The organism is Mycobacterium hippophais, from assembly GCF_027529605.1.
GTDB lineage: Bacteria > Actinomycetota > Actinomycetes > Mycobacteriales > Mycobacteriaceae > Mycobacterium > Mycobacterium arseniciresistens.
The window spans coordinates 793,939-849,474 of the sequence record NZ_JAPZPY010000001.1 but is presented as its reverse complement, the minus strand read 5'-3'; the positions used below and the strand labels follow the sequence as shown (position 1 = coordinate 849,474).

General features: G+C 69.1%; 59 protein-coding genes and 1 tRNA gene (1 of these 60 only partly in view). 32 read left to right on the top strand and 28 right to left on the bottom strand.

Annotation, left to right across the window (positions count from 1 at the left end):
- On the bottom strand, nt 1-334 hold the 5' portion of the coding sequence (locus O6P37_RS04265; RefSeq protein ID WP_269892864.1) for an HNH endonuclease. Its footprint begins 71 nt before the window's first position; only the first 334 of its 405 coding nucleotides appear in the window; the start codon lies at nt 332-334; the stop codon falls past the left edge of the window.
- A gap of 49 nt (nt 335-383) precedes the next feature.
- A tRNA-Thr gene (locus tag O6P37_RS04260) sits at nt 384-458 on the bottom strand.
- Between the two features lie 46 nt (nt 459-504).
- On the opposite strand from O6P37_RS04260, the gene O6P37_RS04255 reads away from it, so the two are divergent.
- On the top strand, nt 505-828 hold the full coding sequence (locus O6P37_RS04255; protein ID WP_269892863.1) for a hypothetical protein: 324 nt from the start codon (nt 505-507) through the stop codon (nt 826-828).
- Nucleotides 829-831: 3 nt separating this feature from the next.
- On the opposite strand, the gene O6P37_RS04250 is transcribed toward O6P37_RS04255, so the two are convergent.
- Entirely contained in the window at nt 832-1,572 is a 741-nt protein-coding gene (locus tag O6P37_RS04250) for a hypothetical protein (protein ID WP_269892862.1), read from the bottom strand.
- Between the two features lie 94 nt (nt 1,573-1,666).
- Here O6P37_RS04250 and O6P37_RS04245 point away from each other — a divergent pair, with 94 nt between their 5' ends.
- Together O6P37_RS04245 and O6P37_RS04240 are read left to right on the top strand one after the other, a co-directional pair.
- Nucleotides 1,667-2,386 carry a response regulator transcription factor gene (locus O6P37_RS04245; RefSeq protein ID WP_269892861.1) on the top strand — a complete coding sequence of 240 codons (720 nt, stop codon included), beginning with the start codon at nt 1,667-1,669 and terminating at the stop codon, nt 2,384-2,386.
- Between the two features lie 31 nt (nt 2,387-2,417).
- Nucleotides 2,418-3,863, top strand: a complete 1,446-nt coding sequence (locus O6P37_RS04240; RefSeq protein WP_408633111.1) for a sensor histidine kinase — start codon at nt 2,418-2,420, stop codon at nt 3,861-3,863.
- A 4-nt stretch (nt 3,864-3,867) separates the two neighbouring features.
- Here the strand turns inward: O6P37_RS04240 and O6P37_RS04235 are convergent, their stop codons facing one another.
- The 10 genes from O6P37_RS04235 to O6P37_RS04190 form a co-directional block, all read right to left on the bottom strand.
- Nucleotides 3,868-4,272 carry an HIT family protein gene (locus O6P37_RS04235; protein WP_269892859.1) on the bottom strand — a complete coding sequence of 135 codons (405 nt, stop codon included), beginning with the start codon at nt 4,270-4,272 and terminating at the stop codon, nt 3,868-3,870.
- Nucleotides 4,273-4,364: 92 nt separating this feature from the next.
- Nucleotides 4,365-5,228, bottom strand: a complete 864-nt coding sequence (locus tag O6P37_RS04230) for an SDR family NAD(P)-dependent oxidoreductase (protein ID WP_269893168.1) — start codon at nt 5,226-5,228, stop codon at nt 4,365-4,367.
- Nucleotides 5,224-5,661: a nuclear transport factor 2 family protein gene (locus tag O6P37_RS04225; protein ID WP_408633098.1), complete on the bottom strand. Its 438-nt coding sequence runs from the start codon at nt 5,659-5,661 to the stop codon at nt 5,224-5,226. Before O6P37_RS04225 ends, O6P37_RS04230 begins: the two co-directional genes overlap by 5 nt.
- A gap of 2 nt (nt 5,662-5,663) precedes the next feature.
- Entirely contained in the window at nt 5,664-6,791 is a 1,128-nt protein-coding gene (locus tag O6P37_RS04220) for an NDMA-dependent alcohol dehydrogenase (RefSeq protein ID WP_264013999.1), read from the bottom strand.
- Nucleotides 6,792-6,884: 93 nt separating this feature from the next.
- Nucleotides 6,885-7,424: a nuclear transport factor 2-like protein gene (locus tag O6P37_RS04215; protein WP_264013998.1), complete on the bottom strand. Its 540-nt coding sequence runs from the start codon at nt 7,422-7,424 to the stop codon at nt 6,885-6,887.
- A 2-nt stretch (nt 7,425-7,426) separates the two neighbouring features.
- Nucleotides 7,427-7,633: a ferredoxin gene (locus tag O6P37_RS04210; RefSeq protein WP_269892858.1), complete on the bottom strand. Its 207-nt coding sequence runs from the start codon at nt 7,631-7,633 to the stop codon at nt 7,427-7,429.
- 6 nt (nt 7,634-7,639) lie between these two features.
- Entirely contained in the window at nt 7,640-9,031 is a 1,392-nt protein-coding gene (locus tag O6P37_RS04205; RefSeq protein ID WP_269892857.1) for a cytochrome P450, read from the bottom strand.
- On the bottom strand, nt 9,028-9,855 hold the full coding sequence (locus tag O6P37_RS04200; protein WP_269892856.1) for an SDR family oxidoreductase: 828 nt from the start codon (nt 9,853-9,855) through the stop codon (nt 9,028-9,030). Before O6P37_RS04200 ends, O6P37_RS04205 begins: the two co-directional genes overlap by 4 nt.
- Nucleotides 9,856-9,882: 27 nt before the next feature.
- Nucleotides 9,883-11,091 carry a cytochrome P450 gene (locus O6P37_RS04195; protein WP_269892855.1) on the bottom strand — a complete coding sequence of 403 codons (1,209 nt, stop codon included), beginning with the start codon at nt 11,089-11,091 and terminating at the stop codon, nt 9,883-9,885.
- Nucleotides 11,088-11,699 carry a TetR/AcrR family transcriptional regulator gene (locus O6P37_RS04190; protein WP_302912522.1) on the bottom strand — a complete coding sequence of 204 codons (612 nt, stop codon included), beginning with the start codon at nt 11,697-11,699 and terminating at the stop codon, nt 11,088-11,090. Before O6P37_RS04190 ends, O6P37_RS04195 begins: the two co-directional genes overlap by 4 nt.
- A 185-nt stretch (nt 11,700-11,884) precedes the next feature.
- Between O6P37_RS04190 and O6P37_RS04185 the strand changes: the two genes are divergently transcribed.
- From O6P37_RS04185 to O6P37_RS04165, 5 genes are read left to right on the top strand one after another with little or no spacing between them, the layout of a single operon-like run.
- The gene (locus tag O6P37_RS04185) at nt 11,885-13,354 is read left to right on the top strand and encodes an aldehyde dehydrogenase (RefSeq protein WP_269892854.1); all 1,470 of its coding nucleotides are present in this window, start codon (nt 11,885-11,887) and stop codon (nt 13,352-13,354) included.
- Between the two features lie 16 nt (nt 13,355-13,370).
- On the top strand, nt 13,371-14,132 hold the full coding sequence (locus tag O6P37_RS04180; RefSeq protein WP_269892853.1) for an SDR family oxidoreductase: 762 nt from the start codon (nt 13,371-13,373) through the stop codon (nt 14,130-14,132).
- A complete protein-coding gene (locus O6P37_RS04175; RefSeq protein ID WP_269892852.1) occupies nt 14,132-14,992 on the top strand; it encodes an NAD(P)-dependent oxidoreductase in 861 nt (286 codons plus the stop codon). Before O6P37_RS04180 ends, O6P37_RS04175 begins: the two co-directional genes overlap by 1 nt.
- 2 nt (nt 14,993-14,994) lie before the next feature.
- On the top strand, nt 14,995-15,429 hold the full coding sequence (locus O6P37_RS04170; RefSeq protein WP_264013990.1) for a carboxymuconolactone decarboxylase family protein: 435 nt from the start codon (nt 14,995-14,997) through the stop codon (nt 15,427-15,429).
- Nucleotides 15,419-16,645, top strand: a complete 1,227-nt coding sequence (locus O6P37_RS04165) for a hypothetical protein (protein ID WP_269892851.1) — start codon at nt 15,419-15,421, stop codon at nt 16,643-16,645. Before O6P37_RS04170 ends, O6P37_RS04165 begins: the two co-directional genes overlap by 11 nt.
- Here the strand turns inward: O6P37_RS04165 and O6P37_RS04160 are convergent, their stop codons facing one another.
- Nucleotides 16,646-17,242, bottom strand: coding sequence for a TetR/AcrR family transcriptional regulator (locus tag O6P37_RS04160; RefSeq protein ID WP_269892850.1), 597 nt, complete (start codon nt 17,240-17,242; stop codon nt 16,646-16,648).
- Between the two features lie 27 nt (nt 17,243-17,269).
- Nucleotides 17,270-18,496 (bottom strand): cytochrome P450, encoded by a 1,227-nt coding sequence (locus O6P37_RS04155; RefSeq protein ID WP_408633110.1) that lies wholly within the window; start codon nt 18,494-18,496, stop codon nt 17,270-17,272.
- 106 nt (nt 18,497-18,602) lie between these two features.
- Between O6P37_RS04155 and purD the strand changes: the two genes are divergently transcribed.
- Nucleotides 18,603-19,871 carry a phosphoribosylamine--glycine ligase gene (gene purD / locus O6P37_RS04150; protein WP_269892848.1) on the top strand — a complete coding sequence of 423 codons (1,269 nt, stop codon included), beginning with the start codon at nt 18,603-18,605 and terminating at the stop codon, nt 19,869-19,871.
- Here purD and O6P37_RS04145 read toward each other — a convergent pair.
- A complete protein-coding gene (locus O6P37_RS04145; protein WP_269892847.1) occupies nt 19,868-20,773 on the bottom strand; it encodes an alpha/beta hydrolase in 906 nt (301 codons plus the stop codon). The two genes, purD and O6P37_RS04145, sit on opposite strands and share 4 nt — an antisense overlap.
- 97 nt (nt 20,774-20,870) lie before the next feature.
- Here O6P37_RS04145 and O6P37_RS04140 point away from each other — a divergent pair, with 97 nt between their 5' ends.
- Nucleotides 20,871-21,482, top strand: a complete 612-nt coding sequence (locus tag O6P37_RS04140) for a TetR/AcrR family transcriptional regulator (protein WP_264013984.1) — start codon at nt 20,871-20,873, stop codon at nt 21,480-21,482.
- A gap of 77 nt (nt 21,483-21,559) precedes the next feature.
- Nucleotides 21,560-22,996 (top strand): APC family permease, encoded by a 1,437-nt coding sequence (locus tag O6P37_RS04135; protein WP_269892846.1) that lies wholly within the window; start codon nt 21,560-21,562, stop codon nt 22,994-22,996.
- On the opposite strand, the gene relZ is transcribed toward O6P37_RS04135, so the two are convergent.
- Entirely contained in the window at nt 22,993-24,729 is a 1,737-nt protein-coding gene (relZ, locus tag O6P37_RS04130) for a bifunctional ribonuclease/(p)ppGpp synthase (protein WP_269892845.1), read from the bottom strand. The genes O6P37_RS04135 and relZ overlap by 4 nt on opposite strands.
- A 40-nt stretch (nt 24,730-24,769) precedes the next feature.
- Here relZ and purB point away from each other — a divergent pair, with 40 nt between their 5' ends.
- Genes purB through O6P37_RS04110 form a run of 4 tightly spaced genes read left to right on the top strand, consistent with a single transcriptional unit; the run spans nt 24,770 to nt 28,793 of the window.
- A complete protein-coding gene (gene purB / locus O6P37_RS04125) occupies nt 24,770-26,188 on the top strand; it encodes an adenylosuccinate lyase (protein WP_269892844.1) in 1,419 nt (472 codons plus the stop codon).
- A gap of 50 nt (nt 26,189-26,238) precedes the next feature.
- Nucleotides 26,239-26,637 (top strand): hypothetical protein, encoded by a 399-nt coding sequence (locus O6P37_RS04120; protein ID WP_269892843.1) that lies wholly within the window; start codon nt 26,239-26,241, stop codon nt 26,635-26,637.
- Nucleotides 26,638-26,655: 18 nt separating this feature from the next.
- Nucleotides 26,656-27,873, top strand: coding sequence for a cytochrome P450 (locus O6P37_RS04115; RefSeq protein WP_269892842.1), 1,218 nt, complete (start codon nt 26,656-26,658; stop codon nt 27,871-27,873).
- Nucleotides 27,870-28,793, top strand: a complete 924-nt coding sequence (locus tag O6P37_RS04110) for a tellurite resistance/C4-dicarboxylate transporter family protein (RefSeq protein ID WP_269892841.1) — start codon at nt 27,870-27,872, stop codon at nt 28,791-28,793. Before O6P37_RS04115 ends, O6P37_RS04110 begins: the two co-directional genes overlap by 4 nt.
- Here the strand turns inward: O6P37_RS04110 and O6P37_RS04105 are convergent.
- Nucleotides 28,768-29,628 carry a type IV toxin-antitoxin system AbiEi family antitoxin domain-containing protein gene (locus tag O6P37_RS04105; protein WP_269892840.1) on the bottom strand — a complete coding sequence of 287 codons (861 nt, stop codon included), beginning with the start codon at nt 29,626-29,628 and terminating at the stop codon, nt 28,768-28,770. The two genes, O6P37_RS04110 and O6P37_RS04105, sit on opposite strands and share 26 nt — an antisense overlap.
- A 101-nt stretch (nt 29,629-29,729) precedes the next feature.
- Entirely contained in the window at nt 29,730-30,347 is a 618-nt protein-coding gene (locus O6P37_RS04100; protein WP_264013976.1) for a hypothetical protein, read from the bottom strand.
- Between the two features lie 29 nt (nt 30,348-30,376).
- Between O6P37_RS04100 and O6P37_RS04095 the strand changes: the two genes are divergently transcribed.
- Both O6P37_RS04095 and O6P37_RS04090 read left to right on the top strand, forming a co-directional pair.
- Entirely contained in the window at nt 30,377-31,270 is an 894-nt protein-coding gene (locus O6P37_RS04095; protein ID WP_269892839.1) for a phosphoribosylaminoimidazolesuccinocarboxamide synthase, read from the top strand.
- Nucleotides 31,267-33,405, top strand: coding sequence for a S9 family peptidase (locus O6P37_RS04090; protein ID WP_269892838.1), 2,139 nt, complete (start codon nt 31,267-31,269; stop codon nt 33,403-33,405). Before O6P37_RS04095 ends, O6P37_RS04090 begins: the two co-directional genes overlap by 4 nt.
- Here O6P37_RS04090 and O6P37_RS04085 read toward each other — a convergent pair.
- On the bottom strand, nt 33,334-33,780 hold the full coding sequence (locus tag O6P37_RS04085) for a DoxX family protein (protein ID WP_269892837.1): 447 nt from the start codon (nt 33,778-33,780) through the stop codon (nt 33,334-33,336). The two genes, O6P37_RS04090 and O6P37_RS04085, sit on opposite strands and share 72 nt — an antisense overlap.
- Before the next feature lie 84 nt (nt 33,781-33,864).
- Here O6P37_RS04085 and O6P37_RS04080 point away from each other — a divergent pair, with 84 nt between their 5' ends.
- From O6P37_RS04080 to O6P37_RS04065, 4 genes are read left to right on the top strand one after another with little or no spacing between them, the layout of a single operon-like run.
- On the top strand, nt 33,865-34,419 hold the full coding sequence (locus O6P37_RS04080) for a TetR/AcrR family transcriptional regulator (RefSeq protein WP_269892836.1): 555 nt from the start codon (nt 33,865-33,867) through the stop codon (nt 34,417-34,419).
- A gap of 26 nt (nt 34,420-34,445) precedes the next feature.
- Nucleotides 34,446-34,943, top strand: coding sequence for a glutathione peroxidase (locus O6P37_RS04075; protein WP_269892835.1), 498 nt, complete (start codon nt 34,446-34,448; stop codon nt 34,941-34,943).
- A gap of 59 nt (nt 34,944-35,002) precedes the next feature.
- Entirely contained in the window at nt 35,003-35,707 is a 705-nt protein-coding gene (locus O6P37_RS04070) for a DUF2334 domain-containing protein (RefSeq protein ID WP_269892834.1), read from the top strand.
- Between the two features lie 37 nt (nt 35,708-35,744).
- Complete coding sequence (locus tag O6P37_RS04065) at nt 35,745-37,388, top strand: FAD-binding dehydrogenase (protein WP_269892833.1); 1,644 nt, start codon at nt 35,745-35,747, stop codon at nt 37,386-37,388.
- An 82-nt stretch (nt 37,389-37,470) separates the two neighbouring features.
- Here the strand turns inward: O6P37_RS04065 and O6P37_RS04060 are convergent, their stop codons facing one another.
- Nucleotides 37,471-38,133 carry an MBL fold metallo-hydrolase gene (locus tag O6P37_RS04060; protein WP_269892832.1) on the bottom strand — a complete coding sequence of 221 codons (663 nt, stop codon included), beginning with the start codon at nt 38,131-38,133 and terminating at the stop codon, nt 37,471-37,473.
- 46 nt (nt 38,134-38,179) lie between these two features.
- On the opposite strand from O6P37_RS04060, the gene O6P37_RS04055 reads away from it, so the two are divergent.
- From O6P37_RS04055 to purQ, 3 genes are read left to right on the top strand one after another with little or no spacing between them, the layout of a single operon-like run.
- Entirely contained in the window at nt 38,180-38,839 is a 660-nt protein-coding gene (locus O6P37_RS04055) for an ATPase (protein ID WP_269892831.1), read from the top strand.
- Nucleotides 38,840-38,874: 35 nt separating this feature from the next.
- The gene (gene purS / locus O6P37_RS04050) at nt 38,875-39,114 is read left to right on the top strand and encodes a phosphoribosylformylglycinamidine synthase subunit PurS (protein ID WP_264013966.1); all 240 of its coding nucleotides are present in this window, start codon (nt 38,875-38,877) and stop codon (nt 39,112-39,114) included.
- A complete protein-coding gene (gene purQ, locus O6P37_RS04045; protein WP_269892830.1) occupies nt 39,111-39,788 on the top strand; it encodes a phosphoribosylformylglycinamidine synthase subunit PurQ in 678 nt (225 codons plus the stop codon). Before purS ends, purQ begins: the two co-directional genes overlap by 4 nt.
- A gap of 16 nt (nt 39,789-39,804) precedes the next feature.
- Here purQ and O6P37_RS04040 read toward each other — a convergent pair whose 3' ends face one another.
- Nucleotides 39,805-40,602, bottom strand: a complete 798-nt coding sequence (locus tag O6P37_RS04040) for a family 1 encapsulin nanocompartment shell protein (RefSeq protein ID WP_269892829.1) — start codon at nt 40,600-40,602, stop codon at nt 39,805-39,807.
- Nucleotides 40,599-41,624 carry a Dyp-type peroxidase gene (locus O6P37_RS04035; protein ID WP_269892828.1) on the bottom strand — a complete coding sequence of 342 codons (1,026 nt, stop codon included), beginning with the start codon at nt 41,622-41,624 and terminating at the stop codon, nt 40,599-40,601. The genes O6P37_RS04040 and O6P37_RS04035 overlap by 4 nt, the downstream gene beginning before the upstream one ends.
- 51 nt (nt 41,625-41,675) lie before the next feature.
- Between O6P37_RS04035 and O6P37_RS04030 the strand changes: the two genes are divergently transcribed.
- From O6P37_RS04030 to O6P37_RS04005, 6 genes are all read left to right on the top strand, one after another.
- The gene (locus tag O6P37_RS04030; protein ID WP_269892827.1) at nt 41,676-42,938 is read left to right on the top strand and encodes a M18 family aminopeptidase; all 1,263 of its coding nucleotides are present in this window, start codon (nt 41,676-41,678) and stop codon (nt 42,936-42,938) included.
- 50 nt (nt 42,939-42,988) lie between these two features.
- Nucleotides 42,989-44,032: an amidohydrolase family protein gene (locus tag O6P37_RS04025; protein WP_269892826.1), complete on the top strand. Its 1,044-nt coding sequence runs from the start codon at nt 42,989-42,991 to the stop codon at nt 44,030-44,032.
- A 15-nt stretch (nt 44,033-44,047) separates the two neighbouring features.
- Nucleotides 44,048-44,395: a VOC family protein gene (locus O6P37_RS04020; protein ID WP_269892825.1), complete on the top strand. Its 348-nt coding sequence runs from the start codon at nt 44,048-44,050 to the stop codon at nt 44,393-44,395.
- A gap of 176 nt (nt 44,396-44,571) precedes the next feature.
- Nucleotides 44,572-46,845 (top strand): phosphoribosylformylglycinamidine synthase subunit PurL, encoded by a 2,274-nt coding sequence (gene purL, locus O6P37_RS04015; protein ID WP_269893166.1) that lies wholly within the window; start codon nt 44,572-44,574, stop codon nt 46,843-46,845.
- Nucleotides 46,842-48,608, top strand: a complete 1,767-nt coding sequence (locus O6P37_RS04010; RefSeq protein ID WP_408633097.1) for an alpha/beta hydrolase — start codon at nt 46,842-46,844, stop codon at nt 48,606-48,608. Before purL ends, O6P37_RS04010 begins: the two co-directional genes overlap by 4 nt.
- Nucleotides 48,608-49,231 (top strand): Rv0804 family intramembrane glutamic endopeptidase, encoded by a 624-nt coding sequence (locus O6P37_RS04005; RefSeq protein WP_269892824.1) that lies wholly within the window; start codon nt 48,608-48,610, stop codon nt 49,229-49,231. The genes O6P37_RS04010 and O6P37_RS04005 overlap by 1 nt, the downstream gene beginning before the upstream one ends.
- Nucleotides 49,232-49,239: 8 nt before the next feature.
- On the opposite strand, the gene O6P37_RS04000 is transcribed toward O6P37_RS04005, so the two are convergent.
- From O6P37_RS04000 to O6P37_RS03990, 3 genes are all read right to left on the bottom strand, one after another.
- Nucleotides 49,240-50,124 (bottom strand): LLM class flavin-dependent oxidoreductase, encoded by an 885-nt coding sequence (locus O6P37_RS04000; RefSeq protein WP_269892823.1) that lies wholly within the window; start codon nt 50,122-50,124, stop codon nt 49,240-49,242.
- 101 nt (nt 50,125-50,225) lie between these two features.
- Nucleotides 50,226-50,642 (bottom strand): PPOX class F420-dependent oxidoreductase, encoded by a 417-nt coding sequence (locus O6P37_RS03995; RefSeq protein WP_269892822.1) that lies wholly within the window; start codon nt 50,640-50,642, stop codon nt 50,226-50,228.
- A gap of 49 nt (nt 50,643-50,691) precedes the next feature.
- A complete protein-coding gene (locus tag O6P37_RS03990) occupies nt 50,692-51,897 on the bottom strand; it encodes an MCE family protein (RefSeq protein WP_269892821.1) in 1,206 nt (401 codons plus the stop codon).
- A gap of 16 nt (nt 51,898-51,913) precedes the next feature.
- On the opposite strand from O6P37_RS03990, the gene O6P37_RS03985 reads away from it, so the two are divergent.
- Both O6P37_RS03985 and purF read left to right on the top strand, forming a co-directional pair.
- Entirely contained in the window at nt 51,914-52,306 is a 393-nt protein-coding gene (locus O6P37_RS03985; RefSeq protein ID WP_269892820.1) for a sterol carrier family protein, read from the top strand.
- A gap of 130 nt (nt 52,307-52,436) precedes the next feature.
- Nucleotides 52,437-54,014 (top strand): amidophosphoribosyltransferase, encoded by a 1,578-nt coding sequence (purF, locus tag O6P37_RS03980; RefSeq protein WP_408633095.1) that lies wholly within the window; start codon nt 52,437-52,439, stop codon nt 54,012-54,014.
- Nucleotides 54,015-54,017: 3 nt separating this feature from the next.
- Here purF and O6P37_RS03975 read toward each other — a convergent pair whose 3' ends face one another.
- Together O6P37_RS03975 and O6P37_RS03970 are read right to left on the bottom strand one after the other, a co-directional pair.
- Nucleotides 54,018-54,998 (bottom strand): NAD(P)H-binding protein, encoded by a 981-nt coding sequence (locus tag O6P37_RS03975; RefSeq protein ID WP_264013951.1) that lies wholly within the window; start codon nt 54,996-54,998, stop codon nt 54,018-54,020.
- 73 nt (nt 54,999-55,071) lie between these two features.
- Complete coding sequence (locus tag O6P37_RS03970; RefSeq protein WP_269892818.1) at nt 55,072-55,518, bottom strand: cupin domain-containing protein; 447 nt, start codon at nt 55,516-55,518, stop codon at nt 55,072-55,074.
- Nucleotides 55,519-55,536: the final 18 nt, after the last annotated feature.

The window sequence follows — 55,536 nt, the reverse complement described above, 5'->3', positions numbered from 1 at the left end:
ACGTCGGTAGCTGCGAGTCGCAGTTCGGGCAGATCAGCCGAAGGTTCTCCCGTCGGTTGTTGGTCGCATCGCCGTCGATGTGGTCCAGCACGAAGGCCAGGGGAAGATCGAGCCACACATTGGCGCCGCCGCAGATCGCACAGCAGCCCGACTGGGCGGCGGCGATGTAGGTCCGGATGTAATGGCCTCGGCTGCTGCCTGGCCACGCCTCGCCCGATTCGAGCCAACGGCGCGTACCGGTGTCACGCCGAACCGTCGCCTGGCAGGCATTGCTGCAGTAGACCTTCTGGCTGCGCTTCGAGAGCGGTGAACCACAGCCGCGACACTGTCTCACGCCTCGGACGCTACGACGGGCCACCGACAAACCAATTGCCGCCAGATCGTGGAGCCTCCTATCGGGATTGAACCGATGACATTCCGCTTACAAGGCGAACGCTCTACCACTGAGCTAAGGAGGCGACGGGCAGAGTTTACCGGGTTGCGCTCGCGGGGAACCCGCTGCCCGTGACTGTCAAGGACGATCTGCTGGCCGACTTCCCGCACGTGTACCCCGCGCTCCCGCGGGACAGGGTCGAGCGGCTGCTGACCCTGCTCGACCAGAGCGCGGGGACCGAGGGCAGTCTCGCCACGTCCATCGCCACCTCGCTCGAGCCGCTCGCACCCGAGGTGGCCGGCCGCATCAAGTCGTACAAGAGCTCCGACGACGTCGACGACTACGTCCGCATGCTGCGCGGCGCGACCGTGCTGCTGCTCCAGAGGTGGGACGCTGAGCCGCCGGACGCCGACGCGGTCAGCGCTGCGGTGCGAGACCTCGAAGCCGAGGACTGACCCCTACTCGTCGGCCTCGACGATGCGCTGTGAGCGCACCACGGTGGTCGTCGGCGCTGGCCGGTTGCGCGGCCTGCGACCCGGGAACGGAATGCGGTCGGCGATGTTGCTCAGCGGGTTGACCACCTGACTGAGCGTGATCACCGCGTCGCGAAGCGCCTCGATGGTCGGTTCGAGTGCCTCCAGTCCGGGCGCCAACCGGTTCAGGGTGTCCGCGACGGCGGCCAACTGCTCGAGCGGGCCGTTGCGGGCGGTCAGCCTCTCGACGAGCCCACCCTCGGCAAGCAGCCGGTCGGCCAATCCGTCCTCGGCCAGCAGCCGATCGACGATGCCGTCCTCGTCGAGCAGTTGATCGACCAGTCCGCCGGGCTCGATGGCCCGCATCAGGCCGCCGTCCTCCTTGGTCAGCCGGTCCAGCACGCCGCCGGGCATGGTCAGCTTGTCCACCACGCCGCCCGGCTGCAGCAGGCGGTCGATCGGCCCGCCCGGTATCAGCGCCCGCCCGAGCGGCTGGTCGTCGTCCATCAGCCGGGCCAGCCGGTTGGCGCGCTGCACGGCCTCGTCGATGCCCAGCAGGTGCGCCATCGAGTTGGGGGCGTTCCTCGTCTGCGTGCCGGCTTCACCGAGGGTCCGCTGCGCCAGTCCCACCGCGCCGGTGGCGGCGCCCAACGATGCCTCGGCGACGGCGAGTCCCACCCGTGCCGGTGCGGTCGCGAGGTCGACCAGGTTCTTGGCCAGGTTCATCTGACCAGTGTATGAACCGCGCAAGCGTCGATTCACAGGAAGTCCACAGCCGACCCGCAGGAAGACGATAGGCGGAGGGAGGACTCTGATCACCATGGCGATGCCTGCAATGACCGAGTCCGTTCCGGAAGCGCGGGTCCTCGTCGTCGACGACGAGGCCAACATCGTGGAACTGCTCTCGGTGAGTCTGAAGTTCCAGGGCTTCGAGGTGCACACCGCGTCCAACGGCGCGGCGGCGCTGGATAAGGCCCGCGAGGTCCATCCCGACGCCGTGATCCTCGACGTGATGATGCCGGGCATGGACGGCTTCGGCCTGCTGCGCCGGCTGCGGGCCGACGGTATCGACGCGCCCGCGCTGTTCCTGACCGCGCGCGACTCACTGCAGGACAAGATCGCGGGGCTGACGCTCGGCGGCGACGACTACGTCACCAAGCCGTTCAGCCTCGAAGAGGTGGTGGCCCGCCTCCGGGTGATCCTGCGCCGCATCGGACACGGCGTCGAGGAGCCTCGCAGCGCGCGCCTGACCTTCGCCGACATCGAGCTCGACGAGGACACCCACGAGGTGTGGAAGGCCGGCGAACCGGTGTCGCTGTCACCCACCGAGTTCACCCTGCTCCGGTACTTCATCATCAACGCGGGCACGGTGCTGTCGAAGCCGAAGATCCTCGACCACGTCTGGCGCTACGACTTCGGAGGCGACGTCAACGTCGTCGAGTCCTATGTCTCCTACCTCCGGCGCAAGATCGACACCGGCGACAAGCGGTTGCTGCACACGCTGCGCGGCGTGGGGTACGTCCTGCGCGAACCGCGATGAGCGCTTGCGCGAAGAGCCGACGGCGCCGATAGTGCGGCAGGGCGTGCCGCTGCGGGTGGGGCTGGTGGCCGCCACCCTGGTGCTGGTGGCCTGCGGCCTGCTGGCCTCGGGCATCGCCGTCACCACGATCATGCGGCACAGCCTGGAAAACCGGGTCGACCAGACGCTGCTCGAGGCGTCGCGCGGATGGGCGCAGGCCCCCGCCCGGTCGTCGTCGATGCCCGCGGAGGGGCCGAACCCGGCCCGGCCGCCGTCGAACTTCTACGTCCGCGGCGTCGACCCGGACGGCCGGATGTGGATGGCGGTCAACGACCGCGACGCCGAACCGGTGCTGCCCGAAGACAACGACGTGGGCCCCGAACCGGTCACCGTCCATTCGGTCGACCACTCGAACGTGACCTGGCGCGCGATGACGGTGCGTGGGCCCGACGGCACCGTCACCACGGTGGCCGTCGACCTGTCCGACGTGCAGTCGACCGTCCGCGCGCTGGTGTGGTCCCAGGCCGGGATCGGCGCCGCGGTGCTCCTGGTGCTCGCAGTGCTGGGCTATGCGGTGGTGCACCGCAGCCTGCGACCACTGACCGAGGTGGAGGAGACGGCGGCCGCCATCGCCGCGGGCCAGCTCGACCGCCGGGTTCCGCAGCGCGACCCGCGCACCGAGGTGGGCCGACTGTCGCTGGCGCTCAACGGCATGCTCGCTCAGATCCAGCGCGCGGTGGCGTCTTCGGAGTCGTCGGCCGAGGACGCCCGCACCTCCGAGGAGCGGATGCGCCGCTTCATCACCGATGCCAGCCACGAACTGCGCACCCCGCTGACGACCATCCGCGGGTTCGCCGAGCTGTACCGCCAGGGCGCGGCCCGCGATGTGGAGATGCTGATGAGCCGCATCGAGAGCGAGTCGCGACGGATGGGCCTGCTCGTCGAGGACCTGCTGTTGCTGGCGCGTCTCGATGCGCAGCGCCCGCTCGAGCAGCGCCGGGTCGATCTGCTGGCGATGGCCACCGACGCGGTGCATGACGCGCGGTCGATCGCGCCGAAGCGCTCGATCACCCTTGACGTGTTCGACGGTCCGGGCACGCCCGAGGTGCTCGGGGACGAGGCCCGGCTGCGTCAGGTGCTCGGCAATCTCGTCGCCAACGCGTTGCAGCACACCCCGGAGACCGCAGGCATCGCACTGCGGGTCGGCACCGACGGCGACGATGCGGTGCTCGAAGTGTGCGACGAGGGTCCCGGTATGAGTCCGGAGGACGCGCAGCGGGTGTTCGAGAGGTTCTACCGGACAGATTCGTCGCGGGCCCGGGCCAGCGGCGGCACCGGCCTTGGGCTGTCGATCGTGGACTCGCTGGTGTTCGCGCACGGCGGGACGGTCACCGTCTCCACCGCGCCCGGCGAAGGCTGCCGGTTCCGTGTGCAGCTGCCGCGGATCTCGGAGACGCCGGTGGCGGCGAGTTCGGCGGACAACTCTTCGCGGGTGTGACGCCTCAGGTCAGTTCGGCGAGCGCGGCCTTGATCTTGCGCTGAGCGTCGTCGAGCGACTCCGGCGAGGGATTGTTGTCGACGTTCGCGAAGCCGAAGTCCGCGAGATCCCGGGCCGGGAAGACGTGCACGTGCAGGTGTGGCACCTCGAGGCCGGCGATGATCAGCCCGGCGCGCTCGGCGGGGAACGCCTTGATGACGGCCTTGCCGATCAGCTGCGCCACCTGCATCACGCGACCGAAGACCGCGGGTTCGATGCCCTGCCACTGGTCGATCTCGGCGCGAGGGACCACGAGTGTGTGGCCCGGCGTCATCGGCTGAATCGTGAGGAAGGCGACGATGTCGTCGTCCTCGTAGACGAATCGGCCCGGCAGTTCTCCGTTGATGATCTTGGTGAAGACGGTGGCCATGGCCACGAGCATGCCAGATCGCTCTCGCCGCCGAGGCTACGGTTGTTGACGCGATACGCGAGTAGAACCGTCAACAACCGTACTGTCGGCGGTCAACGTGCGGAAAGTAGCGCGTCCAATTCGTCGTGGGTCCACGGCGGCGAATCGTGGTGGTCTCGGTAACCGATGAAACCGGGTGCAGGCCGGGCGAATTCGCCGATGAACCCGCCCGCGGCGATGAAGATCCGGCCGGTGATGTCGCGGGCCCGGTCACTGACCAGGTAGGCGTAGGCCGGGGCGACGTACTCCGGCGGTGCGGCGTCGAGTGCGCCCTGCATGCTGACGTCGTCGAGCAGGCCACGCCGGTTCAGGTCGGCGATGTGTGCTTCGTACTCCGGACCGGTCGAGAGCCGGGTCTTCGCCCCCGGGCAGACCACGTTCGCCCGGACGCCCTTTCCCTTGAGTTCCGCGGCGATCGCCAGCGTGAGCCCGTTGACCGCGCCTTTCCCGGCCGGATAGCCGGTGCCGCCGTAGTCGCCGAGGAACGCGAACGAACTGGTGTTGACGATCGCGCCGCCGCCCTGGGCGACCATCCGCGGCGCCGCGGCCCGGCACGTCTCGAACACCGTGCCGAGATGTGCGTCGAGCAGCTCGCGGAACTCCCCGCTGGTCACCGTGAGAATCGACGACCCCGGCGGCTCGGCGGTGCCTGCGCAGTTCACCAGGATGTCGATGCGGCCGAACTCCTGCACGCACGCGTCGACGAGCGCGTCGGCCACCTCGGGGTCCGCGGGTGAGCCGGCGACACCGTGCGCACCCGGGATGCCCTGCGCGGCAACGGCAACCGCGTCGCGATCTCGGCCGTTGAGCACCACTCCCGCGCCGTGCGCGGCGAGCAGCGAGGCCACCGCGAGGCCCACACCCCGCGAGCCGCCGACGACGACCGCGCCACGCCCGTCGAGCGGGCCTGCGCTAATCGCCCTCGCCCTCCTGGCTGAACTCCATCGAGTCCTCCATGTTCCAGTAGCCGCGCAGGTTCGTGATCAGGCCGTCGTCGTTCACCCGGTAGGTGAAGACGCCCCGCACCGTGGCCACGAAGCCGTTGGGGAAGCGGGTGCGCAGCACCAGGATGTAGGCGATCTCCGTCGGGGAACTCGACGCGAATGTCGCCTCCCGGGTGACGGTCAGCTGGTTGGGGCCGATGTTGGCGTCGAAGAACTCCGACACCGCCTGCTTGCCCCGCACCCCATTGCCGTCCGGGTTGGTGACCGCCTGGCCGATCGGATCCTCGAGCACCACGTCGTCGGCCATCAGGGCCAGCCAGCCGTCCTTGTCGCCGGCCTGCACGCAGCGCCACGACGACTCCGACGCGGTCACCACCGGCGTCTGCTGGGCGGTGTCGGTGCCCACGGTCAGCGGTCCGCGTCGGTGTAGCGGATGATGCCGCGGATGTTGCGGCCCTCGAGCATGTCCTTGTACCCGTCGTTGATCTGTTCGAGTTGGTACTGGCGGGTGATCATGTCGTCGAGGTTGAGCTTGCCCGCCTTGTACATCGACAGCAGCTGCGGGATGTCGTAGTGCGGGTTGCCGCCACCGAAGATGGTGCCCTGCAGGTTCTTCTGCATCAGCGTCAGCATCGCCAGGTTCAGCGTGACGTTGGTGTCGAGCAGGCTGCCGATCGCGGTCAGCACGCAGGTGCCACCCTTGGAGGTGAGGTTGACGTAGCTGTCGACGTCGGCGCCCTTCAGCTCGCCGACCGTGACGATCACCTTCTTGGCCATCAGGCCCCAGGTGACTTCGGCGATGCCGGCGAATGCGGACTCGAGGTCCGGGTAGGTGTGTGTGGCGCCGAACTTCAGCGCCGCGTCGCGCTTCCACTCCACCGGCTCGATCACGAAGATGTTGCGCGCCCCGGCGTTGACGGCGCCCTGCAGCGCCGACATGCCGACGCCGCCGACACCGATCACGGCGACGTCGTCACCCGGGCGGATGTCCGCGGTGCGGGTTGCCGAGCCGTAGCCGGTGGTGACGCCGCAGCCGACCAGGCAGGCCACCTCGAACGGGATGGACGGATCGATCTTTACGACCGAGCTCTTGTGCACCACCATGTACGGGCTGAACGTGCCGAGCAGCGTCATCGGGATGACGGGCTGGCCCTTGGCGTGGATGCGATGGGTGTTGTCGGACACCGCGAGGCCGCCGAGCAGCCCGGCGCCGAGGTCGCAGAGGTTGCGGAGTCCGGCCTGACACGACGGACACCTGCCACACGACGGGATGAACGACAGCACCACGTGATCGCCGGGCGCGATGTCCTCGACTCCCGGACCGACCTCGGTGACGATGCCCGCACCTTCGTGGCCGCCGAGCACCGGGAACCCGGCCATCGGGATGTCACCGGTGACCAGATGGTGGTCGGAATGGCACATGCCCGACGCTTCCATCTGGATCTTGACCTCGTCCTTGACGGGGTCTCCGATCTCGATCTCCTCGATCGACCACGGCTGGTTGAACTCCCAGATGAGAGCGCCTTTTGTCTTCATCAAAAGCTGCCTTCCAATAGAGCCGGTGACCACAGACTAGAGGCATTAGTTAGGTGCGTCACACCCGCCCCCAAGCAACTGCTTGGCCGGGAGTCACCAGATCGGGACCGGCGCGTTGCCGAGGGGGTAGTAGCCAGGCAGTTTCTCGCCGGCCAGGCTGCGTTCGATGCGCTTCTGCATGGTCGCGGTGAGGTCGCCGGACTCGATGAGTTTCATGAACATCTTCTGCACGTGGCCGAAGTCGAAGAAGTCGCGCTGCCACTCGATCTTGAGGTCGTCGTTCAGCCGGAACCAGCTGCCGCCGATGCCGTAGATCTCGTCCTGGGTGCCGTCACCCTTGTTGACGATCTGCTTCCAGAACCCGACGATCTCGTTCTGCTTCTCGTCGATGAGCACCTTCTGGTATTCGTAGTACCAGTTCTCCAGGCCTTCCATCTCCAAACCGAGTGCGGTGTCGCGGATCTCGTCCTTCCCGACGCACATCACGTCCTCTTTGGGACCGATGTTCCAGCCGTAGGTCGCGTCGTCGGTGTAGAACTCGGCCAACGGCTTCCAGTCGCCGGCCTTCTCGGCGTCCTTGTTCGCCTGCAGCCAGCGCTCGACCCAGTTCTCGAGCTGTTCACGTGACGCCATTGTCAGTCCTTCTCTTCGATGGATATTGCTCGGGTAGGGCACATGTCGACAGCCAGCTCCACGGCATCGCGGAGCTCGTCGGGTGGTTCGGGGTCCAGGATCTGGACGACGCCGCGTTTGGGCACCGTGAACACGTCGGGAGCCTCCAGTTCGCACATCGCGTGGCCCTGGCACAGGTCCTCGTCGAGCACGACTCGATAGCAACCCATGTCGGATCAGGCCTCTCCGATTCCCTGGTCACTGCGCTCCTGCCCGCCGGCAGCGCGCTTGCGGTAGCGCACCTTCGCCGGCTGGGCCAGCTGCACGACCATCTTCGAGTGGTCGTTGTGGTAGCTCTCCGCGGGCTGGGCCATTTCGAACTCGTACTCGCGCAACAACACCGAGAAGATCGCCTTGATCTGCATCTGCGCGAACGCCGCACCGACGCAGCGGTGCTTGCCGGCGCCGAAGGGAATCCAGGTCCATCGGTTGGCGACGTCGGCCTGCTCGGGCTTGTTGTAGCGATCGGGGTTGAACGCGTCGGGGTCGGGGAAGTCCTCGGCGATCCGGTTGGAGATCGCCGGTGACGCCGCGACGAAGTCACCCTTGTGGATCGGGAAGCCCTTCACCTCGAACTCGTCCTGCGCGACCCGCATCAGGATGATCAGCGGCGGATGCAGGCGCAGTGTCTCCTTGACCACGTTGTCCAGCTTCGGGATCTGGCGCAGCGCGTGGAAACTCACCTCCTGGCCGTCGGCGTAGAGGTCGTCGAGCTCTGCCCGCACCTCGGCGTAGGTATCGGCGTGGCGGATCAGTTCGATCAGCGTCCACGCCGATGTGCCCGAGCTGGTGTGGTGGCCCGCGAACATCAGCGAGATGAACATCCCCGTGACCTCGTTGGCGGTGAAGCGCGGGTTGTCGTCGTCGTCCTTGATCGACACCAGCACGTCGAGCAGGTCGCGGTCGGCCTTGTCCGCGGGCGGGTTCGCGATGCGTCCGTCCATGATCTCCTGGACCAGGGCGACGAGTTTCACCCGCGACTCGTCGCGGATGCGGAAGCTGTCGATGTCGAGGTAGGGGTCGACGTAGCACAGCGGGTCGGTACCGCGTTCGAGCTGGTGGTAGTAGTGGGCGAACCGGCTGTCGAGCTGCTCGCGGAACTTCAACCCGATCAGGCAGGCCGTCGAGGTGTAGATGGTGAGCTCGGAGAAGAAGTCGAGCAGTTCGATCTCGCCTTCGTCGCCCCATCCGGCGACCATCTTCTTGACCTCGTTCTCGATGGTGGCGGCGTGGCCCTTCATCTGCTCACCGCGAAGTGCGGTGTTGTGCAGCATCTCCGCGCGGCGCTCGGGGTCGGCGTCGAACACCACGCCCTCGCCGAAGATCGGTGTCATGAACGGGTAGGCCTCGGCCTGGTTGAGCTCGCTGTCGCTGGAGCGGAAGAAGAACTCGTTGGCCTCGGACCCGGACAGCATGACGACCTGCTTGTCGGCGAGCTGGAACCAGCCGACGTCGCCGCATTCCTCCCGGATGCGCTTCATCAGGCCGATCGGGTCGGTGCGGAACTCCTCGAGGTGGCCGTGCTCCTCTTCGCCGCCCGAGACGCGGGGAACGATCGCAGTGGTCATGGCTTCAGGTTCTCCTCGTTCAGCTTCAGCTGTTGACGGTCGGCCGGCGCATCGGCCAGCGGTGCTTCGGGCTGGAGCTCCATGTTGGCGATGTATCCGCCGCGCGGTGTCTCGGCGACGAAGGTGATGGCGCGCGCTAGATCCGACGCGCGCAGGAAGTAGTCGTGGCGGGCCTGTCCCCACTTGGCCCAGTCCTCGAGCGCGGGCCCGATCTTGTCGGCGGGCAGGCTCCAGCCCATCGACGTCTTGGTCGGCCCGGGGTGGACGATCGATGCGCGCACGCCGGTGCCCTCGAGTTCCATCTGGAAGTTGTTCACCATGGCCACCAGTGCGGCCTTGGCGGCGCCGTAGGCACCCATGTGCGGCCGCTGCCGAAGTGCCACATCGGATCCCACGAAGATGAGGTCCCCGCGCTGGCGCTCGAGCATGCCGGGCAGCACCGCGGCGGCCAGCCGGTTCGCGCCGACGAGGTGGATCTGCAGCTGCGACTCGAACTCGTCGGTGCTGATCTCGGCCAGCTTGCCGAAGTACGTGTCACCGGCACCGGCCACCAGCACCTCGATGTCGCCCAGTGCGTCGATCGACTGCGTCACGAACGACTTCACCGAATTGGGGTCGGTGACGTCGAGGTGGAAGCCGACCGCTTCGCCGCCGTCGGCGTTGATCTTCCCGACCAGGTCTTCGAGCTTCTCCACCCGGCGGGCGCCGAGCGCGACGGGGAATCCACGGGCGGCCAACTCGATGGCGGTGGCCTCACCGATGCCGGAGGAGGCGCCGGCCACGATGGCGGGTCGGCGTTCGGGAAGTGGAGCAAAACGTGGCATGGAACGTGAGCCTCTCGGGCGGGCTTGTCAGCGGGACTGGAGGGTCATGGGCAGGTGGGCGAATCCGCGGACATTGCTCGAGTGGACGCGGACGGCGTTGGCCTCGTCGACCTCGTATCCGCGGATTCGTTTGAAGAGCTCGGCCAGCGCGACGCGCGCTTCCATGCGAGCCAGGTGGGCGCCGAGGCAGAAGTGCGCACCGGAGCCGAAACTCATCAGCTTCGAACCGATCTCGCGGCCGATGACGAAGTCGTCGGGGTTCTCGAAGACCCGCTCGTCGCGGTGCGCGGATCCGGGCAGCAGCAGCAGCACGTCGCCGTCGGGGATGGTGGTGTCGTACAGCGTCAGATCACCGGCGACGGTGCGGGCCAGGATCTGGCTGGAGGTGTCGTAGCGCAGCGTCTCCTCGACCCACAGCGGGATCCGGGACTCGTCCTGGTAGACCGGCTGGAGCTGGTCGGGGTTCTTGTACCCCCAGAACGCGGCGTTCGCAAGGAGTTTGGTGGTGGTCTCGTTGCCCGCGATCACCATCAGGAACATGAAGCCGAGGATCTCGTCGTCGGTGAGCCGGTCACCGTCGATCTCCGCCTCCAGCAGCGCCGTCGTCAGGTCGTCGGTGGGGTTCTTCCGGCGCTGGGCGACCATCTCCTGGTAGTAGACGATCAGGTTGATCGACGCCTCGATCGCCTCCGGTGGCACGTCGGTCACGCCGTCGTCGCGGTGCATCACCCCGTCGGCCCAAGCCCTGACCTGGTCGCGGTCGGGTTGCGGCACCCCCATCAGCTCGGAGATGACGTCCATCGGCAGCTTGCCCGCGAATTCGTTGACGTAGTCGACGGTCGCGTCGCCGTCGGCCTTCTCCATCATCGCGTCGAGGTGCTGCACCGCGATCTCGGTGACCCGCGGTTCCAGCTCGCGGATGCGGCGTGGGGTGAAGCCCTTGGAGACCAGGGTGCGCAACCGCAGATGCGCCGGGTCGTCCATCGCGAGGAAGGACATGGTCTTGGCGGCGTGCGGTCCGCGTGACGCCGGGTCCAGTGACACGCCGAACTTGTTCGACAGCGTGGTGCTGTTGCGGAAGCCCTGCAGCACGTCGGTGTGGCGCGACAGCGCCCAGAATCCGAGGGCCTCGTTGCGGTACAGCGGCGCCTCGTCGCGCAGGCGCTGGTAGTACGGGTACGGATCCTCGTGGAAGTCGTAGTCGTACGGGTCCAGTACGACGTCAGAAACGGTCACTTGTCTTCTCCGAGGATGAGGCCGACGACGTAGGACAGCCGGTCGGCGATCTGGTGGTAGGTGAAGGCGCCGCTGCCCGCGTTGACCAGCGCGCCGAAGAACGTCATCTCCAGGGCCGCGACCGCACGCGGGTCGGCGTCCGGGCCGACCGCGGAACGGATGCGGCGGTGGATCTCGGCGCCGATGCGGTCGCGCACCTGGCGGACGGTCGGGTCGGTGCCGGTCAGCAGTGCGGTGGTGCACGCCGCGGCAACCTCCGGCTCGTCGGCCACCGTCAGCGCCATCGCCCGCAGCGCCTGCGCGACGCGGGCCTGCATGGGCTCGTTCACATCGGTGAAGAACGGCACCTTCTTGATCAGGTCGAGGTAGACCTCGGCGATCAGGTGGTTCTTCGACGAGAAGTAGGTGTAGGCGGTGGCGGGCGCCACCTTGGCCCGGGCCGCCACCGCACGGACGGTCAGATCCGCATACGACGACTCGCGCAGCATCTCGACCCCGGCGGTGAGCACCTTGCGAAAGGTCTCCTCCTGCCGGCGGTTGCGCGGCGCCTTGACCACGTCGGCCGGCGAGCTGCCGTCTGTGATCGCGACCACTGCATCACTGGACACATGTCCAAGTTATCCGACGTCTGCACCGCGAGGCAAGCCGGAGCCGCAAATTGGCCGTGCGCATGCGCTTTTCGGATGTCACGGCGGAGCCGCAGGTGGCCGGGCCTTGCGGGGCGGTCGGGCCGAAGGCTATGGTTCGACGGAACAGCGCCGGACAGTTGTCCAGTGACGAGACGGGAGTGCGGATGACGCTGCTGGGCGATCGAGAGAGTCGGCTGCTGGTCGACGGCAAGTTGGTGACCGGCAGCGGCGGCACGTTCGCCACGGTCAACCCCGCCACCGAGGAGACGCTCGGTGTCGCGGCGGACGCGACGGCCGAGGACATGGGTGCGGCCATCGAGGCCGCCCGCCGGGCCTTCGACGACACCGGCTGGTCGACCGACGTCGAGCTGCGCGTCCGGTGCATCCGGCAGCTGCAGCAGGCGATGCGCGACCACGTCGAGGAACTGCGAGACCTCACCATCGCCGAGGTGGGCGCGCCGCGGATGCTGACGGCGGCCGCACAGCTCGAGGGTCCGGTGGAGGATCTCAGCTTCTGCGCCGACACCGCGCAGGGCTACGAGTGGACGTCCGATCTGGGTGTCGCGTCGCCGATGGGCATCAAGACCCACCGCACGATCGCCAGGGAGGCGATCGGCGTCGTCGGCGCCATCACACCGTGGAACTTCCCGCACCAGATCAACCTCGCCAAGGTCGGACCCGCCCTGGCGGCGGGAAACACGCTGGTGCTCAAGCCCGCGCCCGACACACCCTGGGCGGCGGCGGTGCTCGGCGAGCTGATCACCGAGCACACCGACTTCCCGCCGGGCGTGCTCAACATCATCACCTCGAGCGACCACGCGGTGGGCGCGCTGCTGTCGAAGGACCCGCGCGTCGACATGGTGTCGTTCACCGGGTCGACCAACACCGGACGGGCCGTGATGTCCGACGGCGCGGCCACGCTGAAGAAGGTCTTCCTCGAGCTGGGCGGCAAGTCGGCGTTCCTGGTGCTCGACGACGCCGACCTGGCGGGTGCGTGCTCGATGGCGGCGTTCACCGCGTCGATGCACGCCGGTCAGGGCTGCGCGATCACCACGCGGCTGGTGGTTCCCCGGGCCCGGTACGACGAGGCCGTCGAGGCGGCCGCCGCGACCATGGGCGGGCTGAAGCCGGGCGATCCGAACAAGCCGGGCACCATCTGCGGGCCGGTGATCTCCGCGCGCCAGCGCGACCGGATCCAGGGCTACCTGGACTCGGCGATCGCCGAGGGCGGCCGATTCGCCTGCGGCGGTGGCAGTCCCGCCGACCGTGACACCGGCTTCTTCATCGAGCCGACGGTGATCGCGGGCCTCGACAACAGTGCGAAGGTGGCGCGCGAGGAGATCTTCGGACCGGTGCTGACGGTGATCGCCCACGACGGCGACGACGACGCCGTCCGCATCGCCAACGACTCGCCCTTCGGCCTGTCCGGCACCGTCTTCTCGGCGGACGAGGACCGCGCCGCGGGCATCGCCGCCCGGCTGCGCGTCGGCACGGTCAACATCAACGGCGGAGTCTGGTACTCGGCAGACATGCCGTTCGGTGGTTACAAGCAGTCCGGCATCGGCCGGGAGATGGGACTCGCCGGCTTCGAGGAGTACCTCGAGATCAAGGCGATCGCCAAGGCAGCGAAGTAGAAAGCGGAGGCCTGTGATGGGTTTGTACGGCGACCAGTTCAAGGAGAAGGTGGCGATCGTCACCGGTGCCGGCGGCGGCATCGGCCAGGCGTACGCCGAGGCGCTGGCACGTGAGGGCGCGGCCGTCGTCGTCGCCGACATCAACACCGAGGGTGCGGCGAAGGTGGCCGACGGCATCAAGGGCGAGGGCGGCAACGCGCTCGCGGTGCGTGTCGACGTCTCCGACCCGGACTCCGCGAAAGAGATGGCGGCGCAGGCGCTGTCGGAGTTCGGCGGGATCGACTACCTGGTGAACAACGCGGCCATCTTCGGTGGGATGAAGCTGGACTTCCTGATCACCGTCGACTGGGACTACTACAAGAAGTTCATGAGCGTGAACATGGACGGCGCGCTGGTGTGCACCCGGGCGGTGTACCGCAAGATGGCCAAGCGCGGCGGCGGCGCGATCGTCAACCAGTCGTCGACCGCGGCGTGGCTGTACTCGAACTTCTACGGCCTGGCCAAGGTCGGCATCAACGGCCTGACTCAGCAGCTGGCCACCGAACTCGGCGGGCAGAACATCCGCGTCAACGCGATCGCGCCGGGACCGATCGACACCGAGGCCAACCGCACCACCACTCCGCAGGAGATGGTCGCCGACATCGTCAAGGGAATCCCGTTGTCCCGCATGGGCGAAGTGGACGACCTGACCGGGATGTGCCTGTTCCTTCTGTCGGATCAGGCCAAGTGGGTGACGGGGCAGATCTTCAATGTCGACGGCGGACAGATCATCCGCTGATGAGTGATCCCAAGTACGGCTACATCGGCCTGGGTAACATGGGCGCGCCGATGGCCGCCCGGCTGGTCGAGTGGCCCGGCGGGCTGACCGTGTTCGACGTCCGCACCGACGCCATGACCCCTCTGGTCGAGGCCGGCGCGTCGGTGGCCGACAGCGTGGCCGACGTGGCGAGCGCCGACATCATCAGCGTCACCGTGCTCAACGACGCGCAGGTGCGCGAGGTGGTCGCCGAGCTGGCCGAGCACGCGAAGCCGGGAACCGTCATCGCGATCCACTCGACGATCAGCCCCGAGACCGCCGTCGAACTGGCCGAGCAACTCCGGCCGCAGGACATCCATATCGTCGACGCGCCGGTCAGCGGTGGCGGGGCGGCCGCGGGCAAGGGCGAGCTCGCGGTGATGGTGGGCGCCGACCGCGAGGTGTACGAACGCATCAAGCCGGCGTTCAAGCAGTTCGCCTCGATGGTGATCCACGCCGGTGCGCCCGGCGCCGGGACGCGGATGAAGCTGGCGCGCAACATGTTGACCTTCACCTCGTACGCGGCGGCATGCGAGGCGATGCGACTGGCCGAGCAGGCGGGCATCGACCTGCAGCAGCTCGGCCGGGTGGTGCGTCACACCGATGCGCTGACCAGTGGCGCCGGCGCGATCATGATGCGCGACGACATGCGCCCCCTCGATCACGACCACTTCCTCTACGAGCCGTTCCTGCATGCCCGCGGCCTGGGGGAGAAGGATCTCAGCCTCGCGCTCGCGCTGGGGGAGGCCGTCTCGGTCGACCTTCCGCTGGCGCGGGTGGCACTGGACAATCTGGCCGACGGCCTCGGCGTCCCGCACGTCGAGTCCAGCACGGAGGGGTGAGCATGGACGAACTGCGCCGCAAGGGCCTCGACAAGATGAACGAGGTCTACGGCTGGGAGATGCCGGACATGCCCGGCGAGTACTTCGCGCTGACCGCCGACCACCTGTTCGGGACGATCTGGACCCGTCCGGGACTGTCGATGCGGGACAAGCGGATCATGACGCTGACTGTGGTTACGGCCCTTGGTATCTCGGACCTTGCCGAGATACAGGCCAACGCCGCGATCGCCAACGAGGAGCTCACCGAGGACGAGCTCAAGGAGATGGCGATCTTCCTCACCCACTACCTCGGCTTCCCGCTGGGTTCGAAGCTCGACGGTGTGGTGACGAAGGTGGCCAAGCAGCGCAAGAAGTCCGCCGAGAAGGGCGAGGACAAGAAGGCCAACGTCAACGCCGCGCTGAACATGCACTCGGGAAGCAAGCTCGATGATGAGTAGGTACGCCGCGCTGTCGCGCGAAGAGCTCGCCGTGCTGGTGCCCGAGCTGCTGTTGATCGGCCAGCTCATCGACCGGTCCGGAATGGCGCACTGCATCAGCGCGTGGGGACGCGAGGAGATGTTGCAGATCGCCATCGAGGAGTGGGCGGCGTCGAGTCCGCTGTACACCAGGCGGATGCAGAAGGCGCTGGATTACGAGGGTGTCGACATCTTCACCCTCTTCAAGGGTCTGCAGCTCGACATCGGCGCACCGCCGCAGTTCATGGACTTCCGGTACGTCGTGCACGACCGGTGGCACGGCGAGTTCTACCTGAACCACTGCGGGGCACTGCTCGACGTCGAGCCGATGGGCGAGGACTACGTCCACGGGATGTGCCACGACATCGAGGACCCCACGTTCGACGCCACCGCGCTGGCCACCAACCGCAAGGCTCAGGTGCGGCCGGTTCACCGGCCGCCGAGGGCATCCGCCGATCAGCATCCGCACTGCCGATGGACGGTGATCATCGACGAGTCCTACCCTGAGGTGCCGTTCATTCCCGCGATGGACGTCGTCGCCGCCACCCACGCGCACCACACCGAGCTGGACCCGATCGACCGCGACGACGAGGGTCGGGCGGACTATTCGGGGCCGTTGCTGGCCGACGTCGACTTCGGCGCGTTCTCGCATTCCGCGCTCGTGCGGATCGCCGACGAAGTGTGCCTGCAGATGCACCTGCTCGTCTATTCGTTCAAGCTGGCGGTCGAGGCGCGGGCGAAGGACGATGCCGCGCTGGCGCGGTCGATCCGCACCAAACAGCTGATCGGTATCTCCGGGGTCGCGGCCGAACGAATCCATAGAGCGCTCAAGCTGTCCAGCGATGTCAAGGGCGCGTTGCGGGTGCTCGAGTTGCACCCGCTGCTCAATCCCGCCGCCTACGTGTGGGCTGACATCGACCCGGGATTCGTGCATGTGCGACCGTCGCCCGCCCACGAGGACGAGTCCTGGATCTCGCTGGTGTCGCCGGTCTCGGACAAGCCGCTGCAGGCGATCGCCACGGCGGTCGACCCTCATCTGCGGGCGGAGGTCTCCGGCACCGAGAGTGACTGGACGGTGCGCTTCATCGAGACCGACACTCCCTCGAAGGAGCTGGGCGAGGTCGCGGTCACCAAGTTCAGTGGCGGAGCGACGTGGGAGTTCGAGGAGCGCAAGTCGCTGCCGCTGACGGTGGTGTAGCTAGCGCGGCGCGACCGCGCCGCCCACCCAGCGGCGCAGATAGGCGCGCAGGTCCTCGCCGGTGCGGGGCGGCCGGCCCGGGTCGACGACGAACGACTGGATGATCCGCAGCAGGTGTTCGGCGAGTTCGTCGAGTTCGCGGTCGGTGTAGCCGAGACCGGTCCAGTCGACGTCGAACCGGCGCAGCATCGCGTTCGCGAATTGCTGGGCGACGTCGGAGGTCACCGACTCGCTGTGGGCGTCGGCCCGGCCCGGCGTGACGAGCAGGCCGATGTGCTTGTCCTTGGGCAGCCACTCCAGTGCGGTGGCGATCGCCTCGGCGACCGCCTCGACCGGATCGGTGATGTCCTGCAGGTGCGTCGCGAGCCGCTCGAGGAAGTCGGCGGCCGCGTGCACCGCCGCCTCGACGAGCAGCGCTTCGGTGCTGGGGAAGTACCGGTACACGGTCTGCCGCGTGACGCCCAGCGTGCGGGCGACGTCGGCGATGCTGATGTCGGCGCCGCGCTCGTCGATCGCCCTGCCCGCCGCGGCGAGGATGCGCGCGACGGCCTCCTCGTCGGACGCGGGCGCCGCGCCTGACCAGCCGTGGGTGCGCATGGGCCGATGGTACGTCAGCCGTTGCGCTCAGCCGCGATAGCTGACCTGTAGGTCCTTCACCCCGTTGATCCAGCCCGATCGCAGCCGCTGCGGCTCGGCCAGCTTCGCGATGTCCGGTATCTGGTCGGCGATCTCGTTGAAGATCAGCTTGATCTCCATGCGGGCCAGGTTCGCACCGATGCAGAAGTGTGCGCCGTTGCCGCCGAAGCCGAGGTGCGGATTCGGGTCGCGCAGGATGTCGAAGCGGAAGGGGTTGTCGAAGACGTCCTCGTCGTAGTTTGCCGAGCTGTAGAACAGGCCGGCGCGCTGCCCCTCGCGGATCGTCACGCCGCCGAGCTCGACGTCGGTGAGGGCGGTGCGCTGGAAGCAGTGCACCGGGGTGGCCCAGCGGACGATCTCGTCGACCGCGGTGTTCGGCCGTTCGCGCTTGAACAGCTCCCACTGGTCGGGGTGTTCGAAGAAGGCGTTCATGCCGTGTGTCATGGCATTTCGGGTGGTTTCGTTGCCCGCCACCGCCAGCAGGATCACGAAGAACGCGAACTCGACGTCACCGAGCGACTCGCCGTCGATGTCGGCCTCGATCAGCCGGGTGACGATGTCGTCGGCCGGGCAGCGCCTGCGCTCCTCGGCCATCGTGTAGGCGTAACCCATCAACTCGGCGTTGGCGGTCGTCGGGTCCGAGTCGAAGTCCGGATCGTCGGTGTTCATGATCGAGTTCGTCCAGTGGAAGAGCCGCTCGCGATCGGCTTCCGGTACGCCGATCAGGTCGGCGATGGCCTGCAGCGGGAGCGGCATCGCGACATCGTCAACAAAATTGCCGGAGTTTCGTTCTCTTGCGGCGCTGACGATCTCGCGGGCGGCCACCGCGAGCCGCTCCTCCAGCGCGGCGACCGACCGCGGCGTGAACAGCCGCGAGACGATCTTGCGCAGCCGGGTGTGTTCCGGGGCGTCGTGGTTGATCAGCAGCGCCTTGGTCAGGTCGAGTTGTTCGCTGGTGACCCCTTCGGGTAGCCGCATCACCGCGCCCTTGCGGTTGGTCGACCACAGATCGCCGTTGCGCGAGATCGACTTGATGTCCTCGTGCCGGCTGATCACCCAGTAGCCGCCGTCGTCGAAGATCGACTCGGCCTGCTCGTTCCACCACACCGGCGCCGTACGGCGCAGTTCGGCGAACTCGGTGACCGGGATGCCCTTGAGCAGGACGTCGGGGTCGGTGAAGTCATACCCCGGTCCGAAGGGACAGCGGCTCTCCATGGTGGTCACGGCGAATACCTCCTTGTGTGACGCGGGCCACGTTCACCACGACCATACACTCTGCTGTCAAGTGTATGCCCGGCCGGGCGCGTTAGGGTTGTCGACTGTGCACGTCCTGGTGATCGGATCCGGCGCCCGCGAACACGCCCTGCTGCTCGCGCTGCGTCGCGACCCGGAGGTCGAGACCCTGGCCGTCGCGCCCGGCAACGCCGGCACCGCGGTCATCGCCGACCAGTACGACGTCGACGTGACGTCGGGCGAGGCGGTGACGAAACTGGCGCAACGCATCGGCGCCGACCTGGTGGTGGTGGGTCCGGAAGTGCCACTGGTGCTCGGCGTGGCCGATGCGGTGCGCGCGGCAGGCATCGACTGCTTCGGGCCGACCAAGGACGCCTCCCGCATCGAGGGTTCGAAGTCGTTCGCCAAGGACGTGATGACCGCCGCCGGCGTGCGCACCGCCACGAGCGAGATCGTGGACACCCCCGCTCGCCTCGACGAGGCGCTCGACCGGTTCGGGCCGGCGGCGGGGGATCCGGCGTGGGTGGTCAAGGACGACGGACTGGCCGCGGGCAAGGGTGTGGTGGTGACGGCGGACCGCGACGCCGCGCGCGCGCACGCCGCCGGTCTGCTCGACGCAGGCCACCCGGTGCTGCTCGAGTCGTTCCTCGACGGCCCCGAGGTGTCGCTGTTCTGCGTCGTCGACGGCGAGACCGTCGTACCCCTGCTGCCCGCACAGGACTTCAAGCGCGTCGGGGACAACGACAGTGGATCCAACACCGGCGGCATGGGCGCTTACGCGCCGCTGCCGTGGCTGCCGGACGAGGTCACAACGCAGATCGTCGACGACATCGTCAAACCCGTTGCCGCGGAACTGGTCCGGCGAGGCAGCTCGTTCTCCGGGCTGCTGTACGCCGGGCTGGCCATCACGTCCCGCGGGCCGGCGGTGGTCGAGTTCAACTGCCGATTCGGCGACCCCGAGACGCAGTCGGTGCTGGCGCTGCTGGACAGCCCGCTGGGTCAGCTCCTGCGCGCCGCCGCCACCGGGCAGCTGGCCGGCTTCGGCGAACTGCGCTGGCGAGAGGGCGCGGCGGTGACGGTGGTGCTCGCGGCCGAGAACTACCCCGGCCGACCGCGGGTCGGCGACGCGATCACCGGGTCGGAGGCCGACGGCGTGCTGCATGCCGGTACGGCGCGCCGCGACGACGGCGCCGTCGTCTCGTCCGGCGGTCGGGTGCTGTCGGTGGTGGGCACCGGTGCGGACCTGTCGGCCGCCCGCGCCGCGGCCTATCGCCTGATCGAGTCGGTTCGCCTGCCCGGCAGCCACTTCCGGACCGACATCGGACTCGCCGCCGCCGAAGGCCGGATCGCGCTCTAGGCGACCAGCAGCGGTGCCATCCAGGCGATCTCGGCGGGCAATTGCGAGCTCCAGAACCCACCGTCGTGCCCGCCCGGCGAGAAGCCGCCCGCGGGCGGGCTGGGCAGCTGCGCGATGAACTGCTTGGTCGCCGCGTAGAACGGGTCGCTGTCGCCGCAGTCGATGCGGATCGGGATGTCGGCGAGCGCAGGCAGACCCCACACGCTGTTGGCGGAGTAATCCTCTGCGCCGTCGAATGCGCCGGGTGCCGCCGCCCCGGCCGAGGTCCACAGCGCGGGGCTCACCGCGCAGATCGCCGCCGTGCGCGCCGGGCCCAGGCGGGCGCCGAGCAGCAGGGCGCCGTAACCGCCCATCGACCACCCGAGGAAGCCGACCCGCGAGGTGTCGAGGCCCATAGTTCCCAGCATGGGTAACAGCTCGTCGAGCACCATGGCGCCCGAGTCCTCACCGGAAGTCCGCTTGTGCCAGTAACTCCCGCCGCCATCGACCGCCACGACGGCGAACGGCGGCAGGCCGGCGTCGACGGCCTGGGCCAGGCCCTGTTCCACGCCGCCCGCCATCACCTCGGCGGCGTCGGCGCCCTTACCGTGCAGCGCGATCACGGGTCGAAGGGACCCGGACTGCCCCGGCGGACGGGCGATCGCCCAGTTGGTCTCGACTCCGCCGCGGGCGGCCGAGACGAACGAACCGGTGACATAGGTGGGGGCCGCGGCGGGCGGCGGCTGCAGCGGGGGCGGCGGTGCCAGCGGAGCGCCCGCGCTCGTCATGGCCACCGATGGCCCACCGGCCGGCGTGGTGTCCACCGTCGCGCCGAGTGCGTAGGCGCCTGCCGCGCCGGCGGCCGCGCCCAATCCCAGGCGCAGCATCGCGCGGCGGCTGACGTCAGGCATGCGGGCCATCATGCCATCGCGGCCGGACCCGCCGGCCGGCGACCGACTTCCCTGAACAAAGCCTGATGATTGGCCGAAACCGCGATGTCGTTCCGCTGTGACTGGCAGCATGCAAGGCGTGACGGCAGCGGTCACTCCCAAGGGAGAGAGACGACGGTATGCGCTGGTCAGCGCCGCCGCGGACCTGCTGTGCGAAGGGGGCTTCGACGCGGTGCGGCACCGGGCGGTGGCGCGCCGAGCGGGCCTGCCGTTGGCGTCGACGACCTACTATTTCTCCTCCCTCGACGACCTCGTCACCAAGGCTGTGGAACACGTCGGCCTCCGGGAGGCCGACGAACTGCAGCAGCGGGTCGCCGTCCTGTCCCGGCGGCGCCGGGGCGCGGAGTCGACCGCCGAGGTGCTGGTGGATCTGCTCGTCGGCGAGTCGCCGGGCACCTTCGGCTCCGACGAACTGATCTCGCGGTACGAGCGCTACATCGCCTGCGCCCGTCAGCCCGCCCTGCGGGACGTGCAACGCCGAATCCTGCAGCAGCGCACCGACGCCGTCGTCGAAGTGGTCGAGCGGTCCGGCCGGACCGTGCGATCCGAATTCCTCACCGCGCTGGTGTGCGCCGTGGACGGGGCGGTGGTCGCGGCGCTGGTGGGCGACGGCGACGGGCCCCGTGCGACGGCGAGGGCCACCCTGGTCGACGTGATCGACGTGCTGGCCCCCATCGACTGACCTAATAATCCGGATGACGCTGCGTGGCGGTCGCCGCTGACTCATGATGGTGGGCACCAACCGTCACGGAGGAGCCCATGAGTCAGACCGAAACCGTCGAGGAGCAACCGCAGTTACGGCGCGTCATGGGCCCCGGCCTGCTGTTGCTGTTCATCGTCGGTGACATCCTCGGCACCGGCGTGTACGCGCTCACCGGTGACGTGGCCGCCGAAGTGGGTGGCGCCGCGTGGGTCCCGTTCCTCGTCGCCTTCCTCATCGCCACCGTGACCGCGTTCAGCTATCTCGAACTGGTGACCAAGTATCCGCAGGCGGCCGGCGCTGCGCTCTACGCCCACAAGGCTTTCGGCATCCAGTTCGTCACGTTCCTGGTGGCCTTCGTGGTGATGTGTTCGGGCATCACCTCGGCCTCTACCGCGTCCCGCTTCTTCGCGGCGAACCTCGACACCGTTCTCGACGACGCATTCCAGTGGAGCCTCGGCAAAGTCGGGATCGTCGTCGTCGCACTGCTTTTCATGGCCCTGATCGCCATGGTCAACCTGCGCGGTGTCGGTGAGAGCGTCAAGCTCAACGTCGTCCTGACGATCATCGAGATCACCGGCCTGCTGCTGGTCATCTTCGTCGGACTCTGGGCCTTCACCGGCGGCGGCGGAGACGTCGACTTCTCCCGGGTGGTGGCGTTCGAGACCGCACAGGACAAGAACGTGTTCCTGGCCGTCACCACTGCCACCTCGCTGGCGTTCTTCGCGATGGTGGGCTTCGAGGACTCGGTCAACATGGCCGAGGAGACCAAGGACCCGGTGAAGATCTTCCCCAAGGTGCTGCTGTCGGGGCTCGCGATCGCCGGTGTGGTCTACGTCGTCGTGGCGATCGTCGCCGTCGCGCTGGTGCCGGTCGGCGTGCTGGAGGCGAGTGACACCCCGCTGGTGGAGGTCGTCAAGGCCGGCGCGCCCGGCCTGCCGATCGAGACGATCCTGCCGTACATCTCGATGTTCGCCGTCTCGAACACCGCGCTGATCAACATGCTGATGGCGAGCAGATTGATCTACGGCATGTCCCGCCAGCACGTGCTGCCGCCGGTGCTGGGCACGGTGCATCCCCGGCGCCTCACCCCGTGGGTAGCGATCCTCTTCACCACGCTGATCGCCTTCGGCTTGATCTTCTACGTAACGGCGTTCGCCAACAGCAGCGCGATCTCGATCCTCGGCGGCACCACGTCACTGCTGCTGCTCGCGGTGTTCGCGATGGTCAACGTCGCGGTGCTGGTGTTGAGGCGCGATGTCCAAGCGGCGGGTGGGCACTTCAAGACCCCGACGGCGCTGCCGATCGTCGGCTTCTTGGCGTCGCTGTACCTGGTGCTGCCGTTCTCGGGCAGGCCCACCCAGCAGTACATTCTGGCCCTGATCCTGGTCGCCATCGGTGTCGTGCTCTTCTTCATCACCATGCTGATCAACCGTCAGCTCGGCATCCGCGACGCCGGCATCAAGGACCCGCATCTGGGGAAGCCACCCGACTAGGAGTCCGTACCGCCCGAGAGCCGCTTGAGCCGGTTCTGCAACAGCTCCACCCGGTGGGCGTTGCCGTGCAGTCGCAGATAGCGTTCCCGGAAAATCGCCAGCAGCGCATCGTCGAGTCGGCGTACCGCACCGGCCGGGTAGCGGTAACCCATCGCCTTGTCGATCGTGTCGGCGTCCACCCCGTCGAGGAGCGCGGTCAGCTCGTCGAGCGAGGTGATGCCGAGTTCGAGCAGCAACCCGGAGATCCAGCCGTAGTGGTCGGTGCGGGACCAGCCGGCCTCGGCGTACCGGTTGCCGAGGTACGTCGCCAGCACCGCGGTGGCGATCCGGGGATCGGCGGACTGGCCGGACTCCTCGGCCGCCATCTCGTCGTCGGACAGCGAGACGCGCAGTCGCTCACGGATCGCGGTGAACTCGCGGTCGGCGAGTTCGAGCAGACCGGCCGCCAGCGTGAACCGCCGGTCGAGGTCCGGAACGTGCTCGGCGGGAATCGAACCCTTGTAACGGATGTCGTGCTCGAACTCGGCCCACGCGTGTTGCAGCACCGTGCGAACCTGGATCGACGCCGGTTGCTGCTGGCCCTCCACGCCGACCAGCAGGTGCCTGCTGGCATAACCCCACCGGCCTTCCCGCGCCGTCTGCAGGCCCATGTCGCGGTCGTCGAGCAGGCGCATCTCGTCGGTGAGCAGAGTGGCGACGGCGTCGACGTCCTCGCGCAGGTATGTGATGACGCGCAGCCCGATCTGGTCGGTGATCTCGGCCAGCGGGTCGCTGAAGAGTCGCTGGCCGTCGACCTCACGTTCGGCCTTGGCGGCGAAGGATTCGACGGTCTTGGTGCGCGCGGTCACGCTCAGATAGTTGATGCCTGCGTCGTCGAGAAGCGAGGTGACCAGCCGCAGGTAGTGATCGGTGGCGGTGACCAGGCCGGGTCGGCGGGCCTCGTAGTGCGCGATGGCCGCCCGAACGACGTCCGGAATCGGTTGCGCCGCTTGTGGCGTCAGCCCTGCAGGCAGCGCGGGGGTGAGGATGTGGCCGGTGTCCGCGTCGCCGTAGACGGTGACGTCACCGGGCCTGCGCACCGAGTAGAGCCCGACGTAGGCGCACAGCACGGCGTCGACCGGATCCTCGGACCGCCGCAGTTCGCTCTTGCGGGTGGCGGACTCGACCGACTGTCGCAGGCGCTGCCAGTCGTCGTGTTCGGCAACGTGCAACGCGGGGTCGGCGTTCGCGAGTCCCTCGGTGAGTGTGATCAGCCTGAGCAGTTCCGACTGCATCTTCTCGAACTTGCGTCCGCGCTTGTCCTTGTATTTCAGGGTTCTGCCGAGGCGGAACAGCGCCACCGACGCGGCATGCGGATACACCTCCAACGCCCGGCGCCGCCCGGTGGAGAACGGGTCGAGATCTAGATTCATCGCGGCGGCCAGCCGTGCGCCGCGGGTGCCGTTCGCGAACTCCGGCTTCGCGGTGTTCGACGGGTGGGCGCCGGCCTGGAATGCCCGGTAATCGCGGTTGAGTGCCGCTTCGCACGGCCGGTTGCCCGTCGGGTTCGTCACGATCAGCGGGGCGTCGATCGCGACGACGCAGTCGCCTGCGACGTAGGGACCGATCGCCGCGAGGATGCTCCCGTCGTCCTGCGCGGCGCCGATGTGCCTCAGCCGACCTTCCGCGTCGACGACCGCGACGCCCGTCCGGTTCCGCTCACCCCAGGCGAGGTCGAGTCCGACGAAGTACATGGGGTCAGCCTGCCCTATCCGGGTCGTAAGCTGTCTGTTCGTGACGATCCCCAACGTGCTGGCCAATCGGTATGCCAGTGACGAGATGGTGGCGATCTGGTCGCCGGAGGCCAAGATCGTCGCCGAGCGACGGCTCTGGCTCGCCGTGCTGCGTGCCCAGGCGGAACTGGGCGTCGACGTGCCCGACGGCGTGGTGGCCGACTACGAGCGGGTGCTCGAGACGGTCGACCTGACGTCCATCGCGGAGCGCGAGCGGGTGCTGCGCCACGACGTGAAGGCCCGCATCGAGGAGTTCAACGCGCTCGCCGGCCACGAGCACGTGCACAAGGGCATGACCAGCCGGGACCTCACCGAGAACGTCGAGCAGTTGCAGATCCGGCGATCGCTGGAACTCGTGCACGCCCACGGTGTGGCGGTGGTGGCCCGGCTGGCCGAGCGCGCCATCAGCTATCGCGACCTGGTGATGGCGGGCCGCAGCCACAACGTCGCCGCGCAGGCCACCACGCTGGGCAAGCGATTCGCCTCGGCGGCAGAGGAGATGCTCGTCGCGCTGACGCGCCTGCGGGAGTTGATCGACCGGTATCCGTTGCGGGGCGTCAAGGGGCCGATGGGCACCGCGCAGGACATGCTCGACCTGTTCGACGGCGACACCGCCCGGCTCGCCGACCTCGAGCGGCGGGTCGCCGAGTTCCTGGGGTTCAGCGAGATCTTCACCAGCGTCGGGCAGGTCTACCCGCGCTCCCTCGACCACGACGTGATCTCCGCGCTGGTGCAGGTGGGTGCGGGCCCGTCGTCGCTGGCGCACACGATCCGGCTGATGGCGGGCCACGAACTCGTCACCGAGGGCTTCGCGCCGGGTCAGGTCGGGTCCTCGGCGATGCCGCACAAGATGAACACCCGGTCCTGCGAGCGGGTGAACGGGCTGCAGGTGGTGCTGCGCGGATACGCGTCGATGGTCGCGGAACTGGCCGGTGCCCAGTGGAACGAGGGTGACGTGTTCTGTTCGGTGGTGCGCCGGGTCGCGCTGCCGGACGCGTTCTTCGCGATCGACGGGCAGACCGAGACCTTCCTGACCGTGCTCGACGAATTCGGCGCCTACCCCGCGGTGATCCAGCGTGAGCTCGACCGGTACCTGCCGTTCCTGGCCACCACCCGCATCCTCATCGCGGCGGTGCGTGCCGGGGTGGGCCGCGAGACGGCGCACGAGGTGATCAAGGAGCATGCGGTGACGGTGGCGCTGGCGATGCGGGAGAAGGGGCAGGAACCGGATCTGCTGGACCGCCTCGCCGCCGATCCGCGGCTGCCGCTCGACCGGCCCGCGCTCGACGCCGCGCTGGCCGACAAGCAGGCCTTCACCGGCGCGGCGGGCGATCAGGTCGACCGCGTCGCCGGGGCGGTCGACGACCTCGTCGGCCGATACCCGGAGGCGGCCAAGTACACCTCGGGCGCCATTCTCTAGCCGCAGAATTGGTGCACCGGGGGGTCCGCCGGGTGGCGGAAGATGGTCCCATGACGCAGCCGCACGGTTACCCGCAGCCGCCGCATCCGGGGTACGGACAGGCGGTGTACACGCACAACGGGCGCACGCACGTCCTGCCGGGGGAGCAGCAGTACCAGGTGGGAACGGTGAGGCACACCGGCGTCGTGGTGCTGTGGTTCGCGCAGGATTCCACCTTCACCGGCAGCTACGCCCAGTGTCACGCCAAGATCGTGGCGAGTCTCCTGCACTGCCTGTTGCTCGGCTGGTGGGGCATTTTGTCGATGGTCTTCTTCAATCCGCTGGCGATCGTGCGGAATCTGCTCGCGCTCGCGGTGCTCAAGCGTGAGGCGAGAATGGTGCGGGAGTTCTGGGCCTCGCAGCCGCACCACTTCGCCCCGGGGCCGCAATATCACCCGCCACTCCGGTAGGCACGCCATCCTGTAGGCATGCGGCTCGCGGACATCGATCTCACCGATCTCGACAATTTCGCCGACGGCTTCCCGCATCACCTGTTCGCCGCGCATCGCCGCGAGGCGCCGGTCTACTGGCACGAACCCACCGAGCACACCCCTGACGGCGAGGGCTTCTGGTCGGTCGCCACCCACGCCGAAACGCTTGCGGTGCTCCGTGATCCGGTGTGCTACTCGTCGGTGACCGGTGGCGAGCGGCCCTACGGCGGCACCCTGCTGCAGGACCTGGCCGTCGCAGGCCAGGTGCTCAACATGATGGACGACCCGCGGCATGCCCTGATCCGCCGGCTGGTCAGCTCGGGGCTCACGCCGCGGATGATCCGCCTGGTCGAGGACGACCTGCGCGCACGGGCCCGCGGGTTGCTCGACGCGGTGGTGTCCGGCCGGCCCTTCGACTTCGTCGCCGACGTGGCTGCGGAACTGCCGATGCAGATGATCTGCATCCTGCTGGGAGTGCCCGAGAGCGAACGACATTGGCTGTTCGAGGCGATCGAGCCGCAGTTCGACTTCGGCCGGGCCCGCACTGCCGAGGTCGGTCAGCTGACCGCCGAGGACGCCGGGACGCGGATGTACACCTACGGAATGGAACTCATCGCCGCCAAGCGTGCCGAGCCGACCGACGACATGCTTTCCGTCGTGGCCAACGCGGCGCTCGAAGAGGGGCTCTCCGACCTCGAGCTGTACCTGTTCTTCAGCCTGCTGTTCAGCGCGGGCGCGGAGACGACCCGCAACGCGGTGGCCGGTGGCCTGCTCGCACTCGCCGAGCACCCCGCACAATTGGCGGCGCTGCGGGCCGACCCGTCGCTGCTGCCGTCGGCGGTCGAGGAGATGGTGCGCTGGACGTCGCCGTCGCCGTCGAAGCGCCGGACCGCCACTCGTGCCGTCGAACTGGGTGGATGCACGATCGAGGCCGGCCAGAAGGTGCAGGTGTGGGAGGGTTCGGCGAACCGCGACGGGGCGGCGTTCACCGACCCGGACACCTTCGACATCACCCGTAAACCCAACCCGCACCTGGGCTTCGGGTATGGGGTGCACTACTGCCTCGGAGCCAACCTGGCGCGGCTCGAGCTTCGGGTGCTGTTCGAGGAGCTGCTTCGTCGCTTCGCCGCTGTGCGGGTGGCCGAGCCCGTCGAGTGGACCCGCAGCAACCGGCACACCGGGATCCGGCACCTGGTGGTCGAGCTGAGCCCGTGAGGCCGGATGCGTTCGCGGCGGTGATGGCGACCGGGATCGTCTCGATCGCGGCGGCCGATCACGGCTACGGTGCCGTCAGCGCCGCGCTGGCGGTGCTCGCGGTGGTCGCGCTGCCGGTGCTGATGTTCCTCGCCGCGATGAGCTGGCGGCGCGACGGCTGGGATCTGCGCGAGATCGACACGGCCGTCGGGCTGTTCACCTACGTGGCGGCATGCGCGGTGCTGGCTGCCCGCTTCTCCGATCACGAGGCGGCCGTGTGGGTGCTCGGCACGCTGGCCTTGCTGGGCTGGGTGTCGCTGATGCCGATCGTCGTCAGCAGGATGTGGCGACTGCGGTGGTCCGGCCTGCGGGGCCGCGCGCACGGCGCGTGGGAACTGGTCAGCGTCGCCACCTCGGGACTGGCCATCGTGTTCGTCGCACTCGGAATCCTGTTCTGGGGTACTGCATTCTGGCTGCTCGCGCTGTGCTGGTATCTGGTGATGACATCGCTGGTCGTCTGGCGGATCGGCGCCGACCCGGCCATGCGACGCGGCGTCCCTCCCGACCACTGGATCCTGATGGGCGGGCTCGCGGTGTCGACGCTGGCCGGCGACCACCTGCACCACGCGCTGCCGCCCGGACCGTTCGCGGATGCCGTGAAACATGTGACGATCGGGACGTGGTTGCTCGCCACGCTGTGGATCGTCCCGCTGCTCTGCGTCGGGTGGCGGCGGGTGCGGGCTTGGCCAGCCGTCTTCCCGCTGGGCATGTACGCCTCGGCCACCTTCGCGATGTACCGGGAGACGGGGTGGCGATGGCTCGATGTGGTGTCGGCGATCGCGTTCTGGATCGCCCTGGCGGTCTGGCTGCTCACGGTATTGCGATTTCGGCGCGCTTTCGTTCGCTCACCGATCGTCAGCGCGCCCGAATCGCGTGATTGATCGTGGCGATCACCCGTTGTGGGTGTTCAGTCAGGTCCAGCCACGTGAAGCGCAGCACCTGCCAGCCCGCGAGCGATATCGCGTTCTGACGTACCCGATCGGCGTGGAAGTCGTCGCTGTCGGAGTGGAAGGCGAAGCCGTCGACCTCGATGGCCACTCCCGCGTTCGGGAATGCCACGTCGACACGGTATCCGGCGACCGGATGATTCGCCCTCCAGCCGATGATGCGTGCCGCCTTGAGCAGTCGGACGAGCAATCGCTCGGCTTCGGAACGGGCGCCGTCATCGGCGACCTGGAGGAGGCGACGGGCGGCCGGCGAACCGTGTCGACCCTTGTTGCGCAGATGTGCGGTCCACAGGCCGCGGAGTTCGACGTGGCGCTGCAGTGACGAGTCGAGGATCTTCGGGCCGCCGCCACGTCGTACGGCCGCTTCGACGACGGTGAGGGGTAGCGCGGTGACCTGCAGCCCACGCCGCTCGACGACGTCGACCGGTCGCAGATCGCGTCGCCGCGGTCGGACGCCGGGGCGGCTCCGGCCGTGGCTGTTTCGCGGCACGGTCACTTCGACGACCTCGGGCGCGAAGTTCGTCAGGCCGTGCCACCACGCGGCGGCCAGTCCGCTGGCCGTCGCACGCGTGCCGAGGCCCCATACCGCCGCTCGAGCGCGGGCGGCGTCGGTGAAAGGTCGGTCGTCGACGAAGTACACACCCGGTGAGCAGCGTCGCCAGTGCCCAGATCTGACCCGTCGCCGTACGGCCTGTTCGTCGAGTCCCGCCCGACCCGCCTGAGCCAGCGTGATGACGCCGTCGTGGCGGCGCAGATAGTCGTCGATCACGATCGTCAGACGGCGAGCCGCCGCGAATGGTTCTCACCTTCGCGATTTCGGCGCGGTTTCGATCGCTGAGCGAACGTCAGCGCGCCGAAATCACTGGGGATCTAGAGGTGGGCGCGGATGCCTGCGGCGCGCAGTTCCAGGGCCGCCAGCCCGCGGATCGCGACGGCGTCCTGGCTGCGCCACGCGCCGACGGGATCGTCGTCGACGCTGACGAGCTTGGCCAGCGGCCGGTTGGCCAGCGCCCGCAGCGCCAGCAGTTGCTCACCGGCCGGCGTCCTGGCCAGCGTGACGGCCGTCCATTTGCGGCGGAAGAACCGCAGGCGCAGGAACAGCCACGGCATCGCGACGGCCAGGATCGGCGGCGACGCGACCGCCAGCGCCAGTACCCACGCCAGCCACGACGCGGTGTCGTCCAGGCTCTGGCCGGCGCCTGCGATGTCGAGAGCCGCCTCGCTGGCCGCCCGCAGCGGCTTGGCCAGGGCATCGCCGACGAGCGGGAAGTCGTCGGCGTTGTCACCCGCGGAGTTGAGATTGTCCGCGACGCCGTTGGCGCCGGTGTTCACCTGGCGGCCGACTTCGGCGATGGTGCTCACCGCCGCGTGCACCGCCATGCCCACCAGGACCCACACCACGGTCCAGGCGGCGATGGCGATGTCGCTGATCAGCTGCCACAGCAGGCGGACGGGCGTGGTGGCGTACGGCAGGTAGCGAGAGCTCATGCCCCGATCCCAGCAGATAGTCTGGCCGGATGCGCCCTGCTCTGACCGACTACCGCCATCTGGCCAGCGGCAAGGTCCGGGAGCTCTACCGCATCGATGATGACCACCTGTTGTTCGTGGCCACCGATCGCATCTCCGCCTACGACCACGTGCTCGACAGCGACATCCCCGACAAGGGCCGCATCCTGACGGCGATGAGCGTGTTCTTCTTCGACCTGCTCGACGCGCCGAACCACCTCGCGGGCCCGCCCGACGACGAGCGGATACCCGACGAGGTGCTCGGCCGCGCGCTGGTGGTGCACGAACTCGAGATGCTGCCGGTGGAATGCGTGGCCCGCGGGTACCTGACCGGGTCGGGCCTCGTCGACTACCGCAGGACCGGCGCAGTCTGCGGCATCGCACTGCCGGACGGGCTGACCGAGGCCAGCAGGTTCGCCGAGCCGCTCTACACCCCGGCGAGCAAAGCCGAACTGGGCCAGCACGACGAGAACATCACGTTCGACGACACCGTCGGACTCGTCGGCGCCGAACGCGCGGAACAGTTGCGCGACCACACCCTGCGGACGTACGCCAGGGGCGCCGAGCACGCATTGACGAAGGGCATCATCATCGCTGACACCAAATTCGAGTTCGGCGTCGACAGGCAGGGCACCCTGGTGCTCGCCGACGAGGTCTTCACACCGGACTCCTCGCGATACTGGCGCGCCGACGATCACCGCGAGGGCGAGGTGCAGTCCAGCTTCGACAAGCAGTTCGTCCGCAACTGGCTGACCGCGCCGGAGTCCGGCTGGGACCGGGCAGGCGACGCGCCGCCGCCGCCGCTTCCGCCCGACGTCGTCGCGGCCACCCGCGCCCGTTACCTCGAAGCCTACGAACGCATCTCGGGCCTGCAGTTCGACGCGTGGATCGGTCCCGGCGCGTGAATCCACCGCAGGCCAAGCGCGTCGAACACCGCCGCGAATTCCACGGCGACGTCTTTCTCGACCACTACGAGTGGCTGCGCGACAAGGACGACGCCGAGGTGATCGAGCACCTCGAGGCCGAGAACGCCTACACCGATCACATGACGGCCGACCTGGCGCCGTTGCGGCAGAGGATCTTCGACGAGATCAAGGCGCGCACCAAGGAGACCGACTTGTCGGTGCCCACCCGCCGCGGTGACTGGTGGTATTACGGGCGCAGCTTCGAGGGCAAGCAGTACGGGGTGCACTGCCGTTGCCCGATCGGTGACCCCGACGACTGGACACCCCCGGTTCTCGACGAGAACACCGAGATCCCCGGCGAGCAGGTGCTTCTCGACGAGAACGCCGAAGCCGAGGGGCACGACTACTTCGCCCTCGGCGCCGCGACGATCAGCCTGGACGGCAATGTGCTGGCCTACTCCGTCGACACCGTCGGCGACGAGCGGTACACGTTGCGGTTCCGGGACTTACGCACCGGCGAGCAGTACGACGACACCGTCGTCGGCATCGGGGCGGGTGCCACCTGGGCGGCGGACAACCGCACCGTCTACTACACGACGGTGGACGACGCGTGGCGTCCGGACACGGTGTGGCGTCATCGCCTCGGCGCCGGGCTGCCCGACGAGCGCGTGTATCACGAAGCGGATGAGAAGTACTGGCTCGGAGTCGGGCGCACCCGCAGCGACCGGTACCTGATGATCGCGGCAGGCAGCGCCGTCACCTCAGAGGTGCGCTACGCCGACGCTGCGGACCCGGAGGCCGAATTCGTCGTCGTGTGGCCGCGCCGCGACTCGGTGGAGTACTCCGTCGAGCACGCCGTGGTGGGCGGCGACGACCGCTTCCTGATCCTGCACAACGACGGCGCCGAGAACTTCGAGCTGATCGAGGCGCCCGTCACCGACCCGGCCGCGGTGCGCACGCTGATCCCGCACCGCGAGGACGTCCGCCTCGACGGGGTGGACGCCTTCGCGCGTCACCTCGTGGTCAGTTACCGCAGTGAGGCGCTGCCCCGCATCGAGCTGTGGCCGCTGACCGCCGACGGCGGATACGGGCGCGCCGAGGAGATCACCTTCGACACCGAGCTGACTTCGGCGGGGCTGAGCGCCAACCCGAACTGGGACGCTCCCAGGCTCCGGGTGGCGGCGACGTCGTTCGTCACCTCGGTGCGGGTGTACGACATCGACCTGCCCACCGGTGAGCGCGTCCTGCTGCGCGAGCAACCCGTGCTGGGCGACTACCGGCCCGAAGACTACGTCGAGCGGCGGGACTGGGCGACCGCACCCGACGGCGCTAGGGTGCCCATCTCCATCGTGCACCGGGCGGGTCTGCAGTTTCCGGCCCCGACGCTGCTGTATGGCTACGGCGCGTACGAGTCCTGCGAGGATCCGCGCTTCTCCATCGCACGGCTGTCGCTGCTGGACCGGGGAATGGTGTTCGCGGTGGCGCACGTCCGTGGCGGCGGCGAGCTGGGCCGGTCGTGGTACGAGCACGGCAAGCTGCTGGAGAAGGGCAACACGTTCACCGATTTCATCGCGGTGGCACGGCATCTGATCGCCACCGACGTCACGCGGCCGGAGAACCTGGTGGGCCTCGGCGGCAGCGCGGGCGGTCTGCTGATCGGCGCGGTGGCCAACCTCGCGCCGGAGTTGTTCGCCGGGTTCCTGGCGCAGGTGCCGTTCGTCGACGCGCTGACCACCATCCTGGATCCGGCCCTGCCGCTCACGGTGACCGAGTGGGACGAGTGGGGCAACCCGATCGAAGACGAGAACATCTACTTCTACATGAAGTCGTACACGCCGTACGAGAACGTCGTGGCCAGGGACTACCCGCCGATCCTGGCGATGACGTCGCTGAACGACACCAGGGTGCTCTACGTCGAGCCCGCGAAATGGGTTGCCGCGCTTCGGTACACCAAGACCGATGCCAACCCGGTGCTGTTGAAGACCGAGATGAGCGCCGGCCACGGTGGGATCAGCGGACGCTACGAGCGGTGGAAGGAGGCGGCGTTCCAGTACGCGTGGGTGCTAGCCACCGCCGACCGCGACCACTACGGCAGCGGCGAGGTAGACAACTTCTTCAGCGGTCCGAACGTCTAGCCGCGACGTCATCGACCTCGGCGGGTTCGGCATCCTTGCCGCTCGGACGTTGGCGGGGAACGTCGCCAGCATCAGCACGAACAGGCACACCGCCGCGGCGACCCTCGTCGGCGGGAACAGCAGCCCCGCCGCGCCGATCAGCTCCAGCACGCCGGTGATCGTCACGAGCACGCCGGGTGCCGGCAGCCGCGGCGGCACGATGGCGATCATGTCCCGGCGCATGCCGGGGACGAAGTGCGCCACCCCGGTCATCGTGAACATCAACGCCAGTCCGACGGCGACGGCCCGGGGCCAGGTGTCGAGGTAGTCGACGCCGAGCCAGCCGGCCGTCCGCGCTGCCAGACTGCCCAGCACCAGCGCCATCAGCACCGCCATCGCGAACCCCCTTCGAACTTGTCAGTGTCAAGATGAGGGTAGCGGTTAACTAGTCAGTGTCAAGATGTGGGCTAGACTGGCCCGATGGGCAAGCGCACCTACCACCACGGTGACCTCAAGGCGGTGATCCTCGGCCACGCCGCGGACCTGGTCGCCGAGCGCGGCGCCGACGCGGTGTCGCTGCGCGAACTGGCCCGCGAGGCGGGGGTGTCGCACGCGGCGCCTGCGCATCACTTCACCGACCGGCGTGGACTGTTCACCGCCCTGGCGACGGAGGGGTTCCGGCTGCTCACCTCGGCGCTCGAGCAGGCCAGGCCGGACTTCGTCAACGCGGCGCTGGCCTACGTCGGCTTCGCGCTGAGCCATCCCGGTCACTACGCGGTGATGTTCGACAAGTCGCTGTTCGACGCGGCCGACGCCGATCTCGCCGGTGCCCAGGCCGCCGCGGGCGCCGAGCTGGCCCGCGGCGTCGGCACCCTCACCGACGACCGTGCCGAGGCCGACCCCGAAGCCGCCGCGCTCGCCGCGTGGTCGCTGGTGCACGGCTTCTCGCTGCTCTGGCTCAACCAGGCCGTCGACACCGACGCCGATCCGATCGCCACCGCCCGCCGTACCGCCACGATGCTGTTCGGTCGCTGACGCAGGGCCTGCGGTAGCGTGCGGACATGGCTGACACGTCGCTGTCCGACATCCCGCTGACCACCCTCGACGGCACCCCCACCAACCTCGCCGAGATCACCGACGGCGCGGTGCTCGTGGTGAACGTCGCCTCGAAATGTGGTCTGACGCCGCAGTACAGCGCCCTGGAGCGGCTCGCCCAGGAGTACGGCAGGCGCGGCCTGACCGTGATCGGTGTGCCCTGCAACCAGTTCATGGGCCAGGAGCCCGGCAGTGCCGAGGAGATCCAGACCTTCTGCTCGCAGAACTACGGCGTGACGTTCCCGCTGCTGGCCAAGACCGACGTCAACGGGCCGGACCGGCATCCGCTCTACGCCGAGCTCACCAAGACCCCCGACGCCGGCGGCGAGGCCGGTGACATCCAGTGGAACTTCGAGAAGTTCCTCATCGCACCCGACGGCTCGGTGGTCAACCGGTTCCGTCCGCGCACCGAGCCGGACGCACCGGAGGTCATCACCGCCATCGAAGCGGTCTTGCCGCGATAGACAACTCCTGCCCACGTGTCGGCAACCGTCACGACACCTGGCGTTGCCACACTGCACATGTGGCTGGACAACTGATCGTCTCGATCGCCCATATCAGCGAACGCACGCTGCCCCACGTCGCCTCGTTCTGCGCCGAGCTCGACGCGCGCAACGTGCCGTCGTCGTTCCTGGTCGCCCCCCGCCTCAAGGGCGGCTACCGGCTGGACCGCGACGAGCGGACGGTGAGCTGGCTGACAGAACGCCGCGCCGACGGCGCCGCCATCGTGCTGCACGGTTTCGACGAGGCCGCGACCAAGCAGCGCCGCAGCGAGTTCGCCACCCTGCCCGCACACGAGGCCAACCTGCGGTTGATGGGCGCCGACCGGGTGCTCGAACACCTCGGTCTGCGCACCCGGCTGTTCGCCGCCCCGGGCTGGACCGTCTCGCAGGGCACCGTGACCGCGTTGCCCCGCAACGGCTTCCGTCTGATGGCCGGCCTCACCGGGATCACCGATCTGGTGCGGCAGACGACCGTGCGCGCCCGCGTCGTCGGCATCGGCGCCGGCTTCCTCACCGAACCGTGGTGGTGCCGCACGCTGGTGCTCACCGCCGACCGCACCGCCCGCCGCGGTGGCATGGTCCGGCTCGCGGTGTCGGCCAAACAGCTGCACCGTCCCGGTCCGCGGCAGGCCGTGCTGGACGCCGTCGACCTCGCGCTGATGCACCGGTGCGCACCGGCGGTCTACAGCTGGGCGCCGCCCGTGGCGCTCACCGACGCCGCCTGAGGTCCGCGCACGGCGGGCAGGGCTAACGTAGCGTCCTGTGGACGCTGACGTCATCGTCGTAGGAGCCGGCCTGGCCGGTCTGGTCGCGGCCTGTGAGCTCGTCGAGCGGGGCCGGCGCGTACTGATCGTCGACCAGGAGAACGCCGCCAACGTCGGTGGTCAGGCGTACTGGTCGTTCGGTGGGCTGTTCTTCGTCGACAGTCCCGAACAGCGCAGGCTCGGCATCCGCGACAGCCACGAACTCGCACTGCAGGACTGGCTGGGCTCGGCCGGCTTCGACCGGCCCGAGGACCACTGGCCGCGGCAGTGGGCGCACGCCTACGTCGACTTCGCGGCGGGGGAGAAGCGCAGCTGGTTGCGGGCCCGCGGACTGCAGACCTTCCCGCTCGTCGGGTGGGCCGAGCGGGGCGGCTACGGCGCCACCGGGCACGGCAACTCCGTGCCGCGCTTCCACGTCACGTGGGGCACCGGCCCGGCGATCGTCGAGGTGTTCGAGCGGCGGCTGCGTGCGGCCCCGGGCGCGGTGCGGTTCGCACACCGGCACCGCGTCGACGAGTTGATCGTCGAGGGCGGGGCCGTCACCGGCGTGCGGGGCGCCGTCCTCGAACCGTCGACCGCGGTGCGGGGAGCACCGTCGTCACGGAACACCGTCGGCGAGTTCGAGTTTCGCGCGTCGGCGGTGATCGTCTCCAGCGGCGGCATCGGCGGCAACCACGACCTGGTGCGGAAGAACTGGCCGCCCAGGATGGGCCGGGTGCCCGAACAGTTGATCAGCGGTGTGCCCGCCCACGTCGACGGGCGGATGATCGGCATCACCGAGGCCGCCGGAGCGCGGGTGATCAACGCCGACCGCATGTGGCACTACACCGAGGGCATCACCAACTACGACCCGATCTGGCCGCTGCACGGCATCCGGATCCTGCCCGGCCCGTCGTCACTGTGGCTGGACGCCAACGGGAAACGGCTGCCCGTGCCGTTGTACCCGGGCTTCGACACCCTCGGCACACTGGAACACATCTGCACCACCGGGCAGGACTACACCTGGTTCATCCTCAACGCGCGGATCATCGAGAAGGAGTTCGCGCTGTCGGGGCAGGAGCAGAACCCCGACCTCACGGGCCGAAGCGTGCGGCAGGTGCTGGCCAGGGTGCGACCGGGCGCACCGGCCCCGGTGCAGGCCTTCGTCGATCGGGGCGTCGACTTCGTCAGCGCGAACTCGTTGCGGGAGTTGGTCGCCGCGATGAACGGCGTGCCCGCCGTGGTGCCGCTCGACTACGACGCCGTGGCCGCTGAGGTGACCGCCCGCGACCGCGAGGTGGCGAACCGGTTCACCAAGGACAGCCAGATCACCGCGATCCGCGGAGCCCGCGCGTATCTCGGCGACCGGTTCAGCCGGGTGGTCGCCCCGCACCGCCTCACCGACCCGAAGGCCGGGCCGCTGATCGCGGTGAAGTTGCACATCCTGACCCGGAAGTCGCTGGGCGGGTTGGAGACCGACCTCGACTCTCGCGTGCTCACCGCCGACGGGTCCGCGTATCCGGGGCTGTACGCGGCCGGCGAAGCGGCCGGCTTCGGCGGCGGCGGCGTGCACGGCTACCGCTCGCTGGAGGGCACCTTCCTGGGCGGCTGCATCTTCTCCGGCCGGGCCGCCGGCCGCGGCGCCGCCCGCGACATCGCCTGAGGCCCGGCTTCGTCCCGCGAGCAGACGCAAAATCGCATCGCCCGAGGCGTGACAGTGCGAATCTGTGTCTGCTCGCCAGCGATCAGAACGCGGTGCCGTTCTCCGGTTCGAGCACACGGAAATCGGTGTCGGTCATCTCCGAGAGCCTGCCGTAGTAGATACCGCGCGCACTCGGGTCGATGATCGCCTGGTGGATGGGCACCGCCTGGGCCGGCGCGACCGCCCGCAGGTAGTCGACCGCCTCGGAGATCTTCATCCACGGTGCCGCCGCCGGGGTGGCCAGTACCTCGACCGGCTCACCGGGCACGAACAGCGCGTCACCCGGATGCATGAGCCGGGCCGGGTGATCGTCGTCGCCCAGCAGGTAGGAGATGTTGTCGATCACCGGGATCTCCGGATGGATCACGGCGTGCTTGCCGCCGACACCGCGTACCTGCAGGTGGCCGATGCTGAACTCGTCGCCGACGTGCACGGCCCGCCACGGCTCGCCGAGCTGCGCGGCGGTCTGCGGGTCGGCGAACAGGGCGGCCTGCGGGTTGGCCTCCAGCAGGGCAGGCAGCCGCTCGGTGTCGGCGTGGTCGGGGTGCTGGTGGGTGATCAGGATCGCCGACAGGCCGGTGATGCCCTCGAAGCCGTGGGAGAACGTGCCGGGGTCGAACAGCACCGTCGTCTCGGCCGCGGATTCACCGGATCCGGCGGAAAAGCTGGCGAGAAGGCAGGAATGGCCGAAATGCGTTAGTTGCATGCCTATATTGTGGCGCTCGGGCGGGGCGTGAGCGCGGGGGTTCTGGATGCGAATTCTGCTGGCGGCGGTGCTGGCCGGCTGCGGGTTGGCGTTCGCGCCCGCTCCTGTGGGCGCCGCCCCGCTGGACTGCCCGCCGTTCTGCGACCGGATTCCGCAGTCCGCCTGGATCGCCCCGAGCTCGATCCCGCTGCACGACGCCTACCGCTGGCCCGAACTCGGCGCCGTCGCCACCCCCGTGACCGCGCCACTGTTCCGGTTCGAGGAGGCGTGCGCCTCGCCACCGGTCGACGACGCACGCGCCTACGCCGTGGCGTCCCGCGCCGTCGTGACCTCGCCCGACGGGCTGTGGCACCTGCAGGCGCAGGTGATGCACTGGCGCGGGGAGGCATGGCGGGCCGGTGAGACGGCGACCGAGGTCTACGACGCGGGTGTCGCCGCGCTGCGCCGGTGCCAGCTGACCGCCCCGCACGCCTCGCCGTCGCTCACCACCGCCGAACCGGAGCGCAAAGCCGCGGTGATCAGCGACGCAGCCGGACCGACGCTGCACGAGTACCTGCTGGTCGACCCGCGCAGCGGCACGATCAGCGAGCTGGCGCTGTGGTCGACGGGCCGGCAGGCCCGCCCGTGGCCGGCCGTCGCGGACGCCGATGTCCTCGACGCGATGGCCGCCCCGCTGTGCGTCGCCTACATCGACTCGTGCCGGTAGGGCGGCCGCGCCACCGACGCCGGTACAGTTGTCCCGTGGCAAGGGTGGTGGTGCATGTGATGCCCAAGGCGGAGATCCTCGATCCGCAGGGCCAGGCGATCGTCGGTGCGCTCGGTCGACTCGGCATCGCCGGAGTGTCAGATGTCAGGCAGGGCAAGCGGTTCGAGCTCGAGGTCGACGACAGCGTGACCGACGAGACGATCGCCGAGATCGCCGAATCCCTGCTGGCGAACACGGTGATCGAGGATTGGTCGGTCAGCAGGGAGCAGGCATGACGGCACGTGTGGGGGTCATCACATTCCCCGGCACCCTCGACGACATCGACGCCGCCCGCGCGGTGCGGCTCTCCGGCGCCGAGGCGGTCAGCCTGTGGCATGCCGACGCCGACCTCAAGGGGGTCGACGCGGTCGTGGTGCCCGGCGGCTTCTCCTACGGCGACTACCTGCGGGCGGGCGCGATCGCGAAGTTCGCCCCGGTGATGGGCGAGGTGGTCCGCGAGGCCCGCGAGGGGCTGCCGGTGCTCGGCATCTGCAACGGCTTCCAGGTGCTGTGCGAGGCGGGTCTGCTGCCCGGTGCGCTCACCCGCAACGCCGGACTGCACTTCGTGTGCCGCGACATCTGGCTGGAGGTCGCCTCGACGTCCTCGGCGTGGTCCACCCGCTTCGAACCGGGCGCCGACGTCCTGGTCCCGCTCAAGTCGGGGGAGGGCCGCTATGTCGCCGACGAGAAGACCCTCGACGAACTCGAGGGCGAGGGCCGGGTGGTGTTCCGCTACCGCGACAATCCCAACGGCTCGATGCGCGACATCGCCGGCGTCAGCTCGGCCGACGGCCGCGTCGTCGGCCTGATGCCGCACCCCGAGCACGCCACCGAGGCGTTGACCGGACCGTCCGACGACGGCCTCGGGCTGTTCTACTCGGCGCTGGACGCGGTGCTCGCGTCGGCCTGAGCGCCTCGCGACCGGCTCAGGCCGTCAGGGCGACCGACGCCTCGGCGGTGTAGCAGAGGAACGTCAGCGTCTCCTGCAGGTACAGCTGCACGGTGTCGGCGTCGTGCGACAGGTATCCGATCGATACGTCGGTGCCGAGCTGCAGATCGAAATCCCCGCCGCGAGTGGACAACACGAATGCCCCGTCGATGGCCGGCGCCCAGATGATGTCGCCGTCGACGAGCCGGTTGAGGTGCTCGCGGATCGGATAGCCGTTCACCGTCGTCTCGCTCACCTGCGTGTACACGTCGGCTGACAGCAGCACGCTGTACGGGCCGTCGACGCCGGCCAGCCTCAGTTCCGACAGCGACTGGGTGATGACGTCGGGGATCTCCCGCGGATCGGCGGGGAGTTTGAGGTTCGGGCAGGAACTCGAGCCGCGGATGCCCTCGATCGACGCGGCGGGATAGCCCTCGAAGATCGCGCGGTCCTCGACGAACGCCAGCTTCTTCGCGGCGTCCTTGACCGGATCCCAGTCGGAGTCCTGCGAACCGCGTTCGACATCGTCGATCGCGCTGCGCGACACCGTGAACGGGACCCGCAGCCGCACCAGCGGCCTGCTGTCGCGCAGATGGGCGAACACGCCGTCACCCGGTGACGTCACGTCGACCAGATGGCCGGTGCTGATCGCCGCGGTGACCGGGCCACCCGGCTCGCTCACGTCGACGACGCGACGACCGGCGATGTGGCGCTTGAACGTTCGGGTCGCCTCCTGTTCGATCTGCTCCCATGCCCCGTCGGTGACCGGCGCCAGCTCGCGGTAGAGGTTGTTCATCGGGACTGTCCTTTCAGGCTGCCGATCGACAGGGAACCGGCATAGGCGGGTGATGGCGCGGGAGACGCGGCCGGGACGGCGGCCGCGCCGGGCAACGGCGGTGGGTCGTCGAGGAAGTCGATCGTCGGGGAGAAGAACATGCCGCCCGTCACGGCGGCGGAGAAGTCGAGGATGCGGTCGGTGTTCCCGGGCGGATCGCCGATGAACATGTTGCGCAGCATCCGCTCGGTCACCGCGGCGGTCCGCGAGTAGCCGATGAAGTAGGTGCCGAACTCGGAACGGCCGATCTCGCCGAAAGGCATGTTGTGCCGCAGGATCTTGAGCTCGTTGCCCGCGTCGTCGGTGATCACGTTGAGCGCGATGTGGGCGTTCGCAGGCTTCGCGTCGTCGCCCAGTTCGATGTCGTCGAGCTTGGTGCGGCCGATCACCCGCTCCTGCTCGCCGACCGGCAACGCATTCCACGACCCCATGTCGTGCAGGTACTTCTGCACGTGCACATAGCAGCCGCCGGCGAAATCGGGGTCCTCGTCCCCGATCTGCGTCGCGCTGCGCGCCAGCGGGCCGTCCGGGTTCTCCGTGCCGTCGACGAAGCCCATCAGGTCCCGGTTGTCGAAGAACTTGAAGCCGTGCACCTCGTCGACGACGGTGACGGCGCCGGCCATCGCCTCGACCAGCTTGGTGGCCAGTTCGAAGCACACGTCCATCGATTCCGCGCGGATGTGGAACAGCAGATCGCCCGGCGTCGCGGGGGCGTCGTGCCGCGGACCGTGCAGCGCGACGAAGGGGTGCAGCTCGGCGGGCCGGGGTCCGGAGAACAACCGGTCCCACGCGTCGGACCCGATCGAGGCCACCACCGACAGCCGCTTGCTGGGATCGCGAAAACCGATGGAACGCACCAGCCCCGAGATGTCGGCAAGCCCGTCGTGCACCGTTTCCTCGCCGCCGTCGTCGACGGTGAGGACCAGGAATACGGCCGCCGGAGTCAGCGGCGCCAGCACCGGTTGTGGCAGCGGATCGGGCACAACGTGGACCCTAGCGTCAAGATCAGTGAAATCGCCCGTCAAACTTGAAAGATGGCAGCTAGCCCCCAGCACCTCTGTGAGTTCATCGACGCCTCGCCGTCGCCGTTCCACGTCTGCGTCACCGTCGCCGAACGGTTGCGGACCGAAGGCTTCACCGAACTGGCCGAGTCCGACGCCTGGCCGGCCGATCCGGGTGACTACTTCACGGTGCGTGCCGGGTCACTGGTCGCGTGGCGGGCGGGTGAGGACCCCGGTGCGCCGTTCCGGATCGTCGGCGGCCACACCGACAGCCCCAACCTGCGGGTCAAGCAGCATCCGGACCGCTTCGTGGCGGGCTGGCAGGTGGTGGCGCTGCAGCCCTACGGCGGTGCCTGGCTGAACTCGTGGCTGGACCGCGACCTCGGCGTGAGTGGCAGGCTCTCGGTCCGCAGCGGCGGGAGCATGCAGGACGTGCTGGTGCGCGTCGACGAGCCGATTTTGCGGGTGCCGCAGCTGGCGATCCACCTGTCCGACGACCGCAAGGGCGTCACCCTCGATCCGCAGCGACACCTGAACGCGGTGTGGGGCGTGGGGAGCGGAACCCGGTCGTTCCTCGAGTACGTCGCCGACCGTGCGGGCGTGGCGGCCGGCGACGTGCTCGCCGCGGACCTGATGACCCACGACCTCGCGGATTCGCGGCTCGTGGGCGCGAGCGAGGAACTGGTCAGTGCGCCCCGGCTGGACAACCAGGGCACCTGCTACGCCGGGCTGGAAGCCTTGCTCGCCACCACCGCGGCCGGCCGCGCCGTGCCGGTGCTCGCGCTGTTCGACCATGAGGAAGTGGGGTCCACGTCGGATCACGGCGCGCAGTCCGACCTGCTGCCGACCGTGCTGGAACGGATCACGCTGGCGGCCGGCGGCGCGCGCGAAGACCTGCTGCGTCGGCTGTCGGGATCGATGGTGGCCTCCGGCGACATGGCGCACGCCACCCATCCGAACTACCCCGAGCGCCACGAACCCCTGCATCTGATCGAGGTGAACGCCGGACCCGTGCTCAAGGTCCAGCCGAATCTGCGCTACGCCACCGACAGCCGGACCGCCGCGGCATTCCAGCTCGCGTGCGATCAGGCCGGCGTCCCGCTGCAGCGCTACGAGCACCGCGCCGACCTGCCGTGCGGGTCGACCATCGGCCCGATGACCTCGGCGCGCACCGGCATCCCGACCGTCGACGTCGGTGCGGCCCAGCTCGCGATGCACTCGGCGCGCGAGCTGATGGGCGCGCACGACGTCGCGGCGTATTCGGCGGCGCTGCAGGCGTTCCTGGCGCCTGCCTGATTTCCGCGGATTCGCCTGCCGATGCGGCGTCGGCACGCGACAGTGAACCCGTGACCGCACGAGACGTGGTGGACGCGCACATCCACCAGTGGGACCCGTTCACCACCCCGCGCAAGGTGTCGACGGTCGCGAAGGTGGTGCGCCGCGCGCCGCTGGTGATGCCGGCGCTGGTGAGGGTGTTCCCGCGCAGCAATCGCGAATTCGTCGGCGATGCGCGGTACCTGTTCGACCGGTACCTGCCCGGGGACTACCGGAACGACGCGGCGGCCGCCGGCGTGCGCACCGTCGTCCACGTCCAGGCGGGCTGGGAGTCGAAGGAACCGCTCGGCGCGGTCGACGAGACGCGGTGGATCGCGGCACTGCCGTTCGGCCGCGACGGCGCACCTTCCCTCGGCGCGATCGTGGTGCACGCCGACCCCGGTGAGTCCGGTGTCGCCGGAGTGCTCGACGCCCACCTCGAGGCGAGCCCGCTGGTGCGGGGCGTGCGCTGCCTGGCCGCCCACCACGACGAACCCGGCGTGATGGACTGGACGCCCGCGGCGCACCTGCTCGCCGAGCCGGCGTTCCTCCGTGGTTTCGCGGCGGTGGCCGAGCGCGGCCTCACCTTCGACATCTGGGTCTACAGCCACCAGCTCCCCGACGCGGCGACGCTCGCCCGCGAGTACCCGCAGACCACCTTCGTGCTCGACCACTTCGCCACGCCGGTGGGTGCGCTCGGCCCGCGCGGCCGGCACACCGGCGTCTCCGGAGCCGAGCGCAGCGACATCCTGGCCCGCTGGCGTGACGACATCGCCGCACTCGCCGCGCTGCCAAACGTCGTCGCCAAGTTCGGCGGCCTCGGCATGCCGGTGCTGGGCGCCGGAGCTGTGCCGCGCGAGCAATTGCGTGACCTCGCCGCACCGCTGATCGCCCACCTGTATTCGGTGTTCGGGCCGCAGCGCTCGTTCTGGGCGTCGAACTATCCGATCGACAAGCCCAATGTGTCGTTGCCGGACAGCATCTGGATGCTGCGCGAGGTGCTGGGCGACGGGTTCGACGAGGACGCCATGCTCCGCGACAACGCCCGGCGTGTCTATCGGTTGTCGGTGGCCTGACCTAGGGTCGGGTCCATGGCACTCAGAGTGGAGACGCTGACCTTCGACTGTGACGACCCCGACGGGTTGGCCGCCTGGTGGGCAGAGGCCTTGGGCGGTGACGTCAACGCCGTCGTGCCAGGCGAATTCGTGCTCGTCGCGCAGGAGCGCGGCCCGCAACTGGGCTTCCAGCGGGTGCCCGACCCGACGCCGGGAAAGAACCGGCTACACGCAGACTTCGCGGCCGCTGACGTGGAGGCGGAGGTGGCCCGGTTGGTGGCCCTCGGTGCTGAGGAGACGGGTCGCCACAGCTTCGGCGAGGAATTCCGCTGGGTGGTGCTCGCCGACCCCGCGGGCAACGCGTTCTGCGTCGCGGAGGGATGAGCGTTCACCGGCGGTGAAGTGATCGCGCCGTGCTGCTGTCACTGATCGCCGTCTCCGTGGTGCTCGCCGGCTGGTCGCTGCCGGCCCGGCGGCCCGCGCGCACACGGAGCGGTGATCGGGAGCACAGTGCCCCGGGCCACTAGACTGTCCCCGTGACGCAGGAGGTCGGACCCACACTGGACACCGTCGAGCGGGCGGCAGCCAGCCCCGACCAACCCCAGCCCCACCGCGAACTGGGCCTCAAGGACGACGAGTACCAGCGGATCCGCGAGATCCTCGGGCGCAGGCCCACCGACGCCGAGCTGGCGATGTACTCGGTGATGTGGAGTGAGCACTGCTCCTACAAGTCCTCGAAGGTGCATCTGCGCTACTTCGGCGAGACGACCACCGACGAGATGCGCGCCGGGATGCTGGCCGGTATCGGCGAGAACGCCGGCGTGGTCGACATCGGCGACGGCTGGGCGGTCACGTTCAAGGTCGAGTCGCACAACCACCCCTCCTACGTGGAGCCCTACCAGGGGGCGGCCACCGGCGTCGGCGGCATCGTGCGCGACATCATGGCGATGGGCGCCCGCCCGGTCGCGGTGATGGACCAGCTGCGCTTCGGCGCGGCCGACGCCCCCGACACCCGCCGGGTGCTCGACGGTGTGGTGCGTGGCATCGGCGGCTACGGCAATTCGCTCGGCCTGCCGAACATCGGCGGCGAAACGGTCTTCGACGCCTCTTACGCAGGCAACCCGTTGGTCAACGCCCTGTGCGTCGGCGCGATGCGCACCGAGGATCTGCATCTGGCCTTCGCGTCGGGCACCGGCAACAAGATCATCCTGTTCGGCGCGCGCACCGGCCTCGACGGCATCGGCGGGGTGTCGGTGCTGGCGTCGGAGACGTTCGGCGGCGACGAGGGATCGGGGCCAGGACGCAAGAAGCTGCCCAGCGTGCAGGTCGGCGACCCCTTCATGGAGAAGGTGCTCATCGAGTGCTGCCTCGAGTTGTACGCCGCCGGTCTGGTGGTCGGTATCCAGGATCTCGGCGGCGCCGGACTGTCCTGCGCCACATCCGAACTCGCATCGGCCGGCGACGGTGGCATGCGCATCGAGCTGGACCGCGTGCCCCTGCGTGCGAAGAACATGACACCGGCGGAGGTGCTGTCCAGCGAGTCACAGGAACGCATGTGCGCGGTGGTCACTCCCGACAACGTCGACGCGTTCATGGCGGTGTGCCGCAAGTGGGAGGTGCTGGCCACGGTCATCGGCGAGGTCAGTGACGGCGACCGGCTGGAGATCACCTGGCACGGTGAGACCGTCGTCGACGTCCCGCCGCGCACCGTGGCGCACGAGGGTCCGGTCTACCAGCGCCCACTGGCCCGGCCCGACAGCCAGGACGCGCTGACGGCCGACACCACAGCCGGGCTGCCCCGGCCACAGACCGGTGACGAACTGCGCTCCACCCTGCTGGCCATGGTGGGCAGCCCGCACCTGTGCAGCCGGGCGTACATCACCGAGCAGTACGACCGCTACGTGCGCGGCAACACCGTGCTCGCCGAACACGCCGACGGCGGTGTGCTGCGCATCGACGAGGCCACCGGCCGCGGCGTCGCGGTCTCCACCGACGCGAGCGGCCGCTACACCGCGCTCGACCCCTATGCGGGGGCGCAACTGGCGCTCGCCGAGGCCTACCGCAACGTCGCCGTAACCGGCGCGACCCCCGTCGCCGTGACCAATTGCCTGAACTTCGGCTCGCCGGAGGACCCCGGCGTGATGTGGCAGTTCTCCGAAGCGGTCCGCGGGCTCGCCGACGGGTGTGCCGCACTGGGCATCCCGGTCACCGGCGGCAATGTCAGCTTCTACAACCAGACCGGCAGCACCCCGATCCTGCCCACCCCCGTGGTGGGCGTGCTCGGCGTGATCGACGACGTCAAGCGCCGCATCCCCACCGGCCTCGGCACCGAGCCCGGAGAGACGCTGATCCTCCTCGGCGACACCCGCGACGAGTTCGACGGCTCCATCTGGGCGCAGGTCACCGCGGGCCACCTCGGCGGCACGCCACCGCAGGTGGACCTCGACCGGGAGAAGCTGCTCGCCGAGGTGCTGACCGCCGCATCGCGCGACGGCCTGATCTCCGCGGCCCACGACCTGTCCGAGGGCGGACTGATCCAGGCCGTGGTCGAGGCGGCACTGGCGGGCGAAACCGGTTGCCGTGTAATCCTTCCCGACGATGCCGATCCGTTCGTCAGGCTCTTCTCCGAGTCGTCGGGCAGGGTGCTGGTCGCCGTGCCGCGCACCGAGGAGAGCCGGTTCCGGTCGATGTGCGAGGCCCGCGGCCTACCCGCCACCCGCATCGGCGTGGTGGACGACGGCAGCGACGCCGTCGAGGTGCAGGACCAATTCAGTGTGTCCCTCGCGGATCTGCGCAGCACGTCGGAGGGCGTGCTCCCCGGATTGTTCGGGTGAGTGCGCCGACCGACGACCGTACCGGCGAGCGACTCGCCGAGGGGGAACAACGCCGAACGCGCCACCCGCTGCTGATCTGGGCCTGGAGCCTGGTCCGCCTCGACTTCGTCGGGATCGGGTTCGGTGCGCTGTTCTTCTGCCTGTCGCTGACGCCGTCACTGTTGCCGCGGGACTGGCTGTTCCAGGGACTGATCGGCGGCATCAACGGCGCCATCGGCTACGGGATCGGTGTGTTCACCGCGACGATGTTGCACCGCTTCGTGTTCCGTCATTCCCGGCGCTGGCCGCCGCCGCAGCGCGTGCTGTACTGGGCCAAGGGGCTGACGGTGGCACTGGCGATCGCCGCCAGCGTGGCGATGCTCGTTCCCGCCGCGGCGTGGCAGCGGCAGGTGTCGGCCGTGACCGGTGTGGAAGGTCCGACCACGCTGGGACATTCGCGCACGCTGATCATCGCCGTGCTCGTCGGCGCCGCCTGCGTCGCGGTCACCCGGGTGTTGCTCGACGCGGTGAAAGTGCTTGCCCGGACCTTCATCAGGCGCTGGCATCTACATCAGGAGGTGGCGCTGTTCATCGGCACCGCCATCGTCGTGGTGCTGGTCATCACGCTGATCAACGGCGTGCTGCTGCGCGGCTTCCTGGCCGGTGCGAACCGGGTGTTCCAGCCACAGAACACCACCACCCGCGACGGCATCGTGGCGCCGACCCAACCGCAGCGCTCGGGCAGCCCGGAATCCTTCGCGTCGTGGGATTCGCTTGGCTTCCAGGGCCGCAACTTCGTCGCCTCCGGGCCGAACGCCGACGAGCTCGAAGCCGTCAACGGGCGCCCGGCGCTGGAGCCGATCAGGGTGTACGCCGGGCTGCAGTCGGCCGACACCGACGAGCAGCGGGTCGCGTTGCTGCTGTCCGAACTCGAGCGCACCGGCGCCTTCGACCGGCAACTGCTGGTGATCGTCCCGACCACCGGCACCGGGTGGATCAACCCGGTGGCCGCGCGGTCGCTGGAGCTGATGTACAACGGCGACACGGCGATGGTCGGGATGCAGTACTCCTACCTGCCGAGCTGGATCTCGTTCCTGGGTGACCGGCAGAAGTCGATCGACACCGGCCGGCTGATGATCGACGCGATCCACGAGCGCTGGGAGCGGCGCCCCGCGGACCGGCGACCCGAATTGGTGCTCTACGGCGAGAGTCTCGGATCGATGGGCGGCCAGGGCGCGTTCGCGTGGCTGCCCGACATCGCCAGGATGGGCTTCTCGTCGGTGCTCTGGGTGGGCCCGCCCAACGCCAGCCCGCTGTGGCGCGCCATCATCGAGCGGCGCGATCCCGGCACGCCGGAGGTCGCCCCGCGCTACGACAACGGGCGCACCGTCCGGTTCTCCGAGGCGACCGGTCCGCAGGAGATCGCGCAGGACACCGCCGACCCGTGGGAGGGCACCCGGGTGCTGTTCCTGCAACACCCGTCGGATCCGATCGTGTGGTGGTCACCGGATCTGCTGTTCTCCCGGCCGGACTGGCTGAGGGAGGCGCCGGGTCGTGACCGCACCGCGTCGATGCGCTGGTACCCGATCGTCACGTTCTGGCAGGTCGGCGCCGACATGACGAACGCGTCGGGGGTGCCGGGCGGGCACGGCCACAATTACGGTGACTCGGTGCTCGACGGATGGGCTGCCGTCGCGCCGCCCGACGGCTGGACCTCCGAGGACACCGCACGCATCCGGCTGGCCCTGGAGAAGTCCGCCGCGGCCGACGGGCCCGAATACTAGTGTCGCGGCGCGGTTTCCGGGCGGTGGCGCTCGCCGTCACACTCGTCACCCTCAAGGATTTGGTGAGCCCGCGGCTACCGGCGCGCTGGCATCCGCTGGTGCAGGCCGCCTTCGGCACCGCGCTGGTGCGGTTGACGCGCGCACCACTCGGCCTGCGGCCGCCCGAGCTCCGGACCGGATTGCGTCATGGCTCGGCCGTGGTCGCCGTTGTGGCGGCGGCCGTCGGGACGGCCACCGCCCTGCCCGCTGTGCGCTCGGCGATGGCGGGCCAGAAGGTGCCCGACCGCCCGGTGCGCTGGCTGCTGCTGCGCATCCCGCTCGGCACGGTGTGGGCCGAGGAGACCGCGTTTCGCGCCGCGCTCGGCACGCTCGCCGCGGAGGCGTTCGGGCCGGACGGCGGACGACTGCTGCAGTCCGCGGCGTTCGGGCTGTCACACATCGCCGACGCGCGGGCAGCCGGTCAGCCGGTGGCGGCCGTGGTCGTGGCGACCGGGCTGGCCGGCTGGGTGTTCGGCCTGCTCGCCGAGCGCTCGGGCAGTATCGCCGCGCCGATGCTGGCGCACTTCGCGGTCAACGAGGCGGGCGCCGTCGCCGCGCTGGTGATCCTGCGGCGAACCGCGTGAGGGGGCACTCATCCGCGCAGAGCGGGAATGGTGTGCGTGGCCAGTTTCTCGAACTCGGCCAGCCGATCGCCCGGCGGAAGGTCGATGACGAACTCCGTCATGCCGATCGCGCCGAACCGCTCGACCAGTTCTTCCAAAGTGACCGGCCGAGACCAGATGTCGAACGGGCCGAAGGCGGTGTAGGACCGGCGCAGCGACTCCGGTGGGCGGCCGGCCGCGGCGCACAGCTCGTCGAGGCGCCGGTTCTGGCGGGCCGTCACCGCCACGATCTCGTCGGCGTCGTCGACGAAAGGTCCGATCGTGTTCCAGACGTCGGCGCGCTCGGCGGTGACCCGCAGCACGGTCGGGGACTGACCGCCGGTGATGAGCGTGGGACGCGGCCGTTGCACGGATCCGGGCGCGGTCGGCACGTCGCGCACCCACAACGACTCGCCGTCGTGGGTGAACCGCTCACCGGTCCCGCGGAGTATGCCGTCGAGGATCGCGACATAGTCGGCGAAGCGGCCCGCACGCTCGCGAGGTGACCACGGCTCCTCGCCGACGGCATGGTGGTCCCAGTCGAACAGTCCGGCCCCGATCCCGAGATCCAACCGTCCACCCGACAGGTGGTCGACCGTGAGCGCCTGGCGGGCCAGTGTCGCGGCGGGACGCAGGATCTGGTTGCTGACCAAGGTACCGATGCGGATTTTCTCGGTGGCCTGTGCCGCCAGTGGCAGTACGCTCCACCCGTCGAACCAGGCACCGTCGCGGTCACGCAGGTCGGAGCTGTGATCGGGCACCAGTACCTGATCGAAACCGAGCTCCTCCAACCAACGGAACTGCCGCGGCTGGTCGAGCAGCGTGGCGTCGGGGTACAGCAGCACGCCGAAACTGAGGTTGGACATGAGTGCCATGGCTCCTGAACAGACTGCGGCGATGGGCTTTTCAGGCTAGGCGCTCAGAATTCCGCCGCAAGTAGGCACTTTTCGGTGCGTTACGCACCGCGAGGTAAGAATCAGACGTCGCGGATGTCGGCGACGAGGTCGTGCGGCGCGGTCTCGGTGTCGTCGATGCCGAAGCTGATGATGCGGCGGGGATGCACGCGGATGATCGCGGGGTCGAGCCCGTCGTCGGAGCCGGCCGGCCCAGCCTGCGCCTGCTCGGCGGTGCCGCGGATCTCCAGGCAGCGCACCCGCCACGGGTCGCGGGAGTAGATGTCGTCGACCACGAACGCCACGCCGGGGTGGTGGGCGATGTTGCGGAACTTCTGGCTGCGCGACATCCGGTAGCCGGCGATGTCGATGGTGCCGAGCTCTTCGTTGTAGGTGAACCCCACCGGACTGTTCTGCGGCGTGCCGTCGGACTGAACGGTGGCGAGCCGACCCAGGTCGGCGTCACGCAGGAATGCGATCTCGTGCGGTTTGAACGTCATGCCCGCCAACGTAGAACCTCAACGGAACTTGATGTCAACACACCGTCAGTCAGGGATTGATGGTGAGCTCGCCGAACTGGCGGCCCCACACGTAGTCGATCGCAAAGGGCCGGCCGATCTCGAGGTGGTTGTACGGGGCGATGCTGTATCCGGTGTCCATCACCAGGTAGGGCATCGGCCAGAGCTCGCGGGTCACCTTCTGCCAGCAGCCCGGCCGGCCACCCGGGCCGCCGCGGGCGTTCACCCGCGGCAGGTTGTCGGGATAGATGTACGGGTTGCCCGCACCCGTGGGGGCACCCGCCGACCGCAGCGAGAACCCGTTGTCGCCGCCGAGGGTGCGCTGGATCTCCGGAGCGACGTCGTGATAGTTGCGGATCGTGCAGAAGATCATGCCGCGGTAGTCGTCGAGCAGCTTGGCCGTCGGCCGCAGATCCTCGGCCACCCGCACGAAGTACGGGCCGGCCCGCTCGAAGGTGTCGCCGCCGGTGTTCGCGAACCCGATCGAGGCGAGCAGGGCGGCGTCGACGTCGGCACGCCGGTCGTTCAGCGCACGTGCGGTCACCACGGCGCCGTCGAGACCGTCCCACAGGTCCTGCGAGGCGTCGGCGTAGACGTCGGCGAGGTCGGCCAGGTTCGTGACGTCTTCGCGTAGCCGCGGCATCCGGGGGTTGAGGTCGTCGAGGATGGCGTTGCCGTCGGTCAGGGAGCCGCCGAACCGGTCGCCGAGCCCGGTCAGCGCCTGCGCCGTGGTGCTCAGCGTCTGATTCAGTTTGATCGGGTCGACCTGTTCGGCCAGCGCGGTGACCGTCTCGAACACCGTGTTGAACTCGGTGGTCACCGACGAGGCCACCACCACGGCACCGTCCGAAAGGCGTTGCGCGGCAGGATCGGCCGGTGAGCTGAAGGCGATGTACTTGTTGCCGAACACCGTGCTCGCGTTGATGTCGGTCACCACGTTGGCCGGGATGAGCCCCAGGTAGCGGGGATCGACGTCAAGCGACAGCCGCGCCTGCTGAGAATCGTCGGTGGCCACGGTGCCGATACCGGTGACCCTGCCGATCTCCACCCCGTTGAACGTCACCTTCGACCCCGGATCGACCACCAGCCCCGCGCGGGACGACACCACCGTCAGCTCGGCCCTCGGTGTGAACGCGCCACGGAACTGCAGTGAGAACAGCACGCCGACGACGACCATCAGTGCGATCAACGCCGCACCCGCCGTTTTGTACGGCGGGTGGTGGTGAAGATCAATCACTTTGCGACCCTAAGATATGGCCACCCGTCGTAGTCCCGATCCGGCAAAGACCCGCGCCGCCGTCGTGGCGGTCGCCGACTGGCTGCGCGACGCCGCCCGGCCGGAACCGTCGCGCACCGAGGTCGCCGAGGCGGTGCGCCTCACCGCCCGCACCCTCGCCGCTTCGGCGCCAGGCGCCAGCGTGGAAGTGCGCGTCCCGCCCTTCGTTGCGGTGCAGTGCATCTCCGGCCCCCGTCACACCCGGGGCAACCCACCCAACGTCGTCGAGACCGACGGGCGGACTTGGCTGCGGCTGGCGACGGGGCTCACGACCGTCGACGCCGCGGCGAGCGCACACGACATCACGCTGTCGGGTTCGCGGGCCGGGGAGATCGCGCAGTGGCTTCCGGTGGTCACGCTCGAGGGTTAGCTTCGCCACAGCTCGGCGGCGTTGTGTGGACCGCGACCCGGGAATGACCTGCAGCTGCGACGGTGTTGTACCTCCGAGATTCACCGGCGACACTGCCGCCGCGATTCCTCGAACACCCGCCTGTGACCGTATGCTCGGTCATGTCACCCACCGCCCCCACGGAGCAGCCCCTAACGTGACCGGCCAGACAGACCTCGAGCCCGAAGAGGGCCCCAAGGAAGAGTGCGGCGTTTTCGGTGTCTGGGCACCGGGCGAAGACGTCGCGAAACTCACCTATTACGGCCTCTACGCCCTGCAGCACCGCGGCCAGGAGGCGGCGGGCATCGCCGTCGCGGACGGTTCGCAGGTGCTGGTCTTCAAAGATCTCGGCCTGGTCAGTCAGGTGTTCGACGAACAGACCCTGGCCGCCATGGACGGCCACGTCGCGATCGGCCACTGCCGCTACTCCACCACCGGGTCGACCACGTGGGAGAACGCCCAGCCGGTGTTCCGCAACACCGCGGCGGGCACCGGTGTCGCGCTCGGCCACAACGGCAACCTCGTCAACACCACCGAACTCGCCGCCCGCGCCCGCGACGCCGGGCTGATCAACCCCCGCACACCCGGCGCCGCCACCACGGACTCCGACATCCTGGGCGCGCTGCTGGCCCACGGCGCGGCCGACTCCACGCTCGAGCAGGCCGCGCTGGCACTGCTGCCCACCGTCCGCGGCGCGTTCTGCGTGACGTTCATGGACGAGAACACCCTCTACGCCGCCCGCGACCCCTACGGCGTACGCCCGCTGTCGCTGGGCCGGCTGGACCGCGGGTGGGTGGTGGCGTCCGAGACCGCCGCGCTCGACATCGTCGGCGCATCGTTCGTCCGCGACATCGAGCCGGGCGAACTGCTGGCCATCGACGCAGACGGGGTGCGCTCCACCCGGTTCGCCAACCCGACACCGAAGGGCTGCGTCTTCGAGTACGTCTACCTCGCCCGGCCGGACAGCGTCATCGGCGGCCGGTCCGTGCACGGCACCCGCGTCGAGATCGGCCGCCGGCTGGCCGCGGAGAAGCCCGTCGAGGCCGACCTGGTGATCGGTGTCCCCGAATCGGGGACGCCCGCCGCCGTCGGCTACGCGCAGGGCTCCGGCATCCCCTACGGCCAGGGCCTGATGAAGAACGCCTACGTGGGCCGCACCTTCATCCAGCCGTCGCAGACGATTCGGCAGCTGGGCATCAGGCTCAAGCTCAACCCGCTCAAGGAAGTGATCCGCGGCAAGCGGCTGATCGTCGTCGACGACTCCATCGTGCGGGGCAACACGCAGCGCGCACTGATCCGGATGCTGCGCGAGGCGGGTGCGCTCGAGGTGCACGTGCGGATCGCCTCACCGCCGGTGAAGTGGCCCTGCTTCTACGGCATCGACTTCGCCACCCCGGCGGAGCTCATCGCCAATGCCGTCGAGGACGAGGACGAGACACTCGAAGCCGTCCGGCGGGCGATCGGCGCCGACAGCCTCGGCTACATCTCCCAGCACGCCATGATCGCGGCGACCGAACAGCCCGCATCGCGGCTGTGCTCGGCGTGTTTCGACGGCAACTACCCGATCGAGCTGCCGGGTGAGACCGCCCTGGGCAAGAACGTCATCGAGCACATGCTGGCCACGGCCGCACGCAACGGGCTGCCGCTGTCGATCGAGAATGACAACGCCTCAGCCGTTCGTCGCCCCTGAGTTCTACTGCGGCGCTGTCGGACTGAACTTCACCAGGTGGCGCCGCCCGCCGGTTGACGCGGTGCCGTCCTGCTGCAGCGCCTCGGTCACCGATTCGCGGTAGGACATCGAACCGCCCGGTGGCGGCGGGATGACGGCGTCGATGTCGTGCTCCGCCATCACCGCGTCGTGCGCCAGCGATTCGACCAGCGGCCGGGCCAGACCCGACGGGATCGGGGTCACCAGACCCACCCACCAACTCGCGATGGACGGCGTCAAGAACGGCATCACGACGATGAACCGCTTCCGGAGACCCGCGACGTTCGCATAGACCTGCATCGCGTCGCCGTACTCCAGGACATCGGGTCCGCCGACATCCCAAGTCCGTGATTCCGGGATCTCGGCGGTGGCGGACTCGGTCAGGTAGTACAGAACGTCGTCGATCGAGATGGGCTGGATCTTGTTGTGCACCCACTTGGGGGTGGTCATGGCAGGCAGGCGGTCGGTGAGGTGGCGGATCATCTCGAACGACGCGGAACCCGAGCCGACGACGATGCCCGCCTGCAGCACCACGGTCTCGATGCCGGAGGCGATGAGGATGTCCCCGACCTCGGTACGTGACGCCAGGTGACGCGACAACTCGACGTTCTTGGGATGCAGGCCACTCAGGTAGACGATCCGCGTGACACCGGCCTTCTTCGCCGCGGCCACCACGTTGGACGCCGAGCGCTTCTCGTCGGCGACGAAGTCCTTCGACGAGCCCATCGAGTGCACCAGGTAGTAGACGACGTCCATGCCCTCGAACGCGGCCACCAGGGAGTCGGGATCGGTGAGGTCGCCGCGCACCACCTCGACGCGGTCGCGCCACGGCGCGTCGTCCAGCTTCTCCGGAGTCCGGGCCATGGCGCGGACCTGGCGGCCCTCGTCGAGCAGTCGGGGCACCAGGCGGCTACCGATGTAACCGGTGGCGCCGGTCACCAGGCAGCGGATCTGTTCAGCAGGCACCCGCGGTCTCCATCTCTCGTCGACGTCTCCAGGTATTCGAAGCCGGTACGCCGCCGGATGACCGTTTCAGGGGTCAGGCAAACCCGCAACCCGGATCCGGTGCGTCCTCCGACAGCGGCGCCCCGGCCGGGTTGATGTAGAGGATCTCCAGCACCAGGGGCGTCGGCCCGACGTTGCGGCCGATGTGCACGTATCCCTGACCGCCCTTCTCGGCGATGTCCTGGCCCGCCACATAGAGGCCGTCCATCGTGCAGTCGACCCGGTTGTGCATCAGGATGCCCTCCTTGACCGTGCCGAAGAGCTGGCCGGGATGGGAGTGCCAGCCGGTGCTGCCGCCAGGGGCGATGGTGATCCTGCGGAAGATGTAATCGGTCCCGGTCGGGGCGGCGCCGTCGGTCATCTCCCAGGTCACGACGCCGTCAGTGTCCCGCGGCGGGGTTGCCGCGGCCGGTGCTGCCAGGGCCGACGCGGTGAGCACCGACACCGCCGCGGCGAGCGCCGAACGGCGAAAGTTGTCCATGCCGGGTCACGGTGTCAC

Excerpts from the sequence above, each read along its gene's own strand:
- O6P37_RS04075 (WP_269892835.1), top strand. The coding sequence starts at position 34,446 with ATGGCTGACACGTCGCTGTCCGACATCCCGCTGACCACCCTCGACGGC.
- O6P37_RS04235 (WP_269892859.1), bottom strand. The coding sequence starts at position 4,272 with ATGGCCACCGTCTTCACCAAGATCATCAACGGAGAACTGCCGGGCCGA.
- O6P37_RS04055 (WP_269892831.1), top strand. The coding sequence starts at position 38,180 with ATGCGAATTCTGCTGGCGGCGGTGCTGGCCGGCTGCGGGTTGGCGTTC.
- O6P37_RS04175 (WP_269892852.1), top strand. The coding sequence starts at position 14,132 with ATGAGTGATCCCAAGTACGGCTACATCGGCCTGGGTAACATGGGCGCG.
- purQ (WP_269892830.1), top strand. The coding sequence starts at position 39,111 with ATGACGGCACGTGTGGGGGTCATCACATTCCCCGGCACCCTCGACGAC.
- O6P37_RS04085 (WP_269892837.1), bottom strand. The coding sequence starts at position 33,780 with ATGGCGGTGCTGATGGCGCTGGTGCTGGGCAGTCTGGCAGCGCGGACG.
- O6P37_RS04220 (WP_264013999.1), bottom strand. The coding sequence starts at position 6,791 with ATGAAGACAAAAGGCGCTCTCATCTGGGAGTTCAACCAGCCGTGGTCG.
- O6P37_RS04120 (WP_269892843.1), top strand. The coding sequence starts at position 26,239 with ATGACGCAGCCGCACGGTTACCCGCAGCCGCCGCATCCGGGGTACGGA.
- O6P37_RS04080 (WP_269892836.1), top strand. The coding sequence starts at position 33,865 with ATGGGCAAGCGCACCTACCACCACGGTGACCTCAAGGCGGTGATCCTC.
- O6P37_RS03985 (WP_269892820.1), top strand. The coding sequence starts at position 51,914 with ATGGCCACCCGTCGTAGTCCCGATCCGGCAAAGACCCGCGCCGCCGTC.
- O6P37_RS04140 (WP_264013984.1), top strand. The coding sequence starts at position 20,871 with ATGCAAGGCGTGACGGCAGCGGTCACTCCCAAGGGAGAGAGACGACGG.
- O6P37_RS04155 (WP_408633110.1), bottom strand. The coding sequence starts at position 18,496 with ATGGAGAGCCGCTGTCCCTTCGGACCGGGGTATGACTTCACCGACCCC.
- O6P37_RS04145 (WP_269892847.1), bottom strand. The coding sequence starts at position 20,773 with ATGATGGCCCGCATGCCTGACGTCAGCCGCCGCGCGATGCTGCGCCTG.
- O6P37_RS04030 (WP_269892827.1), top strand. The coding sequence starts at position 41,676 with ATGGCAGCTAGCCCCCAGCACCTCTGTGAGTTCATCGACGCCTCGCCG.
- O6P37_RS04205 (WP_269892857.1), bottom strand. The coding sequence starts at position 9,031 with ATGACCACTGCGATCGTTCCCCGCGTCTCGGGCGGCGAAGAGGAGCAC.
- O6P37_RS04135 (WP_269892846.1), top strand. The coding sequence starts at position 21,560 with ATGAGTCAGACCGAAACCGTCGAGGAGCAACCGCAGTTACGGCGCGTC.
- O6P37_RS04160 (WP_269892850.1), bottom strand. The coding sequence starts at position 17,242 with ATGCGCACCCACGGCTGGTCAGGCGCGGCGCCCGCGTCCGACGAGGAG.
- O6P37_RS04115 (WP_269892842.1), top strand. The coding sequence starts at position 26,656 with ATGCGGCTCGCGGACATCGATCTCACCGATCTCGACAATTTCGCCGAC.
- O6P37_RS04245 (WP_269892861.1), top strand. The coding sequence starts at position 1,667 with ATGGCGATGCCTGCAATGACCGAGTCCGTTCCGGAAGCGCGGGTCCTC.
- O6P37_RS04100 (WP_264013976.1), bottom strand. The coding sequence starts at position 30,347 with ATGAGCTCTCGCTACCTGCCGTACGCCACCACGCCCGTCCGCCTGCTG.
- O6P37_RS04000 (WP_269892823.1), bottom strand. The coding sequence starts at position 50,124 with ATGGCACTCATGTCCAACCTCAGTTTCGGCGTGCTGCTGTACCCCGAC.
- O6P37_RS04095 (WP_269892839.1), top strand. The coding sequence starts at position 30,377 with ATGCGCCCTGCTCTGACCGACTACCGCCATCTGGCCAGCGGCAAGGTC.
- O6P37_RS04060 (WP_269892832.1), bottom strand. The coding sequence starts at position 38,133 with ATGCAACTAACGCATTTCGGCCATTCCTGCCTTCTCGCCAGCTTTTCC.
- relZ (WP_269892845.1), bottom strand. The coding sequence starts at position 24,729 with ATGTACTTCGTCGGACTCGACCTCGCCTGGGGTGAGCGGAACCGGACG.
- O6P37_RS04165 (WP_269892851.1), top strand. The coding sequence starts at position 15,419 with ATGATGAGTAGGTACGCCGCGCTGTCGCGCGAAGAGCTCGCCGTGCTG.
- O6P37_RS04170 (WP_264013990.1), top strand. The coding sequence starts at position 14,995 with ATGGACGAACTGCGCCGCAAGGGCCTCGACAAGATGAACGAGGTCTAC.
- O6P37_RS04215 (WP_264013998.1), bottom strand. The coding sequence starts at position 7,424 with ATGGCGTCACGTGAACAGCTCGAGAACTGGGTCGAGCGCTGGCTGCAG.
- O6P37_RS04180 (WP_269892853.1), top strand. The coding sequence starts at position 13,371 with ATGGGTTTGTACGGCGACCAGTTCAAGGAGAAGGTGGCGATCGTCACC.
- O6P37_RS04250 (WP_269892862.1), bottom strand. The coding sequence starts at position 1,572 with ATGAACCTGGCCAAGAACCTGGTCGACCTCGCGACCGCACCGGCACGG.
- O6P37_RS03995 (WP_269892822.1), bottom strand. The coding sequence starts at position 50,642 with ATGACGTTCAAACCGCACGAGATCGCATTCCTGCGTGACGCCGACCTG.
- O6P37_RS03970 (WP_269892818.1), bottom strand. The coding sequence starts at position 55,518 with ATGGACAACTTTCGCCGTTCGGCGCTCGCCGCGGCGGTGTCGGTGCTC.
- O6P37_RS04185 (WP_269892854.1), top strand. The coding sequence starts at position 11,885 with ATGACGCTGCTGGGCGATCGAGAGAGTCGGCTGCTGGTCGACGGCAAG.
- O6P37_RS04040 (WP_269892829.1), bottom strand. The coding sequence starts at position 40,602 with ATGAACAACCTCTACCGCGAGCTGGCGCCGGTCACCGACGGGGCATGG.
- purF (WP_408633095.1), top strand. The coding sequence starts at position 52,437 with ATGCTCGGTCATGTCACCCACCGCCCCCACGGAGCAGCCCCTAACGTG.
- O6P37_RS04200 (WP_269892856.1), bottom strand. The coding sequence starts at position 9,855 with ATGCCACGTTTTGCTCCACTTCCCGAACGCCGACCCGCCATCGTGGCC.
- O6P37_RS04210 (WP_269892858.1), bottom strand. The coding sequence starts at position 7,633 with ATGGGTTGCTATCGAGTCGTGCTCGACGAGGACCTGTGCCAGGGCCAC.
- O6P37_RS04020 (WP_269892825.1), top strand. The coding sequence starts at position 44,048 with ATGGCACTCAGAGTGGAGACGCTGACCTTCGACTGTGACGACCCCGAC.